This window comes from Kocuria gwangalliensis, from assembly GCF_039544365.1.
Classification (GTDB): Bacteria; Actinomycetota; Actinomycetes; order Actinomycetales; family Micrococcaceae; genus Kocuria; species Kocuria gwangalliensis.
In genome coordinates, this window is the sequence record NZ_BAABLN010000034.1 from 1 (window position 1) to 56,758 (window position 56,758).

The 56,758-nt window shown below is 66.6% G+C and carries 59 protein-coding genes and 1 pseudogene (1 of these 60 cut by a window edge); 17 read left to right on the forward strand and 43 right to left on the reverse strand.

The features are described 5' to 3' along the window. Positions 1-219: 219 nt before the first annotated feature. The 5 genes from ABEA06_RS11130 (at position 220) to ABEA06_RS11150 (ending at position 5,381) form a co-directional block, all read left to right on the forward strand. Complete coding sequence (locus ABEA06_RS11130; protein WP_345311531.1) at positions 220-1,455, forward strand: PucR family transcriptional regulator; 1,236 nt, start codon at positions 220-222, stop codon at positions 1,453-1,455. Between the two features lie 91 nt (positions 1,456-1,546). Continuing rightward, the gene (locus ABEA06_RS11135) at positions 1,547-2,458 is read left to right on the forward strand and encodes an ACP S-malonyltransferase (RefSeq protein WP_345311690.1); all 912 of its coding nucleotides are present in this window, start codon (positions 1,547-1,549) and stop codon (positions 2,456-2,458) included. Positions 2,459-2,520: 62 nt separating this feature from the next. Beyond that, positions 2,521-3,588, forward strand: a complete 1,068-nt coding sequence (locus ABEA06_RS11140; RefSeq protein WP_345311532.1) for a beta-ketoacyl-ACP synthase III — start codon at positions 2,521-2,523, stop codon at positions 3,586-3,588. Between the two features lie 152 nt (positions 3,589-3,740). Then, on the forward strand, positions 3,741-3,986 hold the full coding sequence (locus tag ABEA06_RS11145) for an acyl carrier protein (protein ID WP_016996935.1): 246 nt from the start codon (positions 3,741-3,743) through the stop codon (positions 3,984-3,986). A gap of 132 nt (positions 3,987-4,118) precedes the next feature. Continuing rightward, complete coding sequence (locus ABEA06_RS11150; protein ID WP_345311533.1) at positions 4,119-5,381, forward strand: beta-ketoacyl-[acyl-carrier-protein] synthase family protein; 1,263 nt, start codon at positions 4,119-4,121, stop codon at positions 5,379-5,381. A 73-nt stretch (positions 5,382-5,454) separates the two neighbouring features. On the opposite strand, the gene ABEA06_RS11155 is transcribed toward ABEA06_RS11150, so the two are convergent. From ABEA06_RS11155 to ftsY, 24 genes are all read right to left on the reverse strand, one after another. Further along, on the reverse strand, positions 5,455-5,958 hold the full coding sequence (locus tag ABEA06_RS11155; protein ID WP_345311534.1) for a DUF3145 domain-containing protein: 504 nt from the start codon (positions 5,956-5,958) through the stop codon (positions 5,455-5,457). Between the two features lie 211 nt (positions 5,959-6,169). Then, entirely contained in the window at positions 6,170-7,141 is a 972-nt protein-coding gene (locus ABEA06_RS11160) for a tyrosine recombinase XerC (protein WP_345311535.1), read from the reverse strand. Further along, the gene (dprA, locus tag ABEA06_RS11165) at positions 7,104-8,378 is read right to left on the reverse strand and encodes a DNA-processing protein DprA (protein ID WP_345311536.1); all 1,275 of its coding nucleotides are present in this window, start codon (positions 8,376-8,378) and stop codon (positions 7,104-7,106) included. Before dprA ends, ABEA06_RS11160 begins: the two co-directional genes overlap by 38 nt. Further along, the gene (locus tag ABEA06_RS11170) at positions 8,375-9,919 is read right to left on the reverse strand and encodes a YifB family Mg chelatase-like AAA ATPase (protein ID WP_345311537.1); all 1,545 of its coding nucleotides are present in this window, start codon (positions 9,917-9,919) and stop codon (positions 8,375-8,377) included. The genes dprA and ABEA06_RS11170 overlap by 4 nt, the downstream gene beginning before the upstream one ends. Positions 9,920-10,089: 170 nt before the next feature. Next, on the reverse strand, positions 10,090-10,872 hold the full coding sequence (locus ABEA06_RS11175; protein ID WP_345311538.1) for a hypothetical protein: 783 nt from the start codon (positions 10,870-10,872) through the stop codon (positions 10,090-10,092). A 315-nt stretch (positions 10,873-11,187) separates the two neighbouring features. Continuing rightward, complete coding sequence (locus tag ABEA06_RS11180) at positions 11,188-11,604, reverse strand: YraN family protein (protein ID WP_303381872.1); 417 nt, start codon at positions 11,602-11,604, stop codon at positions 11,188-11,190. A gap of 82 nt (positions 11,605-11,686) precedes the next feature. Next, positions 11,687-12,373, reverse strand: coding sequence for a ribonuclease HII (locus ABEA06_RS11185; RefSeq protein WP_345311539.1), 687 nt, complete (start codon positions 12,371-12,373; stop codon positions 11,687-11,689). A gap of 2 nt (positions 12,374-12,375) precedes the next feature. Further along, positions 12,376-13,170 (reverse strand): signal peptidase I, encoded by a 795-nt coding sequence (gene lepB / locus ABEA06_RS11190; protein WP_345311540.1) that lies wholly within the window; start codon positions 13,168-13,170, stop codon positions 12,376-12,378. Between the two features lie 48 nt (positions 13,171-13,218). Beyond that, positions 13,219-13,902, reverse strand: a complete 684-nt coding sequence (gene lepB, locus ABEA06_RS11195; protein ID WP_312395496.1) for a signal peptidase I — start codon at positions 13,900-13,902, stop codon at positions 13,219-13,221. Between the two features lie 11 nt (positions 13,903-13,913). Then, the gene (rplS, locus tag ABEA06_RS11200; RefSeq protein ID WP_016997861.1) at positions 13,914-14,276 is read right to left on the reverse strand and encodes a 50S ribosomal protein L19; all 363 of its coding nucleotides are present in this window, start codon (positions 14,274-14,276) and stop codon (positions 13,914-13,916) included. Between the two features lie 199 nt (positions 14,277-14,475). Then, positions 14,476-15,288 carry a tRNA (guanosine(37)-N1)-methyltransferase TrmD gene (gene trmD, locus ABEA06_RS11205; RefSeq protein WP_303381876.1) on the reverse strand — a complete coding sequence of 271 codons (813 nt, stop codon included), beginning with the start codon at positions 15,286-15,288 and terminating at the stop codon, positions 14,476-14,478. A gap of 5 nt (positions 15,289-15,293) precedes the next feature. Then, positions 15,294-15,845, reverse strand: coding sequence for a ribosome maturation factor RimM (gene rimM / locus ABEA06_RS11210; RefSeq protein WP_303381877.1), 552 nt, complete (start codon positions 15,843-15,845; stop codon positions 15,294-15,296). Positions 15,846-15,952: 107 nt separating this feature from the next. Further along, positions 15,953-16,198, reverse strand: coding sequence for an RNA-binding protein (locus ABEA06_RS11215; protein WP_303381892.1), 246 nt, complete (start codon positions 16,196-16,198; stop codon positions 15,953-15,955). 2 nt (positions 16,199-16,200) lie between these two features. Further along, complete coding sequence (gene rpsP / locus ABEA06_RS11220) at positions 16,201-16,665, reverse strand: 30S ribosomal protein S16 (RefSeq protein ID WP_303381878.1); 465 nt, start codon at positions 16,663-16,665, stop codon at positions 16,201-16,203. Positions 16,666-16,843: 178 nt separating this feature from the next. Then, complete coding sequence (locus ABEA06_RS11225; RefSeq protein ID WP_303381879.1) at positions 16,844-18,049, reverse strand: ABC transporter permease; 1,206 nt, start codon at positions 18,047-18,049, stop codon at positions 16,844-16,846. Beyond that, the gene (locus tag ABEA06_RS11230) at positions 18,046-18,990 is read right to left on the reverse strand and encodes an ABC transporter ATP-binding protein (protein WP_345311541.1); all 945 of its coding nucleotides are present in this window, start codon (positions 18,988-18,990) and stop codon (positions 18,046-18,048) included. Before ABEA06_RS11230 ends, ABEA06_RS11225 begins: the two co-directional genes overlap by 4 nt. Positions 18,991-19,198: 208 nt before the next feature. Continuing rightward, a complete protein-coding gene (locus ABEA06_RS11235; protein WP_345311542.1) occupies positions 19,199-19,915 on the reverse strand; it encodes a response regulator transcription factor in 717 nt (238 codons plus the stop codon). Next, on the reverse strand, positions 19,912-21,297 hold the full coding sequence (locus ABEA06_RS11240) for a sensor histidine kinase (protein ID WP_345311543.1): 1,386 nt from the start codon (positions 21,295-21,297) through the stop codon (positions 19,912-19,914). The genes ABEA06_RS11235 and ABEA06_RS11240 overlap by 4 nt, the downstream gene beginning before the upstream one ends. Further along, complete coding sequence (locus ABEA06_RS11245) at positions 21,297-22,178, reverse strand: hypothetical protein (RefSeq protein WP_345311544.1); 882 nt, start codon at positions 22,176-22,178, stop codon at positions 21,297-21,299. The genes ABEA06_RS11240 and ABEA06_RS11245 overlap by 1 nt, the downstream gene beginning before the upstream one ends. Continuing rightward, the gene (locus tag ABEA06_RS11250; protein WP_345311545.1) at positions 22,178-22,669 is read right to left on the reverse strand and encodes an NUDIX hydrolase; all 492 of its coding nucleotides are present in this window, start codon (positions 22,667-22,669) and stop codon (positions 22,178-22,180) included. Before ABEA06_RS11250 ends, ABEA06_RS11245 begins: the two co-directional genes overlap by 1 nt. Positions 22,670-22,676: 7 nt before the next feature. Then, a complete protein-coding gene (gene ffh / locus ABEA06_RS11255) occupies positions 22,677-24,251 on the reverse strand; it encodes a signal recognition particle protein (RefSeq protein WP_303381885.1) in 1,575 nt (524 codons plus the stop codon). Positions 24,252-24,407: 156 nt separating this feature from the next. Then, positions 24,408-24,746: a P-II family nitrogen regulator gene (locus ABEA06_RS11260; RefSeq protein ID WP_303381886.1), complete on the reverse strand. Its 339-nt coding sequence runs from the start codon at positions 24,744-24,746 to the stop codon at positions 24,408-24,410. Then, positions 24,743-26,059 carry an ammonium transporter gene (locus ABEA06_RS11265; RefSeq protein WP_345311546.1) on the reverse strand — a complete coding sequence of 439 codons (1,317 nt, stop codon included), beginning with the start codon at positions 26,057-26,059 and terminating at the stop codon, positions 24,743-24,745. The genes ABEA06_RS11260 and ABEA06_RS11265 overlap by 4 nt, the downstream gene beginning before the upstream one ends. Before the next feature lie 215 nt (positions 26,060-26,274). Beyond that, complete coding sequence (ftsY, locus tag ABEA06_RS11270; RefSeq protein WP_345311691.1) at positions 26,275-27,342, reverse strand: signal recognition particle-docking protein FtsY; 1,068 nt, start codon at positions 27,340-27,342, stop codon at positions 26,275-26,277. A gap of 85 nt (positions 27,343-27,427) precedes the next feature. Between ftsY and ABEA06_RS11275 the strand changes: the two genes are divergently transcribed. Further along, the gene (locus tag ABEA06_RS11275) at positions 27,428-28,729 is read left to right on the forward strand and encodes an MFS transporter (RefSeq protein WP_425559528.1); all 1,302 of its coding nucleotides are present in this window, start codon (positions 27,428-27,430) and stop codon (positions 28,727-28,729) included. A 6-nt stretch (positions 28,730-28,735) separates the two neighbouring features. On the opposite strand, the gene smc is transcribed toward ABEA06_RS11275, so the two are convergent. Then, positions 28,736-32,389 (reverse strand): chromosome segregation protein SMC, encoded by a 3,654-nt coding sequence (gene smc, locus ABEA06_RS11280; protein ID WP_345311547.1) that lies wholly within the window; start codon positions 32,387-32,389, stop codon positions 28,736-28,738. 279 nt (positions 32,390-32,668) lie between these two features. Here smc and ABEA06_RS11285 point away from each other — a divergent pair, with 279 nt between their 5' ends. The 3 genes from ABEA06_RS11285 to ABEA06_RS11295 all read left to right on the forward strand — a co-directional run bounded on the left by ABEA06_RS11285 (position 32,669) and on the right by ABEA06_RS11295 (position 37,802). Beyond that, positions 32,669-33,694 carry a 3-oxoacyl-ACP synthase III gene (locus ABEA06_RS11285; RefSeq protein WP_303381890.1) on the forward strand — a complete coding sequence of 342 codons (1,026 nt, stop codon included), beginning with the start codon at positions 32,669-32,671 and terminating at the stop codon, positions 33,692-33,694. Positions 33,695-33,768: 74 nt separating this feature from the next. Then, positions 33,769-36,462 (forward strand): alpha/beta fold hydrolase, encoded by a 2,694-nt coding sequence (locus ABEA06_RS11290; RefSeq protein WP_345311693.1) that lies wholly within the window; start codon positions 33,769-33,771, stop codon positions 36,460-36,462. Next, positions 36,459-37,802 carry an NAD-dependent epimerase/dehydratase family protein gene (locus ABEA06_RS11295; protein ID WP_345311548.1) on the forward strand — a complete coding sequence of 448 codons (1,344 nt, stop codon included), beginning with the start codon at positions 36,459-36,461 and terminating at the stop codon, positions 37,800-37,802. The genes ABEA06_RS11290 and ABEA06_RS11295 overlap by 4 nt, the downstream gene beginning before the upstream one ends. Positions 37,803-37,873: 71 nt before the next feature. Here ABEA06_RS11295 and ABEA06_RS11300 read toward each other — a convergent pair whose 3' ends face one another. The 4 genes from ABEA06_RS11300 to ABEA06_RS11315 form a co-directional block, all read right to left on the reverse strand. Next, positions 37,874-38,215, reverse strand: coding sequence for a hypothetical protein (locus tag ABEA06_RS11300; protein ID WP_345311549.1), 342 nt, complete (start codon positions 38,213-38,215; stop codon positions 37,874-37,876). A 126-nt stretch (positions 38,216-38,341) separates the two neighbouring features. Next, positions 38,342-38,782: a hypothetical protein gene (locus tag ABEA06_RS11305; protein ID WP_345311550.1), complete on the reverse strand. Its 441-nt coding sequence runs from the start codon at positions 38,780-38,782 to the stop codon at positions 38,342-38,344. Continuing rightward, on the reverse strand, positions 38,779-39,066 hold the full coding sequence (locus ABEA06_RS11310) for a helix-turn-helix domain-containing protein (RefSeq protein ID WP_345311551.1): 288 nt from the start codon (positions 39,064-39,066) through the stop codon (positions 38,779-38,781). Before ABEA06_RS11310 ends, ABEA06_RS11305 begins: the two co-directional genes overlap by 4 nt. Before the next feature lie 91 nt (positions 39,067-39,157). Further along, a complete protein-coding gene (locus ABEA06_RS11315; RefSeq protein ID WP_425559529.1) occupies positions 39,158-39,274 on the reverse strand; it encodes a zinc finger domain-containing protein in 117 nt (38 codons plus the stop codon). A gap of 206 nt (positions 39,275-39,480) precedes the next feature. On the opposite strand from ABEA06_RS11315, the pseudogene ABEA06_RS14590 reads away from it, so the two are divergent. Continuing rightward, a pseudogene (locus tag ABEA06_RS14590) lies at positions 39,481-39,783 on the forward strand (PaaI family thioesterase); the annotation flags it as partial. A 305-nt stretch (positions 39,784-40,088) separates the two neighbouring features. Here ABEA06_RS14590 and ABEA06_RS11320 read toward each other — a convergent pair. After that, positions 40,089-40,544 (reverse strand): GNAT family N-acetyltransferase, encoded by a 456-nt coding sequence (locus tag ABEA06_RS11320; protein ID WP_345311552.1) that lies wholly within the window; start codon positions 40,542-40,544, stop codon positions 40,089-40,091. A gap of 159 nt (positions 40,545-40,703) precedes the next feature. Between ABEA06_RS11320 and ABEA06_RS11325 the strand changes: the two genes are divergently transcribed. The 4 genes from ABEA06_RS11325 to ABEA06_RS11340 all read left to right on the forward strand — a co-directional run bounded on the left by ABEA06_RS11325 (position 40,704) and on the right by ABEA06_RS11340 (position 44,226). Beyond that, positions 40,704-40,967, forward strand: coding sequence for a hypothetical protein (locus ABEA06_RS11325; protein WP_345311553.1), 264 nt, complete (start codon positions 40,704-40,706; stop codon positions 40,965-40,967). Between the two features lie 36 nt (positions 40,968-41,003). Further along, positions 41,004-41,594, forward strand: coding sequence for a YdhK family protein (locus ABEA06_RS11330; protein ID WP_345311554.1), 591 nt, complete (start codon positions 41,004-41,006; stop codon positions 41,592-41,594). A 92-nt stretch (positions 41,595-41,686) separates the two neighbouring features. Beyond that, positions 41,687-43,855, forward strand: coding sequence for a heavy metal translocating P-type ATPase (locus ABEA06_RS11335; protein WP_425559530.1), 2,169 nt, complete (start codon positions 41,687-41,689; stop codon positions 43,853-43,855). 11 nt (positions 43,856-43,866) lie between these two features. Further along, positions 43,867-44,226, forward strand: coding sequence for a metal-sensitive transcriptional regulator (locus ABEA06_RS11340; protein WP_345311555.1), 360 nt, complete (start codon positions 43,867-43,869; stop codon positions 44,224-44,226). Between the two features lie 359 nt (positions 44,227-44,585). Here the strand turns inward: ABEA06_RS11340 and ABEA06_RS11345 are convergent, their stop codons facing one another. From ABEA06_RS11345 to ABEA06_RS11370, 6 genes are all read right to left on the reverse strand, one after another. Then, positions 44,586-44,804, reverse strand: a complete 219-nt coding sequence (locus ABEA06_RS11345; protein ID WP_345311556.1) for a hypothetical protein — start codon at positions 44,802-44,804, stop codon at positions 44,586-44,588. Positions 44,805-44,963: 159 nt separating this feature from the next. After that, positions 44,964-45,365: a Rid family hydrolase gene (locus ABEA06_RS11350; protein WP_345311557.1), complete on the reverse strand. Its 402-nt coding sequence runs from the start codon at positions 45,363-45,365 to the stop codon at positions 44,964-44,966. Positions 45,366-45,449: 84 nt separating this feature from the next. Then, the gene (locus ABEA06_RS11355) at positions 45,450-45,998 is read right to left on the reverse strand and encodes an arginase family protein (RefSeq protein ID WP_345311695.1); all 549 of its coding nucleotides are present in this window, start codon (positions 45,996-45,998) and stop codon (positions 45,450-45,452) included. Positions 45,999-46,129: 131 nt separating this feature from the next. Then, the gene (locus tag ABEA06_RS11360) at positions 46,130-47,176 is read right to left on the reverse strand and encodes an NAD(P)-dependent alcohol dehydrogenase (RefSeq protein WP_345311558.1); all 1,047 of its coding nucleotides are present in this window, start codon (positions 47,174-47,176) and stop codon (positions 46,130-46,132) included. Between the two features lie 74 nt (positions 47,177-47,250). After that, positions 47,251-47,835: an aldo/keto reductase gene (locus ABEA06_RS11365; protein ID WP_345311559.1), complete on the reverse strand. Its 585-nt coding sequence runs from the start codon at positions 47,833-47,835 to the stop codon at positions 47,251-47,253. Positions 47,836-47,901: 66 nt separating this feature from the next. Then, entirely contained in the window at positions 47,902-49,152 is a 1,251-nt protein-coding gene (locus tag ABEA06_RS11370) for an MFS transporter (RefSeq protein ID WP_345311560.1), read from the reverse strand. Positions 49,153-49,288: 136 nt separating this feature from the next. Here ABEA06_RS11370 and ABEA06_RS11375 point away from each other — a divergent pair, with 136 nt between their 5' ends. Then, entirely contained in the window at positions 49,289-50,215 is a 927-nt protein-coding gene (locus ABEA06_RS11375; RefSeq protein ID WP_345311561.1) for a helix-turn-helix transcriptional regulator, read from the forward strand. A gap of 177 nt (positions 50,216-50,392) precedes the next feature. Then, a complete protein-coding gene (locus ABEA06_RS11380; protein ID WP_345311562.1) occupies positions 50,393-50,800 on the forward strand; it encodes an Abi family protein in 408 nt (135 codons plus the stop codon). 345 nt (positions 50,801-51,145) lie between these two features. Here the strand turns inward: ABEA06_RS11380 and mutM are convergent, their stop codons facing one another. The 5 genes from mutM to coaD form a co-directional block, all read right to left on the reverse strand. Then, a complete protein-coding gene (mutM, locus tag ABEA06_RS11385; RefSeq protein ID WP_345311563.1) occupies positions 51,146-52,045 on the reverse strand; it encodes a bifunctional DNA-formamidopyrimidine glycosylase/DNA-(apurinic or apyrimidinic site) lyase in 900 nt (299 codons plus the stop codon). Positions 52,046-52,049: 4 nt separating this feature from the next. Next, positions 52,050-52,754 (reverse strand): ribonuclease III, encoded by a 705-nt coding sequence (gene rnc, locus ABEA06_RS11390; protein WP_303383677.1) that lies wholly within the window; start codon positions 52,752-52,754, stop codon positions 52,050-52,052. A 2-nt stretch (positions 52,755-52,756) separates the two neighbouring features. Then, positions 52,757-52,960: a 50S ribosomal protein L32 gene (gene rpmF, locus ABEA06_RS11395; RefSeq protein ID WP_031273047.1), complete on the reverse strand. Its 204-nt coding sequence runs from the start codon at positions 52,958-52,960 to the stop codon at positions 52,757-52,759. Positions 52,961-52,962: 2 nt separating this feature from the next. Next, positions 52,963-53,556, reverse strand: coding sequence for a YceD family protein (locus ABEA06_RS11400; protein WP_303383676.1), 594 nt, complete (start codon positions 53,554-53,556; stop codon positions 52,963-52,965). Positions 53,557-53,641: 85 nt separating this feature from the next. Beyond that, on the reverse strand, positions 53,642-54,124 hold the full coding sequence (gene coaD / locus ABEA06_RS11405; RefSeq protein WP_303383675.1) for a pantetheine-phosphate adenylyltransferase: 483 nt from the start codon (positions 54,122-54,124) through the stop codon (positions 53,642-53,644). Positions 54,125-54,167: 43 nt separating this feature from the next. Here coaD and ABEA06_RS11410 point away from each other — a divergent pair, with 43 nt between their 5' ends. Next, complete coding sequence (locus ABEA06_RS11410) at positions 54,168-55,412, forward strand: aminotransferase class I/II-fold pyridoxal phosphate-dependent enzyme (protein ID WP_345311564.1); 1,245 nt, start codon at positions 54,168-54,170, stop codon at positions 55,410-55,412. On the opposite strand, the gene rsmD is transcribed toward ABEA06_RS11410, so the two are convergent. Both rsmD and ABEA06_RS11420 read right to left on the reverse strand, forming a co-directional pair. After that, positions 55,409-55,972, reverse strand: coding sequence for a 16S rRNA (guanine(966)-N(2))-methyltransferase RsmD (rsmD, locus tag ABEA06_RS11415; RefSeq protein WP_345311565.1), 564 nt, complete (start codon positions 55,970-55,972; stop codon positions 55,409-55,411). The two genes, ABEA06_RS11410 and rsmD, sit on opposite strands and share 4 nt — an antisense overlap. Then, positions 55,969-56,758: the 3' end of an ATP-dependent DNA helicase RecG gene (locus ABEA06_RS11420; protein WP_345311566.1), read on the reverse strand. 1,478 nt of this gene lie beyond the right edge of the window; the window shows 790 of its 2,268 coding nt (coding positions 1,479-2,268); the start codon falls outside the window, past its right edge — the gene reads right to left on this strand; it ends in the stop codon at positions 55,969-55,971. The genes rsmD and ABEA06_RS11420 overlap by 4 nt, the downstream gene beginning before the upstream one ends.

A 56,758-nucleotide genomic window follows, 5' to 3' on the forward strand; every position in this document is an offset into this window, starting at 1 on the left:
GTGGACTGGTCCGCACCGGCGCAGGCGATCGACAAGTACGACCTGCTCGACCCGAACGCCGGGACCTCCGGCAACGCCGGCGGCGAGGCCTGATCGCTTTGACCGCCCGGTGAGGGTTACCGAGCCTCGGTTCCGGTGATCCTTGACGCACCGAATTGACGACGCCCGCTCAGTTTTGCTGAGCGGGCGTCGTCGTTTTCAATGCACTAACCTCGTTCCATGGCTTCCGATTCCAAGGGCACCGCTGCCGCAAAACAACGATCTTCGCGACGAGTGACCTGGTCCCTGCGCAACCGGCCGGCCGGAAGCCCGCATCCGCGGACCCTGGATAATCTCACGGCCAATCTGGGGCAGGTCTCCACCGTGGCCGTTCAGCGCCTGAGCACCACGCTGCCGTGGTTCTCCCAATTGCGGGCGGACGAACGCTCCGAGCTCGGGCTGCTGGCCCAGCGTGGTATCTCGTCCTTCGTGCGGTGGTACGAGGACCCCCAGGAACCGGTATGGGTCCTGACCGAGGTGTTCCGACAGGCACCCACCGAACTCACCCGTTCCATTTCCCTGCAGAACGCGCTGCAAGTCCTGCGCATCGTGGTGGACGTCGTGGAAGAAAAAGTTCCCGAGCTCGCGCAGCCCAGTGACGAGATCGCACTGCGCGAGGCCGTGCTGCGCTTCTCCCGCGAAGTGGCCTTTGCCGCCGCGGACGTCTACGCCAAGGCCGCCGAGAACCGTGGCTCGTGGGACGCCCGGTTGGAGTCACTCGTGGTGGACGGGGTCCTGCGCGGGGACCGCTCTGATTCCATCCGCTCCCGGGTGGCAGCGCTCGGTTGGACGGACCAGGGGCAGGTCACTGTAATGGTGGGCGCCACCCCGGCCACCACGGGGCCGGGCAGTGTGGACAAGATTCGGCGTTCCGCGACCCGTCATGCCGCCGAGTGCCTCGTCTCGCTTCAGACCGACCGTCTGGTGCTCGTACTGGGCGGTGTGGCGGACCCCCGCCGCGGGCTTCCCCAGCTCGCCTCCGTGTTCGGTGAAGGCCCCGTGGTCTTCGGTCCCGAGGTCGACACGGTCTTCGACGCCAAGTACTCCGCCGACCGCGCGTCTGCGGGGTTCCGAGCGACGTCGGCGTGGCCTCAGGCACCGAGGCCCGTTGACTCCGAGGACGTCTGGCCCGAACGTGCCATGTCCGGAGACCCCCTCGCGTTGCGGGCCATGGTGGACGCCGTGTGGGAACCGCTGTCCATGTCCTCGACCGGTCTGGTGGACACCCTGAGTACCTATTTCAGCGTGGGTAATTCTCTCGAGGCCACCTCTCGTGAACTGTTCGTGCATACCAACACCGTGCGCTACCGGCTGCGCAGGGTCTGTGACATCACCGGCTGGGACCCGTTGATTCCCAGGGAGGCCTTCGTGTTGCATTGCGCCATGGTCGCGGGCCGCCTGAACTCGCCCCACTAGCCGACGGTTTGTAGGAGTCACACAAAGGCGCCCACGCCACTTGGTGGCTCGGAACACCTCCTTTCGGCTCGCGATTTGGTGAAATGGGATGGTGATTGCCGTAGTTTGCCCGGGTCAGGGCTCCCAGAAACCAGGTTTCCTCCGCGAATGGCTGTCGGTGGACGGCGTGACAGAGCATGTGGCGCAGCTGTCCGACGCCGCCGGGTTGGACCTTGCCCATTACGGCACCGACGCCGATGAAGAAACCATCAAGGACACCGCCGTTGCACAGCCGCTGATCGTGGCCGCAGGATTGGTGGCCGGCCGGTTGCTCGCGGATGCGTGGAACGGCCGCGGCGACATCGTCTTCGCGGGCCACTCGGTCGGTGAGATCACCGCTGCGGCACTCTCGGGTGTCCTGAGCGAAGCGGACGCGATGCGATTTGTCCGAGTCCGCGCCACGGAAATGGCCCGGGCGGCAGCGGCCACACCCACGGGCATGGCCGCCGTTCTGGGCGGCAAGGCCGACGACGTCGCCGCAGCCATGGCTGCCGCGGGCACCTCCCCCGCCAATGCCAATGGTGGCGGTCAGGTGGTAGCCGCGGGCACCCTGGAGCAGTTGAAGGCCCTCCAGGAGAATCCCCCGGCCCGCGCCAAGGTGATTGCCCTCAAGGTGGCCGGCGCGTTCCACACCGAGCACATGGCACCGGCGCTGGAGCCGTTGCGCGCACTGGCTCCCGAGCTCTCCCCGCAGGATCCCGCTCATCAATTGCTCACCAATTTTGACGGCTCCCTGATCACCTCCGGTGCCGCCGTGGTGGACTCGCTCGTGGAGCAGGTCTGCCGCCCGGTGCGCTGGGATGCGTGCATGGACACCATGGCCGAGCTGGATGTGGAACAGCTCATTGAGCTCCCGCCGGCCGGGACCCTGGCGGGGTTGGCCAAGCGCGGCTTGAAGACCGCACGGGCAACCGCGGTGAACACGCCCGAAGATCTTGAAGCGGTCCGGAGTATTCTGAGCTGACAACGGTGCCTCGCTATTGCGCAGCACGCTTCGAATCGCACCATGTAAGGAGTCAGCCTCTCGTGGCGACCATTAAGCAGAACACCCCGAACGCTCATTCCAGGATCCTGGGTATGGGTGCTTATCGTCCGTCCGTGACGGTCACCAATGATGATGTGTGCCAGTGGATCGAATCCTCGGACGAGTGGATCGTCAAGCGCACCGGCATCAACACGCGTATGCGCGCCCCTCAGGAAGTGTCCGTGCTGGAGATGGCCGAGCACGCCGCGCGTGAAGCCTTGGCGAGCGCCGGGCTGACCGGTGAGCAGCTGAGCGCGATCATTGTCTCGACCGTGACGTTCCCGTACATGACGCCCTCTTTGGCGGCCGCGCTCGCGGATCGCATTGGTGCGACTCCGGCGCCCGCCTACGACGTTTCCGCAGCCTGCGCGGGCTACTGCTACGGCATTGCCCAGGCGGACGCGCTCGTGCGCTCCGGCGCGGCCACCAACGTGTTGGTGATCGGTGCCGAGAAGCTCTCGGACGTGATCGACAACGGTGAACGTTCCATTTCGTTCCTGCTGGGCGATGGTGCCGGCGCGGCGGTCATCGGCCCCTCGGACGAACCCGGCATCGGCCCCTCGATCTGGGGTTCGGACGGTTCCAAATGGGATGCCATTCGTATGACCCACCCGCTCACGGACATTCTCACCGTGGAACGGGGCGGTGAGCGCACCTTCTCCAAGGACCTCACGGACCCGGAGACGGGCGAGATGCGACCGGACGCCACCCTGTGGCCCACCCTGCGCCAGGACGGACAGACCGTGTTCCGTTGGGCGTCCTGGGAGGGTGCTCGCGTAGCCCAGGAGGCGCTCGACGCCGCCGGCCTGGCTCCCGAGGAGTTGGCCGCCTTCGTACCCCACCAGGCGAATATGCGCATCATCGACCAGATGGCCAAGGTGCTTGAGCTGCCCGAGTCCGTCATCATTGCCCGCGACATCGCGGACGCCGGTAACACCTCCGCCGCATCCATCCCGCTGGCCACGCACCGCCTGCTCGCCGAGCACCCGGAATTGTCCGGAAAGCCGTCACTGCAGATCGGTTTCGGCGCGGGTCTGGTCTACGGCGCGCAAGTGGTGGTGCTGCCCTGAACCCGCTTGTGAGGTGTCGTAGGGTTAGATCGCACACCTTATGTTCTTGGATCGTTCCGGACGTTTCGGTACGAACCACAACGACAGCTCACCAGAGCGTCGTCGTTCCATAGCAAGGTCGCGACACGCGGCCCCAGAGAAAGGAAGCCCCCATGGCGAGCAAAGACGAAATCCTGGCCGGCCTGGCAGAAATCGTGAACGAAGAGACCGGCCTGGAGACCGAAGCTGTCCAGCTCGACAAGTCCTTCACCGATGATCTCGACATCGACTCGATCTCCATGATGACCATTGTCGTCAACGCCGAAGAGAAGTTCGATGTGACCATCCCGGACGAAGAGGTCAAGAACCTCAAGACCGTCGAGGACGCCGTCAACTTCATCGACAACGCTCAGGCCTGAGCCACTGATGCAGCGCGGCGTGTCGGGTGGGCCCTACGAGGCTCACCCACACGCCGCACTTCATCTGCCGGTGACCTGGCTGCGGCCAGAGCCCGGAACCCATGCGATCCCGGACACGAGGAAGTGCAGATAATGTCCCGCAAAGTAGTTGTCACCGGCTTGGGAGCCATCACCCCCATCGGTGAAAACGTCCAGGAAACCTGGGCCAACGCTCTCAAGGGCGTCTCCGGTGTTCACGCCCTGGAAAATGACTGGGTCGAGCAATACGACCTCGCGGTGCGCATTGGCGCAACCGCCCCCATACCCTCGGAAGATGTGGTGTCCCGCGTTCAGGCCAAGCGCCTGGACCCCTCGGGGCGGTTCTCCGTGGCCGCCGCCCGTGAGGCCTGGACCGACGCCGGTTTCTCCGGGGACACCGCCGACACCAGCGACGAGCTGGACCCCACTCGCGTTGGCGTGGCCTTCGGCACCGGTATCGGTGGCGTGTGGACCCTCTTGGATGCGTGGGACACCATGCAGGCCAAGGGTGCCCGACGAGTGAAACCCATGACCGTACCCATGCTCATGCCCAACGGCAACGCATCGTCCGTGAGTATGGAATTCAAAGCACGTGCGTGCGCGATCACGCCGGTGTCCGCGTGCGCCTCCGGCACCGAGGCCTTCTACCAAGGCCTCAACCTGATTCGCGAGGGCAAGGCGGACGTGGTGATCGTGGGTGGCGCGGAAAGCGCCATCCACCCCGTGACCATTGCCGCCTTCAACTCGATGCAGGCACTGTCCCGCCGCAACGACGATCCCCAGGCTGCCTCCCGCCCCTTCGACATCGACCGTGACGGCTTTGTCATGGGCGAGGGTGCCGGCGCGTGCATCCTGGAGTCGGAGGAGCACGCCAAGGCTCGCGGCGCCAAGGTCTACGCCGAGCTCGCCGGTGCGGGCCTCAGCGCCGATGCGCACCACATCACTTCTCCCGCCACCGGTGACGAGGGTGGCCCCGCGCGGGCGCTCAAGGAATCAATGGCAACCGGTGGGTTCGAGCCCGGCGACATCAAGCACGTCAACGCCCACGCGACGTCGACCCCCGTGGGTGACATCCCGGAGGCAGGAGCCCTGCGTGCGGCCTTCGGCTCCGAGGTGGACAACATGGCCGTGTCGGCCACCAAGTCCATGACGGGTCACCTGCTGGGCGGTTCGGGTGCTGTGGAGGGTGTCCTCACCGTCCTGGCGCTCAAGCACCGTGTGGCGCCGTGCACCATCAACCTGGACAACCAGGACCCCAAGATCGACCTGGACGTGGTGACCACGGCCCGCGATTTGCCCTCGGGCGACATGGTGGCCATTTCCAACTCGTTCGGATTCGGTGGCCACAACTCCGTGGCGGCGTTCCGCTCGATCTAGGAACATCACCCACGAAGAGCCCCGGCTCACATCGCTGACGGATCGCGGTGTGAGCCGGGGCTCTTTGTCGGTCTCAGCTGACGCGGTGCAGCCAGCGCACCGGCGCACCGTCCGCCGCATGACGGAAGGGTTCCAGTTCCTCGTCCCAGCATTCGCCCAGGGCTACCGAGAGCTCCGTGAAAAGTAGTGTGGGGTCACCCGCGGCCGCCTCGTAGGCGTATCGAATGCGGTCCTCGCTCACCACTATGTTGCCAGCCACGTCCGTGGTGGCATGGAAGATCCCCAGATCGGGAGTGAAGGACCAGCGGGAGCCGTCGTTTCCGCGGCTGGGATTCTCGGTGACCTCGAAGCGGATCCGGCCGAGCGTGCGCAGGGCCGAGGCCAGCAACGCACCGGTTCCGGCCACCCCGGACCACTCGAGTTCGGTGCGCATCGCACCGGGTTCCGCGTTCTGGGGGGTCCACTCAAGATCCGTTCGCTGCCGCGAAACGGATTCCAGGGCCCACTGAATGTGCGGGCACAGTGCCTGTGGTGCGGAGTGCACGTAGAGCACTCCACGGGTGGTGGGTGAAGACATAGCCTGTTCCTCCGTCATATAGGTACGTCTTCCCCAACGCCCTGCACGGAGTGTTTCGGTTCACCACCACTGCCACATTCAATTATTTCACAACCACCGTGAGCGTTTCTCGCGGATTCGAGGCCGCTGGGTCTGCTCGCGTGACTGCTGGCACCCATTGTTCAGCAGGGACGTGGGCGGGTCAACCTAAAGCCGTTGCGTCGCCAACATGTCAGGCCCGCGGGTGGGCCTGGGCATAAGCATTCCTGAGCCGTTCCACGGACACGTGCGTGTAGATCTGCGTAGTGGCAACCGATGAGTGGCCCAGTAGTTGTTGGACACTGCGCAGGTCCGCTCCCCCGTCCAGAAGGTGGGTTGCCGCGCTGTGCCGCAGGCTGTGCGGCCCACTCGCCTGGGTGTCCGGCACCGTGCGGAGAGCGTCGGCGACCGCGCGTCGAGCCACGCGAGCATCGATTCTGCCCCCGCGCGCCCCCACGAAGACCGCCCCGCCGGATTTTTCCGTCGCCAATACGCCACGACGGCGCCGCCACAGCCCCAGTGCCTGGGCGGCCCGGTCCCCGAAGGGCACGCGGCGCTCTTTATTGCCCTTACCCGTCACCGTGAGGACTTGGACGGTGTGGTCGATGTCCGGCAGGTCCAGGTTGACCACTTCGCTGATCCGAGCCCCCGTGGCGTAGAGCAACTCGATGAGCGCCCAGTTCCTGGCCGCGAGCGCCGCCGTACGATCGTCCTCGGCCGGTTGTTGCGCCGCCGCCGCCAGACCGTCAAGCATGTCGGACAGCGCCGTGGAGCTGACCACATCCGGTAGGTAGCGGGCCTTCTTGGGTCCCTTCAGCGCGGCTGCAGGGTCGTGGTGGAGCCGGCCGTTGTCCACTGCCCACCGACAAAATGTGTGGACGGAGGCGATCCCCCGGGACACGGAACTGCGCGCCAGCCCTCGCTGATGCCGTTGCGCCAGCCAGCCCCGCAGCGATTCCCGGTCCAGGTCCGCGATTCCTCCGAGTCCCTGTTCTGTCATCCATTCGGACAGCTCCTCCAGATCACCCACGTACGACCGGACCGTGTGTTCACTCCGCGCCTTCTCGTGGCGCAGGTGCTGGGCAAACATCGCTATTTCTTGCGCCAGAGCGCTCGGGGGCTGCGCGTCATGGTCCGTGGGGTGAGCGGGGGTTTGCGGTGCCATGCGTCGAGCCTACTCGGCGCCAGCCCAGCAAGGAGTCGGTGGCCAAACCCAGCGACCGCAGTGCGGCCAGCCCGGACATGACCTCGGTGGGGGACAAGCCTGATACGCGGCACACATGGGAGGGCTCTGCATCCTGGCGCAGGGGCAGCGCGTCGTAGAGGCGCAGTAGGTGAGGTTCCAGGGAATCCTCCGGGCGGTGCGCGGACACGTCCTGTTGAGTGTGGGTACCCACGGCGGCGTCGTTACCGAGCGGGCCGAGCAGTTCCAGGACTTCCGCGCCATTGTTGACCAGTACCGCGTGGCCCTCCCGGATGAGCTTGTGGCAGCCGGCTGATCCACCCGTCAGAACATCACCGGGCACCGCTGCGACATCCCGGGACATTGATTCCGCGTGGTGGGCGGTGTTGAGGGAACCGGAACGCCATGCGGCCTCCGTGACCACGGTGGCCCGGGACAACGCCGCAATGAGCCGGTTCCGTTGCAGGAAACGGTACCGCGTGGGTGAGCAACCCAGCGGTACCTCGCTGAGCAACAGCCCGTGATCCTCGATCCTGCCCAACAGGTCCGCATTGGCGCTGGGGTAGAACCGGTCCACTCCGCATGCCAGCACCGCGGCCGTGGGCAGCTCAGACGTGCCAGCGGTCAGGGCGGCAGAGTGCGCGGCAGCATCGATCCCGTAGGCTCCGCCCGAGATCACGCACCATCCTTCTCCGCTGACCTGGTGGGTGATTTCCCGCGTCACCGCGGCCCCGTACGCGCTGGCGTTGCGTGATCCCACCACGGCCACGCTGCGGGCCAACGCGGCGAGCTTCCCGCGCTCCCCGCGTCCCCACAAAGCGATGGGCCGTGACACACCGAGGTCGGCAAGCTGTTCCGGCCAATCGGGGTCTTCCGGGATCACGACCCACGCGTTCAAAGACTCGCAGTTTCGAGCATCGATGTCCGGAGCCACCACGGGGAGCCTGCTGCGCCACGCGTCGAATCGGGTCCCGAGGTCAGCGGGTTTGCCGCGCAGACCCCATGTGGTCATTGCCTTGTGGAACTTCCGGAGCAGCCAGGGCGGTGGGGCCGAGTTCGCGGTGATGGTCTCCAGCAAACTGATCGGCCCCAGACAGTGCACCAGCGCCATGCCCGCGCGATCGGCGGGTTCGAAGACGCGCGCGAGCTGGACACGCGCCCGCCGCACTTCCTGCAAATACTCGGGATCCAAGGCGTGGCTATCGGTCATTTGATTCATGAGGTCACCGTGGTCTTGAAGAAGAGAGCGAGTTGGACGTGGTCGGAGGTGGGAGACCCGGCTCCGGCCAGGTCCGCCAGGGTCCAGGCGATGCGGAGCACCCTGATGTATCCACGGGCGGTCAGCGTGTGATTGTCCATGGCTTTTTTCAGCGAGTGCACCGCGGCCCGGTCCGGGGCCAAGGTTTTACGCAGAAGCGCTCCCGGGATGTCGCTGTTCAGTTGCACTCCGTAGCGAGCCAATCGATCATGTTGGGCATCCCTGGCCGCCCGCACCCGGGAGGCCACGGCTGCGCTGTCCTCGGGCGGAATTCCCAGTGCGGAGTTCAGCTCCTGATATGTCACCGCGGGGACCCGCAATTGCAGGTCCACCCGGTCCACGAGGGGGCCGGAGAGCTTGTTGAAGTACCGGTGCCGTTGTTGGGCAGTGCATGTACAGCGGTTCCCGGCACCGCCGGCCTGTCCGCACGGGCACGGGTTCGCGGCCAGCACCAGCTGGAATTTGGCCGGATAACGGGACACGTTCTGTGACCGCGCAATGGTTACTGTTCCGGATTCCAGGGGTTGACGGAGGGTGTCCAACACACGGCGTTCGAATTCCGGTGCCTCATCGAGGAAGAGGACTCCCCGATGGGCCAGCGAGATTGCCCCGGGCCGCGGAACACCACTGCCTCCACCGCACAGCGCCGGTGTGGTGATGCTGTGGTGCGGTGCCTGCAACGGTGGCCGGCGGATCAGTTCGGAACAGCGCGAGTCTCCTCGCAGGGAGTGAATGGAGGTGACTTCCAGGGACTGGTGGTCGTCGAGGTCGGGAAGGATCCCCGGCAGTCGTTCGGCCAGCATGGTCTTTCCCGCTCCCGGGGGCCCGATCATCATGAGGTGGTGGCCGCCGGCCGCCGCGATCTCCAGGGCCTGGCGGCCCTCGATCTGACCCACCACGTCGCGCAGGTCGGGGGTGTCTATCGGGTCGTAAGCATGTGCGCGAGCGTCAGTGGGTTTGTCGACCACGGGCACCCGCCGCAGGAGTTGCGGGTCGGCGCCGCTCATGACCAGCAACTCGGCCAAATGGGAGACCGCGGTGACCTCCGCCCCCGAGACCAGTTGGGCTTCCTCGTAGTTCTCCCGCGCGACCACCACGCGGGGGTGACCGTTGAGAACCGCCGCATGCACGGCGGGAAGCACGCCCCGCACGGGGCGCAGCGAGCCGTCCAGGCCCAGTTCGGCCAGGTACACGGTGTCCGCGCTGGCCCGAATGGCGCCGTGAGCGGTGAGCACGGCCATCACCACCGCGACGTCGAAGTGTGAGCCTCGTTTGGGGAGTGTGGCCGGCGAGAGGTTGACCGTGATTTTTCGGGCGGGTAGTTTCACACCCGCATTTCGTGCGGCGGCCCGGATCCGTTCCCGGGATTCGTTCACCGCTTGGTCCGGGAGCCCAATGATGCTGAACGCCGGAAGTGACTGCCCGATATCGGCTTCGACATCCACCACGTGACCGGCCAAACCGACCAGGGCCACAGACTTGGTCCGCGCAAAGCCGCTCACGGCCGGTCACCCCGGGCCGATGTCACCCGACGGGCTCGGCCCCTCGGGGTCGTGGATGGCGATCGCGAGTCTCTGTACATGAGATCACCATTGCCGAGCACACGTCCGCAGGCCAGGGACGATTGCCGACTGTGCAGTTGTAGAGAACGCTCCGCACGGCGCCGGCCCGGTTACGGCTGCATCGCGTGCTGCCCGCCGGCAGCCTGAGCCGGCACCGACGGTTGCACCGGAAGCCCAGGAACCACCGCCTCGGGAGGCGGCGTGGCTGGGTCCTCAGGACCCGGTGGTGCTGGGTCATCCGTCGGCGCAGGCGCACCGGTGGGTTCCGGCGGGTCCTCGGGTATCGGCTCGGTGGTGGGTTCCGCCCCACCGTCCCGGGGCGATTCCTCGCCACCGGGCCCGTCCGCAGGGGCACCCGGTGAGTCCGAGGGTTCCGGCACGTCGGGGTCCGTGGGAGAAGCCGGGCGCGGGGCCGCGGGGTCATTGTCGCTGTCGGGGCTGGGCCGGACGGCGCGTTCCTCGGAATCGCCGATGGCGGGGATGAGCTCCATGCTGGCGAACGTGGCCGGGATGCGACTCAGGTCACCCACCAGAATTTCCTCCCCCTGGCCTCCGGCGGGGACGTCTCCGGTGTACGTGTTCACCGTTTCCGCCACCCGGCGGTTGATGTCCCGTGCCTTGTCCCGGGGCACGCGCCCACCCCCTGCAATTGCCCATTCACCGGGTTCCACCTCACGTGCGGCCCAGTCGGGCACCACCTTGGGTAAGGCATCGAGGCGGTAAATGGCGCCGTCCTCGGCGGTCAGAACCAGTCGGCTCACCGAGACCGGTCGGTCCCCTTTACGGTTGTCAATGCTGATGTGCGCGTACAGGGCGCGGTCGATCCCCGCCTCCTGGCGAAGCGCGTCCACGTCCTGGTCGGGCGGGGGCGCTGCCGGCAACGTGATGCGCACGGACGCTCCGGACGGCAGTGTCGCATTGAACGTTCCGCCGTGCAGACCCTTGGAAGATTCCTCCGGTGAGGCCGATAGCGTCCGGTCAGGCTCGTGTTTCTCGTCTCCACCACAGCCGACCAGGGTCCCGGCGAAAAGACCCACGGCCACAAGGGCGCCCGCTGACCGCCCACGTGAGAGAGAGAATGTCACCAAGCGGCCCTCGCTGATGGTCGAGTGTTCCGGGGCCTTTCTCGGCCCCCGACCTACCGTGGCACGTTGATCGGGCAATGTCACTCAGCACGCGTGATGTCCACCAAATTGTGACCTTGGAGTTCAGTGCCAGCTCAACGAGCTCATGTGTTCCACGCGCGGGGCCCCGCCCGCCGGCCAGTGCACCGCCACCACGTCCACACTGGGGATCTCCGCCCGGCCGTGCTCCCAGGCCCACGCGCGCGACAGCACATGGAGTCGTTTGAGTTTTTCGGGTCCCACGGCCTCGGCCGGGTGGCCGAATCCGGTACCGGTGCGGGTCTTGATCTCGAAAATGCTCACCGCTCCCCCGCGTTCGGCCACGATGTCCAGTTCGCCGCGTCCCGCGCTGCGCTCGGCGGAGGGCCGCCAGTTCCGGTCCAGCACCTGCCAACCGGCGCGGGTGAGGAGGTCGGCGATCAGGTCTTCCCCGGATCGTCCCGTTCTGATGTGCGAAGCGGGAGGGTCGGGTGTCGGTGCGGAAACAGGGGTCGCAGTCATGGACCCATCGTGGCGTGTTGCGCTCGCGGGGGCCATGGCGCGGGCGCGCTTGTGGAGTGCGGGTGAGGTAAAGGTCGCGGGTTCAGATCCCCAGGTTCCAGCTCACCCGGTGCAGCGGGGTCACACCGTGCTTCTGGATCGCAGCCCGGTGGGCGGCGCTACCGTAGCCCTTGTTCGATGCCCACCCGTAGGCGGGGTACTGCCCTGCATAGCCGGTCATCAGTGCATCCCGTTCCACCTTGGCGGCAATCGAGGCGGCCGCCACGGAAACGCAGTGGGCGTCCGCCTTGACCTGGGTCCGCACCACGGGCGGGACCTCCCACGGGTCGAGATCCTGCCCCAATACGGGTTCCGAACGGAGCCAGTTGTAGGAACCGTCCAGGATCAATCCGTCCACGGAAATGCCCGACGACGCCGCTCGCGCGAGCGCCCTGAGCCCGGCCAGGCGCAGTGCGGCGCTGATCCCGAGCCGGTCGACCTCCTCGGGCTGGGCGTGGCCCACGGTACAGGCCGCAGCCCACGAGCCAATGGCCGGTGCCAGCGCCTCTCGTTTCTTGGCGGTGAGTGCCTTGGAGTCCCGGACACCGTGCCAAGCGGAGGAATCGGCACTGTCGAGGGCGGCGGCGTCGACAACCACGAGACCGACACTGGCGGGTCCCGCCAGGGCGCCGCGGCCCACTTCGTCCATGCCGCCCACGTATCGCAGGCCCTGGGAGGCGAGTTCGCGTTCCAGGTCGAGACCGGGGTCGGCGATCAATCGTGGCGCCACGGTCAGTTCTCCGCGGAGCCGGTGGCCGGCACGTCGGCAAAGACCTGGTCCGGGTGGTGCAAGATCTGGAAGCGGTCCAATGGCCACGCGATCACGAACGCGGTGCCAATGATGTCTTCCTTCTGGATGAACGCGTTGTCGTCGGCCAGGTGCACGCGCGAATCGGCGGAGGCGTTGCGGTGGTCGCCGAGTACGAAGTAATGATTGTCCGGCACGATCACGTCGAAAGGGATCTCGGACGGCACGGCGCCGGGGTACACGTAGGTCTCGTCCAGGGGCGTTCCGTTGACGGTGACGCGACCGTCCGCGTCGCAACAGACCACGTGGTCACCGCCCTGCCCGATCACGCGCTTCACCAGCGCCTGGTCACCCGTGTCAGGGAGGATCCCCACAAAAGACAGGGCGCTCCGGATGGCGCCGCCGAGCCCGTCGCTGCCCTGCGGCTGGGCCGGGAGCCAGTTCTTGGTGTCGTGGAAGACCACGATGTCTCCGCGGTCGATATTGCCCAAATTGGCGTTCATGACATTGACGAAGATCCGGTCGTTCAGTTCCAGGGTGTTCTCCATGGAACCGGAGGGAATGTAGAAGCCCCGGATGAACAGTGTTTTGACGATGAAGGCGATCAGGATGGCCAGCACCACCACGATCAGGATCTCCTTGACGGAACTCCAGGCGGAGTTGGATTTCTTGGCGCCGCGCGAGGCCGAAGAACGGGACGAGCGCGAGGACCGACGCGGCCGCAGCGGCTTCTGCTCCGGCTGCTCCCCCGCGGAATCTAATGGACGTTCTTCAGTCACTACGCCGTGTTCCTTCCTGACAAGGTGGGTGTCTCACCCATGGGCAGACTACAAGTCCCGGGCTCGGCCGAGGGGCCACAACACCCGTTCTGCCGTTCCGATGATGCGCTCCGTGCGGATCAGACCACCGCCGGGGGCCCCCAGAAGAGACCGTGAATCCACGGACTCGTTGCGATGATCGCCCATGAGCCACACTCGATCGGCGGGGACATCGACCGAGAACGGGATCTCCGACGGGTTGTCGCCGGGGTACAGATAGTCCTCGACGAGGGCCTGCCCGTTGACCGTGATCTTGCCCTGAGCGTCGCAGCATTCAATGGAATCCCCGGGCACGGCCATCACGCGTTTGACGTACGCGGTGGACGAGCCCGTGACTCCCAGCCAACGCCCCACGCTGTTGAGGGCCTGGGCGTACCAGGGGTCGGTGGAGTGCAGCGGGTCCAAGGATCCTCGACCGTCGAAGACCACGAGCTGGCCGCGGTGCAGTTCGTCCGTGTCGCTGAGTTTGTTGACGAGCACACGATCCCCGCCCTGCAGCGTGGGTTCCATGGAATTGGAACCCACCCAGTAGACGTCCACCACGAAGGCGCGCACCACGGCCGTGATGAGCAGCGCCGCCAGCACGGCAAGGGTGATGACTCGCAACCACCAGCGCCGCTGGGACAGTGGTCTGGGTACAGCGGAGGACCCGGTAGAAGCCGGGCCCTCCGTGCATTCCGAGTGCAGTTGCACGTGGAAGATGCTTACTTGCTCGACGCGCTCGAGTCCCGCTTCTCGCGGATACGAGCGGCCTTGCCGTGGCGATCGCGCATGTAGTAGAGCTTGGCGCGACGCACGTCACCGCGGCTCACGAGCTCGATCTTGTCGATGATCGGGGAGTGCACCGGGAAGGTACGCTCCACGCCCACACCGAAGCTGACCTTGCGAACGGTGAAGGTCTCGCGCACGCCGGAGCCCTGACGGCCCATGACGTAACCCTTGAAGACCTGGACACGGGAACGGTTACCTTCAATGATGTTCACGTGGACATTCAGGGTGTCGCCGGGGCGGAAGTCCGGAATGTCGTTACGCAGGGACTTGGCGTCAAGCTGATCGATAAGGTTCATGCTTTTTCTCCTCGCGACTGCCGCAGGCCGATCGCGTGTGGTCCGCGCGGCTCAGCCATGAAGGTGTGAACCGACGCGCAGAAGTGTGTCGAAATCGGGCCGGTGTGGTGATTTCGAATGCGTGGTTGTTGGTCGCTCTCCCCCCTGCGGCAGGGGCGTGCCCAACTCACGCACAGCGATCCATTATGCCACATGTCGGTTAGTGCGCCCCGCCATCCTCCGGTTCGGGTGCGCAGACCTGCAGCGAGCCATTGACCACCCGGAAACCATGCTCGCCCAGGATGCTCAGATCGGCCGTGTTCAGCTCCGCCGGGTTGAGCTGTTCGATCATGTCCGGTCTGCGCTGAGCGGTCCGGTGCAGTTGCTGATCACGCCGCCAGCGCGCAATGTTGCCGTGATGACCCGACAGCAACATCTCCGGGATCGCGCGCTCCCGCCACACCGCCGGCTTGGTGTACACGGGGTACTCGAGCAGGCCACCGGTGTGGGATTCCTCGGCGAGCGACTCGGGGTTGCCGATCACGCCGGGGATCAACCGGGTCACGGCCTCGACCATGGCGAGCACGGCGACTTCTCCCCCGTTGAGCACGTAGTCGCCCAGGCTCATGGGGCGCACCACCGCGTGGTCGGAGGCCCATTCGATGAAGCGCTCGTCGATGCCCTCGTAGCGCCCGCACGCGAACACCAGGTGCTCCTGGTCGGCCAGTTCGTAGGCAACCTCCTGGGAGAAGACCTCACCGGCCGGCGAGGGCACCACCAGCACGGGTTGGCTGGACGATGGCGAGACCGCAGTGACGGACTCGAGGGCCTGCGCCCACGGTTCGGGTTTCATGACCATACCGGCCCCGCCGCCGTACGGGGTGTCGTCCACCGTGCGGTGGCGGTCCGTGGCGTAGCTGCGGGGATCGGTCACGGACAGTTCCAGCACGCCGTCCGTCATGGCCTTGCCGATCAACGACAGTTCCAACGGGGCCAGGTATTCGGGGAAAATGCTCAGCACATCGATGCGCATGGTTCTTAGTCCTCCGCACCCAGGTCCAGCAGCCCGGCGGGCGGGGTCAGCAGCACGCGCCCGGTCTCCAGATCCACCTCCGGCACGATTTCCTCCACGAACGGGATGAGAATACGACGCCGCTCACCCCCGACCTCCAGTTCGAGCAGGTCCTGAGCAGCTCCCGGGATCAGCGCGGTCACCTTACCGACCTCGCGATCGCCCCTGGTGGTGTCCACGGCCATAAGGCCGAGCAGGTCGTCCTGGTGCCACTCGTCATCCTCGAGCTCGACCTCGTGGGCCTGTGCGTACAGTTGTGCGCCGCGCATTTCTTCGGCGCGGTTGCGATCGGTGATCTCCTCGAACCGGGCGATCAGCACCTTCTTGTTCCAGCGAAAACCGGCAGCCGTGAGGGCCTCGGGAAGTCCCGCGGCGGCGTCGGCCTGCTCCTGAGGCCATTGGACGTTCAGGCTCGATCCGGGCGCGAAACGCGACTCGGGATCGTCGGTGAACAGTTGCACCGTGACTTCCCCGCGGACGCCGTGTGGCTTACCGATGCGTGCAATACGAACGCTCATGAGATCTCCTTTGCCGGAACTGGCCCGGTGTGACGTTGCTACCAATGATGACGGCCCCCGTCTCCCGAGTGTGCGGGAAACAGGGGCCGTTCATGTACGCGCGGTCGTTAGCGACGACGACGGTCGGTATCGACCACGTCAACGCGCACATTTTCGCCGGGTGCCAGGGCCGTCACGACGGTGCGCAAAGCCTTGGCGGTGCGTCCGGAACGCCCGATCACGCGGCCGAGGTCCTCGGGGTGAACCCGAACCTCGAGGATCTGCCCGCGACGCCCTTCGCGTGAGCGAACGGTGATGTCCTCGGGGCTGTCCACAATGCCGCGAACCAGGTGCTCCAAAGCCTCGGCGAGCATGCTCACTCTGCCTTCTCGGCGTTGTCCTCCGTGGATTCCTCAGCCGCACCCTCGGTGGAAGCTTCCTCAGCGGGCGCTTCTGCCTGCTCGGAAGCCTCGGCCTTGTCAGCCTTGGGGGTGATGGCCTCGGGGATGATCACGGAACCGTTGTCCGGTGCCACGAACTGACCCTTGGTCTCGGGAGCCTTGTAGGTACCCTCGGCCCCGGGCTCACCCTTGAACTTCTGCCAGTCACCGGTGATCTTCAACAGTGCCGCCACGGCGTCAGAGGGCTGTGCGCCCACGCCGAGCCAGTACTGGATCCGGTCGGAAACCAGGTTGATGTAGGAGGGGTGCTCGGTCGGCTGGTAGACGCCGACCTCCTCGATGACACGACCATCGCGCTTCTTGCGGGAGTCGACGATGACGACGCGGTAACGGGGATCGCGCATTTTACCCATGCGCTTGAGACGAATCTTAACTGCCACTTGAGTGGTTACTCCTGTTTCGAATGTGGTCGGAAATGCACACACTGGCACCCGTGGGGCGGGCCTTGGTGGGATTTCCTGTGGACGCGAGACACGCACGGTGAGAGGGTCCGCACGGTTCGAGTACCCGTTCATTGTGCCACACGTGTCAAACCCCGGTGTGCACCCGGCGCGTGGGCTACCTCTCCAGTTTGAGTGCCTTGCGCCACGTGAGCGCCTGCCCGCCCTGGAACACGGCGCGCTGGTAAATGCGCTCACCCACCCGGAACATGATGAACCCGAAGATCGCGCACAAGCCCAGCGCGAGCCACGGCTCCCACCATTGAACGGTGTCGGTGAGCATGCGCACGGGCATCGCCACCGAGGAGACCAACGGGACGTAGGAGGCCACGCTCAGCCACGCCCCCTTGGCGAACAACCCCACCAGCAGTGCGGCGATCAGCACGGACATGATGGGCCCGGTGTTGGACTGCAAGTCCTCCGTGCGTGAGGCCAAGGAGCCCAGCACGGCCCAGATACTTGCCTGGGCCGCGAAGCCCACCACGAAGAACCCGATGAACCACCCCGAGGCTTCCAGGATCCACCCGATCGATTCCGCTCTGCCCAGCACGTTCACGCCCAGTAGTCCCACGGCCCCGTACAGAATGATCTGCGCATAGGCCAACAGGCAGTTACCCGCCACCTTTCCGTACAGGATGTGGCGGACGGGGATGGCCGTGGCCAAGATTTCCACCACCCGGTTCTGCTTCTCCTCGAGCACCGAATTGGCAATGGCCATGCCGAAAATGATGGCCGCCGTGTAGAACAACATGGCGAAGACGAAGCCCAACACGTTGGCCGCCACGCCGCGATCGGGTTCGTCCGACAGCGTGCGGGTCCGCACCTCCGAGCCCGCCGCCAGTTGCTCCGTGGTGGTTCCTGCCGCCGCGGCGTTCTGCTGGGCGGTGACATCCCCGGCGGCATCCGAGAGCAGCCCGCTGAGGGAACCGTCCATGCCATGACGGGCGGTGAGCACCCATTCACCGTCCCCGCGTGTCACGACGGCGTCAACCTCATCGTTGTTCAAGAGCTCACGGGCCTCGTCCGGACCGGCGGATTCCAGGTCGATCGTGGTCTGCTCCCCGGCCGAATCACGGGCCGTTTCCACGACCGTGACCGATTGCTCGTCCGTGGCGGCCACGGTGTAGCTGGTGGTGCGCTCGCCCATGAAGAACATGAACGCGGTGAAGCCGATGATGCCCAGCACCGTCAGCACGGTGGACAGCACAAAGGCCCTGTCGCCGAGTTTGACGCCGATTTCACGGTTCATCACCGTGAGCCACGGAGCGGCGACCGGAGTGCTCGGGCGCTCGTGCGCGGTTGCGGGGGTCAGGTCGTGACTCATGAAATGGCCTCCCGATAGAGATCCCCGAGCGAGGGGCGCAAACGGGCGAACTCGACCATGCCGCGCGCGGCCGCCTCTTGAGCCAGCCGTTGGCGCGCGTCCGGACCGGATGGTTGAACGATCGCCGTGTTGCCGTCGAGGTCCACGACGTGGACCCCACGCTGATCGCGCGTCCACCCCGCATCCCCGGTGCACACGAGCCGGTACTGTTCCGGTCGGCCACCGCGAAGTTCGCCCACGGGTCCGGCCAGGCGGAGCGTGCCGTCGGCCAGGACCACGAGGGCGTCGCACAGCCTGTCGATCAGGTCCAGTTGATGGGAGGAAAACAGTACCGGCACCCCGCGGGCCGTGTATTCGCGCAACAATCCCACCATGGCGTCCACGGCGGTGGGGTCCAGTCCGGAAAACGGTTCATCGAGCACGAGGGCGACCGGGTCGTGCAGCAGGGCCGCAGCCACCTGAACCCGCTGCTGGTTACCCAGGGACAGGGTTTCCAACCGGTCCTTGGCGCGCTCCCCCAAGCCGAAACGTTCCAGCAGCCGATGCGCCTCCGCCAGCGCTCGTGCGCGTTCCATCCCGTGGAGTTGGCCCAGGTACCCCAGCTGATCCGCGATCCGCTGCTTCGGGTACAGTCCGCGTTCCTCGGGCATGTATCCGAAACGCGAGCGCACGCCGGAGTCAATGGGTTGGCCGTTCCACAACACGGTGCCGCCGTGTTGGTCGAGTACGCCCATGATCATGCGCATGGTGGTGGTCTTACCCGCGCCATTCGCGCCCACGAAACCCGTCAGCTGCCCGGGCTCCACCCGGAAGGACACCCCGTCCACCACGGTGCGTTCACCAAAGCGTCGTGTCAGGTCCCGCACTTCCAACGCGTCCCCTGCCCGCGGCGGCGAGTAGCGGACGGAGGTGTACGCGGCCCCCGACTTTGTCATCCTCATGCTGCCTCCTCGGATTTGCGCCGTGCCCGCGGCCGTGGCGTGTGCGAGACACGGTGCGGCCGGCAGATTCCAGCGTAGGAGGACCGGCGATCCGGCGGATCAGCCCCGCGGCGGAACTTTCGTGCCGCCGTGCAGTGTAGCTGCCCCGGGTGGCGCCCGGGGCAGGGAGGGCCCGTGGGAGCGGTTGAGCCGCGGGACCGGCCACGGGTCAGGAGACCATGCCCGACCTGTAGGCGAACACGACCGCTTGCACACGGTCGCGCGCACCCACCTTAGACAGCACGTTGGAAATGTGCGTCTTGACCGTGGCCTGCCCGACCACCAGGGTTTCGCAGATCTCCCCGTTGGACAGCCCCTCAGCCGCCAGGGTGAGCACCTCGCGTTCGCGCGCCGTCAGTGAATCGATGATGCGTTGCTGCTCGCTTGTTCGCTCGGGAAGATCGGTCGACGACGCCGCCGCCCCACCGCGAGTCCCGACCGGCACCTTGCGAGGTGCGCGAGCGGCGTCGTGCCGGGCGAGTTGCTGGACCACGCGCAGGGTGGCCTCCGGGGCCAGCAGTGCGTGGCCGTCGACCACGGCGTGCACCGCGGCCACGAGATCCTCGGGTGAGGCGTTCTTGAGCAGGAACCCGCTCGCGCCGGCCCGCAACACGTCGAACAAGTAGTCGTCACGGTCGAACGTGGTCAAAATGATGACCTTGGTGTCCGTGGCTTCGGTGATGAGCCGGGTTGCTTCAATGCCGTCCATGATGGGCATCTGGACGTCCATGAGGACCACGTCCACGGGGCTGTCGAGCACGTGCGCCACGGCGTCCTTCCCGTGGGCGACCTGCCCCACCACTTCAACGTTTTCCGCCACGGTGAGCATGAGCGCGAAACCGGAGCGCACCAGTTCGTGATCGTCGGCCAAAAGTACGGTGATCACGGTTTGACCTCCTGGGTAGCGCTGCTGGTGGAACGGGGAATGCGCACGCGGACACGCCACCCGGGACCCGGTGTGCGCGGGCCGATCTCGGTGACTCCGTTGTAGAGCCGGGCACGCTCGGCAATGCCTTTGAGGCCGAATCCGGAACCTCCCGTGCCCGAAAGGGGTTGACCCCGGTCGGTGATTTCCAGTTCAACCCACGCATCGGGTGTTTGTTCCCCGGGCCCGGCCGCTGTGGATCCGGTGCGCACCACGGCGGTGGCCTCGCGGGCAGTGGAGTGGCGTGTCACGTTGGCCAGGGCCTCCTGGAGGCAACGGTAGACCGTCAGTTGGACGGAGCCGGGCAGCGTGGTGAGGTCCTCGGGGTGTTCCAGAGACGTATTCAAGGTCACGGTCAGGCCGTGTCGGGTGTGTGACGCCACCAGTTCGTCCAGCTCGCTCAGCCGGGGTTCGGGCGTGCGGGACGGGGAGGCCAGCACACTGCCGTCTTCCGCGCGCAGCACACCCAGCAGTTCCCGCATCTCGGTGACCGCCTGCCGGCTGGAGTCCTCCACCGTGCTCAGTGCCTCCGCCGCGGCCTGGGGATTTTTGGTCATCACGGTGCGTGCCGCTCCGGCCTGGATCCCGATAGCGGAGACATGGTGGGCCACCACATCGTGGAGTTCGCGCGCAATGCGCAGCCGTTCCTCGACGACCGCGCGGTTGGCCAGCTGCTCCGACTGTTGGGCGATCCGCCAGGCTTGCTCGCGGAGCCTGCGTCGGTCCAGGGCTCGACGCCACGAGGATCGCCCCATGACGAGCGCACCGCCGAAATACACGACGTTCATGATTGCTGAGTAGCCCATGATCCCCACCGTGGGAGAAAACGGTCCGGACGCGTCCTCGACGTCGTCGAGCAAGTCACTGTAGGAATTGGTGACCGTCCAGTCCACCATCAGCCACCCGACCGTGAACACGGCCAATCCCACCACCATCAAGGCCACGACCTGGCGGGACCGAGCCCAGGCCACCATGGAGTACAGGCTGGCGAAGTACGCGATCTGGAAGAACAACTGCACGCTGACGTGGGCAACCGTGTAATAGGTCCAGACGAACACGGCCGTGGCCGCGAACACGCCCGCGACCGGGAAGCGGCGTCGGACGGCCAACGGCACGGCGATCAGCACCGCCGCGAGATAACCCAGCCACCAGGGTTGGTCGGGCGACAGTGACACGTAGCTTGAGATCAACGCCAGCGACAGCGCGGACGCCGCCGCGACACCCACCGCAAGCCATACGTCCCGAGTGAGTTCGCGGGATGTGGGGCGGGGCCGTTGCCAGTCCGGCTCGTCCGGATCCGAAAGTGCCGCGACCCACCCCCGGGCCCCTCCGAACCGGGCCACTAGGACTTCTTACGCGCCCGTACCGCCGCCCACAGCGCGGTCTGCCCCGCGGCATCGGTCAGCAACACCGCCGACGCCGTTCCGAGCACGCGCGCACCACGGCCGCCGCGCCGGGCCAGGGCGGCCAGCGTGGAACCCGCAATGAGTTCGGCTCCGCCCATGGCCAGCAGGATCTCCGGGTGTCGGATGTAGGCGCGTTGGATCCGCGAAGCCACATCGTTACCGGAGGGTTCCGTGGTGACGGCGTCCACGAAGGACAGTCCCAGTGGTTTGGGTTGGTAATGGCGCGCATCCGGCATGTCGTCGAGGGAGCGCTCCGATTCCACCAGCTTGGCGGCCACCACGGGCACGCCCAGAAGTTGCAGGACCGATTCGAGCAGCAAACCGGAACTGGGCGTTGCGGCGTAGTTCTCGAGCCGGGCGGTGGCCGCGGGGTCCAGGGAGCAGATGGACGCAATGGCCTCCACGGCGATCCTGGTCTCACGGTCGGTATCGGTGGCCACCGGGTGCTGAGAGGCGGTGTCCGCTTCGCCACCGAGGATTTCCGCGATGTCACTGTGCTCGGCTTCCCACCGCAGCCTGGCCACGCGACCCACGTCCATTTGGTGGTCGAGTTCGGCCTGTTCGTCACGGGAGGGATCGGTGCGCGGGTACACGCTGAGACTGCGCTCGGCGCCGTCCGATGACACGGCAATGCACATGTCGCCGGGGTGAACGGCGGCAATGAACGCGGGATCGGTGTCCTCGTCGGGCAGGACCACGGCCCACCCGTTCCGAGTGACCGCGGAGAAACTCGCGTCTATCACGTTGGCCAGGAACGGTAGTTCGGGTGCGTCCACGTGGACCAGAACCGCCGTCCGGTTGAGCTGTTGGTCGGTCATCAACGCTTTCCTCCGTCTGCTACGTGTTCGACCACCGTGCCCTGTTCAAGAGCCTCCAGTGCCTCGCGGATCCGCTGTGACATCCCGGTCGAGAGCACGGTTTCCAGGTCCTGCGGGGCCACCCAACGGTAGGACAGGAGTTCCTCTTCCTGGACCACGATGTCGGAGTCCGAGGGGATCTGACCGCCGTCGTAAAGAAACGCGACCGAGTCCCCCCACATGCCCATGTTGAGCCCGTGCATGATGAGCAGCATGCGACCTTCGGGCAGGTGCAGACCCACCTCTTCGACCACTTCGCGGAAGCACGCGCTACGGGGATCCTCCCCAGCCTCCACGGTGCCTCCGGGGAGGGTCCATTCCGACTTGTAATTGGGTTCCACCGTCAGAACGCGCCCGTCCTCATCACGGATGACGGCAGATGCCGCCAGTCGCCGCGTGGGCAGGGTGCCGATGAACTCCTGAAGCTCCTGGTCTGACAGGTAAGAACCCACTACTGACTCACTTTCCGAGGAATTTCTCGAAGCCCTTGGGGAGGTTCAAGGACTCCAGATCCGGCTGTTGCGACTGCGCGCCGAAGGCACTGCCCGTGGCCGCGGGTTTCTGGCCGCTGGCGATCGCGGCGTTCTCCTGGGCGCGCTTGGCCGGGTTACCCGAACGCGAGCCCTTCTTCTTGGCCTTGCCCTTCTTACCGCCGCCGCCACCTGCGCCGCCGCCCATACCGGGGATACCACCGGGCATGCCGGGAACGCCCTTGCCCTGGGCCAGTCGTTTCATCATCTTCTGCGCCTGGGAGAAACGTTCCATGAGCTGGTTGACCTCGGAGACGGACACTCCGGAACCGCGGGCGATGCGGGCACGGCGCGAGCCGTTGATGATCTTGGGTGCCACACGCTCGTGCGGAGTCATGGACCGCACAATGGCTTCCACCCGGTCGATCTCGCGCTCGTCGAAGTTCTCCAGCTGCTCACGCATGCCCGCCGCTCCGGGCATCATGGACAGCATCTTCTTCATCGAACCCATCTTGCGCAGCTGCTGCATCTGCGCGAGGAAGTCCTCGAACGTGAAGTCCTCCTGATCGGTGAACTTCTTGGCCATGCGCTCGGCCTCGGTCTTGTCCCACTGCTTCTCGGCCTGCTCGATCAGCGTGAGCACATCCCCCATGTCCAGGATGCGCGAGGCCATCCGGTCCGGGTGGAACTGTTCGAAGTCGTTGACGCCCTCACCTGTGGAGGCGAACATGATGGGCTTGCCCGTGACCGAGCGCACGGACAGCGCGGCACCGCCGCGGGCATCGCCGTCGAGCTTGGACAGCACCACGCCGGTGAAGTCCACGCCGTCGTCGAAGGCCTTGGCGGTGTTGACCGCGTCCTGGCCGACCATGGCGTCGATGACGAAGAGCACCTCGTGCGGGTTCACGGCGTTGCGGATGTCGCGGGCCTGACGCATGAGGGCCTCGTCGATACCCAGGCGGCCGGCGGTGTCCACGATGACCACGTCGTAGAGCTTGGCGCGGGCGTGGGCCACACCGTCCCGGGCCACGGCCACGGGATCACCGGTGGGGTCGTCGAATTCTGAGGTGGCGCCGGGCTCGGGAGCGAACACGGGAACCCCGGCGCGTTGACCGACCACTTGGAGCTGGGTCACGGCGTTGGGGCGCTGGAGGTCGGAGGCGACCAGCACGGGCTTGTGCCCCTGGTCCGTGAGCCACTTACCGAGCTTGCCGGCCAGGGTGGTCTTACCGGCACCCTGCAGACCGGCCAGCATGATCACGGTGGGTCCGGACTTGGCCAGGTTGACGCGGCGGGTCTCACCGCCCAGAACATTTTGCAGTTCTTCATTGACGATCTTGACCACTTGTTGGCCGGGGTTCAGCGCCTCGGACACCTCGGAACCCAGAGCGCGTTCCTTGATGACGGCGGTGAATTCACGAACCACGGGCACGGCGACGTCGGCTTCGAGGAGCGCGCGCCGGATTTCCCGCACGGTGGCGTCCACATCCGCCTCGGACAACCTACCCTTGCCGCGCAGGTTCTTGAAGGTCGCTGTAAGCCGGTCGGACAGAGAGTTGAACACGGGGCAGTCGCTGCTTTCGTCGGTCAACGGATGGGGTCAGTGCCCCAGGTTATCAAGCCGAGCCGGGTCACCGGAACGACACGAACGCACCGCGGGGGCTTCTCGCCCGTCCCACGGTGCGTTCGGTGATCTTCGGTCGACGACGCCGCCGCGCGGCTACAGCGCGGACTCCCCACGTTCGCCGGTGCGCACGCGCACCATCTCGTCCACGGAGGTGACCCAGACTTTCCCGTCCCCGGCGGAACCGGAGTGGGCCGAGGAGACGATCACATTGACCACGTCCGCCGCGATGTCGTCCGCCACGAGCGTTTCGACACGTACTTTCTCCAACAGGTCCACGGTGTATTCGGCCCCGCGGTAGACCTCGTTGTGACCGCGTTGCCGGCCGTAACCGTGCACGGTTAGCACTGTCATTCCTTGGATTCCGAAGGCCTCCAGCGCGTCCTTGACGTCACTGAACTTGTCCGGCCGGACCACGGCGGTAATGAGTTTCACAGGGAAGATCCTTCCTTGGTGTGGACGGGAGCCTCAGCGGTCCCCGGGAGGGCTCGTGAGGGCGCGGTTCCAGCAAAGTAGCCGGTGGCCTCGTCCCTGAGCGAGTACGCGGATTCCGCGTGCTGGGTGACATCGATGCCGTCCACCTCGTCCTGGGCGGAGATGCGCAGGCCCAGGGTGACCTTGATGAGCAGGCCGATGATCAGGGTGAGAACTCCGGTGTAGAGCACGACGAACACGGTGGAGCCCACCTGGGCACCCATGAGTGCCCAACCGCCGCCGTAGAACAGGCCGGCCTGGCCCTCGGAGGAAATGGCCAGGAACCCCAGCGCCACGGTACCCACAATGCCCGAGACCAAGTGCACGCCCATCACGTCCAGCGAGTCATCCAGGCCGATCCTGTATTTCATGCCCACCGCGAGCGCGGACAGCACACCGGCCACGGCGGCCAGGGCAATGGCGCCCAGCGGTGACACGTTGGCGCACGCGGGGGTGATGGCCACCAGACCGGCCACCACTCCGGAGGCTGCGCCCAGGGAGGTCGCGTGGCCGTCGCGGATTTTTTCGGTGAGCAACCAGGTCAGCATGGCGGCCGCGGGGGCCACCAGGGTGTTCGTCCAGATCAGTGCGGCTTGCTCGGCGGTTGCCGCGGCACCGACGTTGAAGCCGAACCAGCCGAACCATAGGATCGCGGCACCCAGCATGACCAGGGGCAGGTTGTGGGGTCGCTGACCCGAGTCCTTGCCGAAGCCCTTACGGGCGCCGATCAATAAAATGAGTACGAGTGCCGCCACACCCGCGTTGATGTGCACCACCAGTCCGCCCGCGAAGTCAATGGGCTCGCCGACCATTTCGGCCAGGGCGCCGCCCTCGGACCACAGGCCACCACCCCACACCATGAAGGACAGCGGGAAGTACACCGCGGTGATCCACACCAGGGTGAACACCACCCAGCTGCCGAACTTGGTGCGATCGGCAACCGCGCCGGAAATCAGGGCCACGGTGATGATGGCAAAGGTAATGCCGAAGGCGCTGCCCAGCAGGTCCTCGGAACCGATCAGTCCGCCCAGGCCGAAACTGGCGGTGGGATCGGCCACCAGTCCGCCCAGGATCGCGTCACCGGAGGACATGGACGCTCCCCACAGCACCCACACCACCGCCACGATGGCAATGGAGATGAAGCTCATCATCATCATGTTCAGCACGCCCTTGGCCCGCGTCATGCCACCGTAGAAAAGCGCGAGCCCCGGCGTCATGAAGAACACCAACCCCGCCGCCACCAAAGTCCACACGTGTCCCGCCGTGAGTTCCACGCGAGCTCACCCCGTCTCCATCTCAAAGTTTCGTACAACGGTTATCCGTTGGTATCGAGTAAAGAACTCGTGTGTTTCGGTTGTGCTTCGGGGTTGGTTTCGGGGGTGTTTCTTTTACCCACCGCAGGTGACAACCGCGTTACGGGAGCACGTATGGAAAGGCGCCCGCCCCGTCAACGGGGCGGGCGCGGAGAACTCTCGCGGCGGCGTCGTCCTCAGTCGAGCAGCGCGTCCACGAACTGCTCGGCGTGGAAGGGGGCGAGGTCATCGGGGCCCTCGCCCAGGCCGATGAGCTTGACCGGAACGCCCAGGGCGCGCTGGATGGCTACCACGATGCCGCCCTTGGCGGTGCCGTCGAGCTTGGTCAACACGATGCCCGTGATGTTCACGGCCTCCGCGAAAACCTTGGCCTGGGTCATGCCGTTCTGACCGGTGGTCGCATCGATCACGAGCAGAACCTCGTCCACCTCGGCGGCCTTGGTGATCACGCGCTTGATCTTGCCCAGCTGGTCCATCAGCCCCGCCTTGTTCTGCAGGCGGCCGGCGGTGTCGATGAGCACCACGTCCGACTCCTGGTCGATGCCCGCCTGCACCGCGTCGAAGGCGACCGACGCCGGGTCCGCGCCTTCCTGCTCGGAACGGACCGTGGCAACTCCCACCCGGGCACCCCAGGTCTCGAGCTGGTCCGCGGCCGCGGCGCGGAACGTGTCCGCCGCGCCCAACAGCACGTCCTTGTCCTCGGCCACGAGCACGCGGGCCAGTTTACCCACCGTGGTCGTCTTGCCCACGCCGTTGACGCCCACCACCAGCACCACCGCGGGTTTGCCGGGAGCGCCCACGGAATTGATCGTGCGATCCATTGCGGGGTCCACGAGGTTGAGCAGCTCTTCGCGCAGCATGGTTTTGACGTGCGCGGGATCCTGGGTGCCCTCCACGCGCACCCGCTTCTGCAGGTTCTCCACCAGTTCCAGGGACGCATCCGTACCGAGGTCCGCCATCAGCAGCGTGTCCTCGATCTCGTCCCACACGTCCTGGTCGATGCGTTCGCGGGACAGCAGGGCCAGTAGCCCCTTGCCCAACACGTTGTTCGACCTGGACAGGCGACCGCGCAGTCGGGCCATGCGGCTCAGCGCCGATTCGGGCCGCTCCACGGTGGTGGTCGGGCGCCCCTCCACGAGGACGTCGCCCTCGGCCGGCGGGGCGTCGTCGATGTCCCGGGTGTGTTGGTATCCGCCCTTGGGGGCCTTGGGCTTGCGCAGCAGCATGGTGCCGAAAACCACCATGAGCGCCACCGCCAGGACGGCTATAACGAGTATCCAAATCCATTGAGTCGTGGTCACGTTTCTAATCTCCCATAAACTGCTCGACGTGTCCCGCCCAAACGAAGATCCCTCACCCACCGATCCGAGCTCCGCACCCGTCACGGGGCCTCAGCCCACGGTCTCCGGCGGCAAGGAGAAAGTGCCCTCGCAGATCAAGGTGCTCATTGCGGCGGCCTTCGTGATCGCCATTGGCTACGGCATCGTGGCCCCGGTGCTGCCCCAGTTCGCCTCGAGCTTCGGAGTGGGTGTGGCCGCGGCCTCCGCCGTGGTGAGCGCGTTCGCTCTGTGCCGGTTGCTGTTCGCTCCGGCCAGCGGCGCGGTGGTGAACAAGTTGGGTGAACGTCCCACTTATTTGATCGGTCTGTTGGTCGTGGCGGTGTCCTCGGCGGCCACGGCATTCGCCGAGACGTATTGGCAGTTGCTGCTGTTCCGCGGCCTGGGCGGTATCGGTTCCACCATGTTCACGGTCTCGGCCATGGGCTTGATCGTGCGCCTGGCGCCACCTCGGATGCGCGGGCGGATCTCCGGGTTCTACGCCACCGCGTTCCTGTTGGGCGGCATCCTGGGCCCGGTCGTGGGTGGGTTGCTCGCCGGCTTCGGGATGCAGGCCCCGTTCATCATTTACGCGGTGGCGCTGCTGATCGCCTCCGCCGTGGTGTATTTCCGGCTCAAGAACGAAACTCTCGCGACCCGCAAGGCCACGAACCCGCAGCCACCCATGACCTTCCGTGAGGCCTTCGAGGTGGGCGCCTACCGTTCCGCCCTGGTCTCCAGCTTTGCCACGGGATGGACCGCCTACGGGGTGCGCGTGGCCCTCATTCCCCTGCTCGCCGTGCAGCTGGTCGGTGAAGGTCCGCAGGTTGCCGGTCTGGCCCTCGCGGTGTTCGCGGCCGGTAATGCCCTGGCCCTCACATTCACCGGGCGCCTGACCGACAAGCTGGGCCGTAAACCGCTCATCCTCACCGGATTGATCGTGTGCGCCCTGGCGACCATTGGCGTGGGACTGGTCTCATCCGTTCCGATGTTCGTGATCCTGTCCCTGATCTCGGGCATGGGCTCCGGCACCCTCAATCCCGGTCAGCAGGCGGCGGTGGCAGACGTCATTGGTCCCGAGCGCGCCGGCGGCAGGGTGCTGTCGCGCTATCAAATGAGCGCTGACGCGGGTCAGATTCTCGGTCCGATCCTGGCGGGAGCACTCGCGGACGCCGCCGGATTCGGTTGGGCGTTCGGCGTCTCCGGCGGCCTCATGCTCCTGGCCGCGCTCGCGTGGCTGCCGGCCAAGGAGACCATGCCTCCGGAGGGCGATCCCCAGACCGAGACCCCGGACGAAGGGGACCGGCGGGCCTGATTCCGCTCAGCGCAACTCCGTGAGCTTCTGCCCCACCACCAGGCTCACCCCGTCACCGCGCATGGACACGCCGTAGAGGGCGTCCGCGATCTCCATGGTGCGCTTCTGGTGCGTCACGATGATCAGCTGCGAACTCTCCTGCAGCTGCTGGAAAATGCTCAGCAGGCGGCCCAGGTTGCGGTCGTCCAGGGCGGCCTCGACCTCGTCCATCACGTAGAACGGTGAGGGCCGGGCCTTGAAGATGGCCACGAGCAACGCCAGCGCGGTCAGCGAGCGCTCGCCACCGGACAGCAGCGACAGTCGCTTGATCTTCTTGCCCGCCGGGCGCGCCTCCACATCCACACCGGTGGTGAGCATGTCGTCCGGGTCGGTCAGGCGCAGCTGCCCCTCACCCCCGGGGAACAGGGTCGCGAAGACCCGCACGAATTGCTCGGCGGTGTCCCGGAAGGCCTCGGTGAACACGCGTTCCACGTGCTCGTCCACCTGCCGGATGATGGTGCGCAGATCCGCGCGGGAGTTCTTGACGTCCTCCAGCTGCTCCACCAGGAAACTGTGGCGTTCCTCCAGCGCCGCGAATTCCTCGAGCGCCAGGGGATTCACCTTGCCCAGCGCCTTGAGCTGTTTTTCCGCCCGGCGCAACCGGGTCTCCTGCTCGGCACGCCGGAACGGCGTACCGGGATCCGTCATGGCCGGCATGCGCGCGAGGTCCTGGGTTTCCTCGCGCTCCTCCGCGTCCTGGGCGGCTTCCAGCACGGCATCGGCGTCGGGTACGGGCAGGTGCGGTCCGTAGTGCTCCACCAGGTAGTCCGGCGTCATCCCCAGTTCTTCGAGCGAGGACTTCTCGAGCGCCTCGAGTCTCGCCCGACGCTGCGCCAGGTCCAGTTCTTCACGGTGTAATTGTTCGGTCACGGCGTTGAGTTGTTTCCCCAGATCGTCGCGTTCGGCGCGCAGCCGCCCGGCCGCCTCGTCCAGTCCTGCGCGTTCCACGTCCGCTGCATCTCGGACCCGGGCCGCCTCGGTCACGGATTCCTCGGCGCGCAGCCGCAGGTGGTCGGCGGCGTGGGACACGGCCTGCGCAATGGTGGCCTGCACGCGGCGTCGTTCGGCGCGCCGGGCGGCCTCGGCCTGCGCCACGCGCTCGGCCTGGGCCGCACGGGCCAGCGACGTGGCCCGCGAATCCGCCGATCGATACTGCTCCTCCAACCCCCGCAGGGCCAGTCGCGCCTGGGTTTCGGTTTCGCGCGCTTCCCGTGCCGCGCGTTCGGCCCGGTCCTTGGCCGACGCCGCTTCCAACTGATGCCGCTCGAGGGTTTCCTCGTCGCCGCTGTCCACGGCCTCGGCACGGACTACCGCGTCCTGTAAGTGCACCTCACGCTCCCTGAGCCGTTGCTCCGCGGTGGCGAGGGCCTCACGACGGCGCTGCAGTTCCGCATCCGCCGAGGCCAGCACCGCTTCGGCCCGGCCCAGGGCATTTGCGGCCTCGGAGGCGGCCCTCTGCTGGTCCCGTGCGAGCCCGCCGGCTTCGCGGGCCTTGGCGCTCGCCTCGATCCGCCGGGTTTCGGCGTCCTGGGCCGCCGCGGACGCCGCTTCCACTTCGCGCGACCATCGCGCGGCTTCCGAACGGGCCGTGTCGATCTGCGCGTGGATTTCGAGGCTGCCGGCGGCTTCTGCCGCGCCGCCCTGCGCTCGGTGGGTGCCGAAGACATCGCCGTTCGCGGTCACGGCACGGATCCCCGTGGCTTTGGATGCTGCGGCGGCATCCAACACGGCCACCGCGGTGTGGGCATCGGGAACCAGGACCGTGGCGGCGAGCAGGCCGCGCACCGCGGTGAGGATGGCCTGTGCCGCCGAATCCTGGGAGGCTTGCGCAGCACCGGACAGCACCGAGACCGCCCGAACCGCTCCCTCGGGGAGTTTCAGCTCGGGCGGCTCGCCCGCGGCGTCGTGCCCGGAAGCCACCAGGACGTTGACGCGCCCCGAGTCCTCGGTACGAAGCGAAGCAAAGATGTCGGCCGCTCGGGTGTGGGAGGCAACCGCGAGCGCCTCGGACCACGGCCCCAGTGCGGCGCCCACGGCGCGTTCCCAGCCGTCGGTCACGCGGATCGCGTCCGATACCGCGCCCAGCACGGACTCGCCATGGCTCGCGGAGACCGCCCGTGACCCATCGGGTTGCGGCATCGATTGCTGAAGGGTGTCCAGGCGAACGGTCACGGAGTGCTGTTCGCGCAGCACCCGCTGGCGTTCGGCCTCTGCTCGGCGGGCGGCGGTTTCGATCTGGTCGGTGGTCTCACGGGCGTGGTCCGCGAGCTCGGCGCTGCGCACGGCTGCCGTGCGCAGGCTTTCGGCGCGTTCGCTCAGCTGAGCGTGGTCCCCTCGAGCGCTCTCGGAACGGGCCAGCACGTCGTTGATTTCCACGCGCAGCCGTTCGATGTCGGCTTCCGCGGAGGTCAGGTCGGATCGGGCGGAGGACACGGCGGCCGCCAATTTCGCCTGACCCGCTCGACGGTCAGCGGCCTCGCGCACCAGGTGAGCGGTGCGCTGTTCGGCCGCCCGCGCCGTTTCCTCGGCTTCGTGGCGGGCTGCCTCGACGGAGGCCAGGCGCTCCCGGGACTCGGCAACCCGCTCGTGGAGTCCGGCAGCTTCCGCGCGGCTGCGTTCGGCTTGCTCCTCGAGCCTGTTGGCGTCCTTGCCCGTGTCCTGTTCCGGTTCGGTGGACCCCAGGAGCCTGCGCCGCTCCCCCGCGAGTGAGGACAGCGCACGGAACTGATCACGCACGGTACTGAGTTCGTACCAGCTGGAGCGAGCAGCATTGAGCACGGGTGCCGTGCGCGCCGCGTGCGCCTCGGTCTCCCGCAGGCGCGCGGCAATCTGCTCCATGAGCTGTTCGAGGCGTTGTTTCTCCGCCCGAGTTGTGGCGCTGGCGGCGCTGTCGGTCTGTAACGCGGCACGTGCCTGCTCGAGGTCGTCCGCGAGCAACCGGGATTTGGCATCACGCACGTCGTACTGGATACGTTGTGCCTTCCGAGCCGTGCGCGCCTGGCGGCCGAGCGGGGTCAACTGCCGTTGGATCTCCCCCACCAGATCCTCCAGGCGGTCCAGATTGGCCTGCAGGGAATCGAGCTTCCGAAGGGTCTTCTCCTTGCGGCGGCGGTGCTTGAGAATTCCGGAGGCCTCCTCGATGAAGCCTCGCCGGTCCTCGGGAGTGGCCTGCAGGATGCGGTCCAGCTGGCCCTGTCCCACGATCACGTGCATTTCGCGGCCCAGACCCGAGTCGGACAGCAGTTCCTGGATGTCCAGCAGGCGGCACGAGCGACCATTGATCGCGTATTCGGAACCGCCCGTCCTGAACAGCGTGCGGGAAATGGTGACTTCGCTGTATTCAATGGGCAGGGCGCCGTCGGCATTGTCAATGCTCAGCGACACGTGAGCGCGTCCGAGCGCGGAACGGCCGGAGGTACCGGCGAAAATCACGTCTTCCATCTTGCCGCCGCGCAGGGACTTGGCCCCCTGCTCGCCCATCACCCAGGACAGGGCATCCACCACGTTGGACTTCCCGGAACCATTGGGGCCCACCACTGCGGTGACACCGGGTTCGAAATGGAAGGTGGTGGCCGAAGCGAAGGACTTGAAACCGCGCAGGGTGAGGGTCTTCAAGTGCACGTATGGGGCTCCTAGCGTGAGATGTTCACCACCGCGCGGCGCCCGTCCGGGGGTTGGCGGGCCCGCGCAACCACACCACTGTACCCGCGCGGGCCCGGGGATCCGGGGCCCGGTAATAGTCAGCCTGCAGAGAAACGGCTGAACGCCACTGGCTGCAAGGTTCGACCTGGTCGATAGACTGAGCCGGTCCAGTCCGCCTGCTCGCTCGAGCGCCCACGGTGTTGAATCACTTCCAGATTCAGCACGGCGCGGAGAGAGCCCTGTCTCGAAAGCGCCACGTTGATCGGAAACTCAACCATTAAAAACCGCAATGCAGCCGTGCTGTCCATTACCAAGGTGGAAGCAGACGAGGTGGTCCCCTCAACGCGGTTCGATGACGAGCTCGCCGACACCTTCAAGCGCGTGCGCTTACCCCGCGGTCTCCTCGAACGACTGGCCGGGATCGAGGAACGCCGCATGTGGGCCCCGGGGCGCCACTTCTCGGACGGCGCCACCGAAGCGGGGCAGGCCGCGCTGGACCAGGCAGGCATCAAGCCCGAGCAGATCGGGTTGTTCATCAACTCCTCGGTCACCCGCGACGACTACGAACCAGCGGTGGCCGTGGGCATCCATCACCGGCTGGGCATGCCCAGCTCGGCATTGAACTTCGACATCACCAATGCGTGCCTGGGTTTTCTCAACGCCTTGACCGTGGCGTCCTCCATGATCGACTCGGGTGCCGTCGAGTACGCCCTCATCGTCAACGGCGAGGACCCACTGCGGTGGCACCGCGCGGCCGTGGAGCGGCTGAAAAAGCCCGGCGTCACCCGGGATCAGGTCGTCCAGGAGTTCGCCACCCTCACCCTGGGTTCCGGTGCGGCCGCCGCCGTGGTGGGCCCGGCGGACCGGCACCCGGACGGGCACCGCATCGTTGGTTCCGTCACCCGGGCGGGCACGCAGTACCACGAGCTGTGTGTGGGGGGCGAGGAAGGCATGATCACCAACGCCACCGGACTGCTCAATCACGGGGTGGGCCTCGTGGTCGACGCTATGCGAGAGGCCGAGAGCGAAGGGTGGGACTGGCTTCACATGGACAGCTACGTGACCCACCAGGTCTCCAACTCGCACACCAACAAGCTCATTGCGGACATGGGACTGGACCCCGACCGCGTGCCGCTGACCTTTCCCTTCTGGGGCAATGTGGCCGCGGCCGCCCTGCCCATGACCCTCGCGCTGCAAGCCGAGACGTTGACGCCCGGTGACCGGGTGCTGTGTCTGGGTGTCGGGTCCGGCCTGAACACGACCCTGATGGAACTGGCCTGGTAACGCCTGAGAGAAACTGGAGTTCAACCGTGAGCAAGAAGACCTCTCGATCGCCCCAGACCGGTCCTCGACTGCCGATGACCGAAGTTGCCCTTCCGGGTGTCGATCCGGCGTGGTCCACCACCGTCACGGTGGCTTCCACGGCAGCCGTGGAACCCGTGCCCGGGCGCAAGCGCCGCTGGCACCTGCTGGACAACGGCCCCGCCTTGGAGAAGGCGGGCGTGGCTGACCGCGGCATCATCCTGGCGGTGCACGGCAACCCCACGTGGTCCTACCTGTGGCGCAGCGTGCTCAAGGCCGCCACGGAAGCCGAACAGCCCTGGCGCGTGGTCGCCGTGGACCAGCTGGACATGGGTTTCTCCGAGCGCACGGGACTGTTCCGCCGCTTGCAGGACCGGGTCCAGGACCTGAGCGACCTCACCGCCGAACTCGGCATCGACACCGCGGACGTCCCCGTGGTCACACTGGCTCACGACTGGGGTGGTCTGATCTCCCAGGGCTGGGCCCAGGAACATCCTGGCATTCATGCGGCCACCATCCTGACCAACACCGCGGTGCACCACGACAATGCGGAGTCGATCCCCACCGCGTTGCAGGTGGCCCTGAACTCCGCATTGCACGAACCACTCACCAAGCACACCACCGCGTTTCTGGACACCACGCTCGCCCTGGCCGATCCCGCGCCGAGCAGTGAAGTGAAGAAGGCGTTCAAGGCCCCGTACCGCACGCGTGAGCGCCGCCAGGCCATTGCCAATTTCGTGGCCGACATTCCCGCACCCGAGGATCATCCCTCGCACGCCGACTACGAGCGCATTGCCGGTCGCATGAGCGCACGTGAGGTCCCCACCCTCCTGTTGTGGGGCACCAACGACCCGGTGTTCCAGCAGCGCTACCTGGACGACCTCTTGCGCCGGGCGCCGCACGCGGATGTGCACCGTTTCGAAGGCGCCAAGCACCTGGTCGGTGAATCCCGCGACATCGCAGCACCCATCCTCACGTGGCTCGACGAGCACTTCGGCGATGGCCTCCCCGTCACCCAGCAGCACCGGGAGAAGCGCGCCAACGCCTCGGACGACTTCTCACCGTTTTTTGCCGAACTCGAGGCACGGCGCACCGATGACTCCCCCGCCGTGGTCGACATGGGCCCCGTGGCCCAGACCGTGGACGGCACCGCACCGGCCTTGAACGTGGAACGCACCGTGTCCTGGGCGCAGCTCAGTTCCCAGGTCGACCGTTTGGGTGCCGCTCTGCTGCGCACCGGTGTGCGCCCCGGCGATCGCGTGAACCTCATGGTTCCCCCCGGGTCGCTGCTGACCACGCTGATCTACTCGTGCCTGCGCATCGGCGCCGTCATTGTGGTCGCTGATCAGGGCCTGGGTCGCAAGGGTTTGACCCGCGCGCTCAAAGGTTCCTCCCCCGACTGGTTCATCGGGATTCGCAAGGCCCTGGTGGGCGCCAAGGCCCTCGGCTGGCCGGGGCGTAAGATCTCCGCGGTGAGCCTGGATCCCGTGACCAAGAGGGCCCTGGGTGTCGAGCACACGGTTCCGGAGCTCCTGGATTCGGTGACCACCGTGAACCCCGGCGAACTGCCGCTCGTGGATCCCGACGCCGAGGCCGCCGTGTTGTTCACCTCCGGTTCCACCGGCCCCGCCAAGGGCGTGGTGTACACACACCGTCAAATGGCGAGCATGCGCGATGCCATTCGCGTGACCTACGGTCTGCGCGCCGGAACCGGTCTGGTGGCCGGCTTCGCACCGTTCGCATTGTTGGGCCCGGCACTGGGCGCGGCCTCCGTCACCCCGGACATGGACGTGACCCAACCCAAGACATTGACCGCACGGGCGCTGGCGGAGGCCGTCATGGCCATTGACGCCACCGCGATTTTCGCCTCACCGGCGGCCATCGACAATGTGCTGGCGACCGCGGATGAGCTCGCCCCGGCGCAGCGCGATGCGCTCGCCCGGGTCGACCTGATGCTCTCGGCTGGCGCCCCGATTCCGGAAGCGCTGTTGGAGCGCCTCCAGACGTTGCTCCCGGCCGCGGAGTTGCACACGCCGTACGGTATGACCGAAGCCCTGCCGCTCACGGATGTCAGCCTGGACGTCATTCGAGCCGCGCGGGAGGATGCCCAGCGCGGCATGGTCGGTGCGGGCAATGGGGTGTGCGTGGGCACTCCCGTCCACGGCGCCCAGCTGGGTGTCCTACCGCTCGACAGCTCCGGCAACGTCACCGATGAGATCACCACCGAACCGGGTGTCACCGGCGAGATCGTGGCCCGGGCACCGCACGCCAAGGACCACTACGACCGGTTGTGGATCACCGAACGCATTTCCGATCAGACCCCGGGCTGGCACCGAACCGGCGACGTCGGCCATTTCGACGCGAACGAACGGCTGTGGGTCGAAGGCCGGTTGGCGCACGTGATCAAGACGTCCGGCGGGCCCGTCACCCCGGTCGCTGCCGAGCACGCGGCCGAAACGGTGCCCGGTGTGGGTCGCACGGCACTGGTCGGGATTGGCCCGCAGGGTTCGCAGACCACGGTGGCGGTGATCGAAACGGACCCGGCGCCCCAGAAACCGGGACTGGCCCCCGGTGACCTCGCCGAACGGGTGCGGTCCACGGTGGAATTCGCCACCGGAATCCGCCCGAGCGCGGTTATGGTAATTCCGGAACACCCCACCGATATCCGACACAATTCCAAGATTGATCGGGCCGCGTTGAGCCAATGGGCTGAGCGCGTACTTTCCGGCGGAAAGATGAGCGCACCGTGAGCAATTCACCAGAAATCACCCCCGACCCCCTCTCCCGCGCCGGCCGCCACCGTGCGGGCGCCCCCGGAGACGGTGCCGACGGCCGCGAGAGCAAGGCGCCGACGGCGACGTCGTCGGCCCCCGACGCGACGAACGCCACGCAACGCGCCGAGGTCGGCTCCACCGCGACCGAAGGCGAGCTGACCGGCAAGGGCCGCACCGTCCTGGTGACCGGCGCGTCCGGCATGCTGGGCGGCGAGGTCGCGCGCACCCTGCTCGAGAAGGGCTGGCGCGTGCGCGTGTTCCAGCGCGGACACGCCACCGTGGCCAACCGCGAGGGCGTGGATGAGGTGCTCGGATCGGTGACCGACCCGGACGCCGTGGCCAAGGCGCTGGAGGGTGTGGACGACGTCGTGCACCTGGCCGCCAAGGTCTCGTTCGCCGGTGACTGGGGAGACTTCGTGCACGTGAACATCACGGGCACCCGCGTGCTGCTGTGCTCCGCGCAGGAGGCCGGTGTGCAGAACGTCGTGTTCGTCTCCTCCCCGTCCGTGGCGCATGCCGGGACCTCGATCGAGGGTGTGGGCGCCGAACCCGCCAACCCTCGCACCGCACGCGGACACTACGCGCGTTCCAAGGCCGCCGCCGAACTGCTGGCCCTGGAAACCGATGGCCGCGGCCTGCAAGTCGCCGCCATTCGCCCGCACATCGTGTGGGGCCCGGGCGACACCCAGCTCGTGGAGCGGATCGTGGACCGCGCAGCAGCTGGCCGCCTCCCCAACCTCGACCACGGCGCGGCCATGATCGACACCACGTACATCGATAACGCCTCCGAGGCCATTGCCCGGTGCCTCGAACGCATTGACGTCACCCACGGCAAGGCCCTTGTGGTGACCAACGGCGAGCCCCGTCCCGTGGGAGAGTTGGTCGCCCGCATGTGCGCCGCCGCCGGAGTTGATGCCCCCACCCGCTCCGTCCCGGGCAAGGCCGCCCGTATTGCGGGCAAGGTCATCGAAAAGGTTTGGCCGTACATTCCCGCCAAGCTGCGCGGGCATGATTCCGAACCGCCCATGACCGAGTTCCTGGCGGAGCAGATGTCCACCGCGCACTGGTTCGATCAAAAGGAAACGCGCGAGCTGTTGGACTGGACGCCGTCCGTGACGATCGATCAGGGCATGGAGCGCCTGGCCCAGCATTACAAGGACAACCCGCGACCCGAGCGCAACACCGGATCGGTGGCGGCCGAACGGGTCATGGAGGTCGCCGACGATCAGCGTGTCAGGGCCGAGAGCGCCGCGGACGCCGCTGGCAGCGGTCGCAGCGATTCGATGAACGATGTGCAAAGCGTGCGTTCGGAATAGATGGGGGCAGGTTGAGCGGCTTCGGGGCGGGCAGCACGCAGGATCCCCTGGCCATAACGCTGTGGTCCGGCTCAGCTCACCACGGCAGTCACGGCCGCCAAGCGCGCGTCGATCGACTCCGCCATCATCCCGATCTCCTGCTCGCGAATGCTACGACTGGGTGCGGCGTCGCGCCAGCCCGCCATCGTTGCCAATATGTAGCTAACCCGCTCTAGGGTCTGTTGAGCGCCCATGCCGCATTCTTCGGCCAGCGGCAGCAATGCTTCGGCTTCATCGGTCAGCGCATCGGCCCCCATGATTGACGTTGCGCGTGGCCGCGACGGGTCTGGGTTGGGGTTCACATCGAAGGCGGGGCTGAGCCTCCAGGAGCCGTGTTCGGCAAGGAAGCCGTGGTTGCGAAGGGTGGTCGCCATCGCTCGCTCCCAGTGCTGTCATCGAGGCGCACGGATGCCTTGGGCCGCGCACCGCCCAGGCCGATCGCGCCAGTGTCCAGTAATTGCTTCACCGCCGCGCTGGGATCGTCCTCCGTGGAGAGTTGGTCAGAGGCGTGCAGTAGCTCCGGGAATGAAATTAGTTGGGGGAACGTGCGACGGCTCGCCGACGAACGACCGGTCGCCGGCAATCCGATACCGCAGGGCCCCCTGTCGCGTGTCGTCGCTGACGCCCAGGAGAAAGTCGAGATCGTCCGGCCTGCGCGGCGCTCGGTGTTCCTTGCGGGCACGAGCGCGCTCCGCCTTCTCGATGAGATTCCTGCCCCAGCGATCGGGTGCGCTATCGGCAGAGGCCCGCACGAGACCGACCTGGTGTTGCGCCCCAGAAACGAGGCGTAGGGCGGGGTCGATACTCGTCCCGCCGTCGATCAGGTAGGTCGGGTCGTAGAGGAAGGTAGTGGAAATTTGACTGCGGTGCCTGGTGAAGTGCGCCTGCCCCGCCAGGATCGGATGTCCGGCCCGGTCCACATAAACTTCGACGGTGGTCACCGTGCACGCTTTTTCGTCAGGTTGCCGGCGCGCAGACGACCGATGTCACTGCCGAGCGGGTCGACGGCCTCGACGACCTGATCGAGGACACCGAGGGTGCGCAGCACCTGTGCAACGTTGCCGAATCCCACCCCCGAGTCCCCGGCCTCGATCTTGCGCAGGGTGTCCCGTGTAATTCCGGCGCGCTCGGCGACCCGCTGCGCGGTGAGCCCTAGTACCATGCGCCAGCCACGCACATGTTTTCCGAACTCGGTCAGCTCACGGTTGATTCGATATCCGCTCATCACACATGCCCTTTCTCTGTGGCGAGGATAGCATGCATATTTAATCGTAGTGACGAACACCTTCGTCATAAATATCGACTACCGTGTTTAACTAGCGCTTCCGCTGACAGACCGGGCAGAAATAACTCGATCTGCTCATGAACTTCACCCGCTCAATGGGCGCACCGCACCGGTCACACGGCTCCCCCGCCCGCCCGTAGGCGTTCAATGAGCGGGCGAAGTACCCGGACTCGACTCGTTTGTGACCGATCCTTCACCGAATGCCCGGATCGCCGACGACCCCGCCGTCGGCCCCGGACTTGCGTCTGTTGACCTGTCGGTCCTCGAGTACCTCGGGCGGATGGTGACCATCCACACCGATGCACGCCATGACCGCTTCGCGAATGAGCAGGGGACGATCCAGGCGGATTCCCCACCGAGCTCGCCGACGCCACGATCGGCACGGCCTGCTCCACCCTTGTCAACCCTGGAGAGTCCTTCACCAGCATCAACCTGTCCGCGACATTCATCCGCCCCTTCTGGGAAGGGGCGCTCATCGCGGAGGCCTATCCCACGCAGATCGGCAGCACCATTTCGCACTGGTACTGCGAGATTCTCTGCGCCGAGGCGCCAGAAGACCATCATGACGGCCACGAGCACGATCATGGCCCTTCGCGGCGATCGAGCCATCGGCCGTTGACCCATCACCGCAAGCACAATGGCCATCCCCGTGTCTGACGAGCTCAACGTTCGGATGGCTCGGCTGCAGGCGGTTCCCGGCGGCTACGGCTGCGCGCAACTCGTCTGTACAGCCGTCGTCCCCGCGCGACGTCCAGCGGGAAGACCAGCGTGGATGTAGCGGAGTCCCCGGAACTCAAGGGGGACGAGAAATCGCGGACCGCTTGATGCGCACGCGCCGTGCCCGCTTTCCGCTCACGGCGGCTCTGGAACGTCGGCCCCAGCGTCTACCCGGCGGTCTATGACCTGTGCAGCGGAGCCGTCACGCTGCTGGAATGAACTGATCAAGACGCGGTCACTTACCGCTATTGGCTGAGTTCCAGATGGAGGGTCGGATAAGGTCGCCCATCCCCGTCGAGCACGTCGCGTCCCACCTGTGCGAATCCTCGACTGCGGTAGAAACCGCAGGCTCCAGAATTCTGTTCATTCACGTCGACCTTCGTCACCCCGAAATTGGCGATAGCCTCATTAAGCAGGTCTGTACCGATGCCCTCCCCTCGTGCCTCGTCGGTCACGAAAAGCATTTCAAGATTTCCCTCAGCGATTCCGGCGAAGCCGACCGGTTCTCCGGCTCGTTCGGCGACGATCAGGCTCACGGCAGGAAAATAGGCCGATGCAAGATTGCCCTCGATCCGATCGAAGTCAGACTCCTCGAGAAAGTCGTGCGTCGCGCGCACGGCGCTGCGCCAAATCTCAACGAGGGCTGGGGACTCGGCCGGACCATATGATGCGCGAATTTTGACGACCTGTTCACCTTGCATCTAACCATCCTGGCAGGCTCGCGGTTAGTCATCAAAGTAGTCGTCGGCGAAGTGAGTTGCTGCACCTTCCTCCGTTCGCCATCGAGCGGGTCACGTCCTGGCCAGACACATTGGTCGGACCAGACGCATCTTCGGCGTCTCGCACCATTCGCCGCCGGCATGGTCGGCAACCCGGTTAGCAAGAAGGCGGCCGGTGCGCTGGGCCTCTTCTGCGACTACGACGGCGGGCCCTACTGGTTCTGCTGCGCCGGCTACGGTCCGACCTTCGACTCCGATCCGGCCAAGTACGCCGCCAACATGGCCTGCTCCTTCGACGCGCCGGACCGCGGCATCACGGCTGCGGTCCCCGCCGACTCGATCTGCGCTTACTCACCTCACGAACGCGATGACCGGCCATTTGATCTATACCCCACTGGGGTATAGGGTTGATCAGGTCAGACTAAGCGAATAGGAGACCATATGCGCAAGCACCTCACGACAGCCATCGCCGCAGGAGTGCTCGGCGGAGCACTCGTGCTGACCGGGTGTAGCACCGGCGGGGACCAGGACCAGGCGACGCCCTCGTCGACCAGTCAGCATCAGGGCCACGGAAGCGGCAGCTCGACCGGCAGCGACGGCGGCGGGATGGACCACCCGATGGACGGCGGCCCCGCACCCGCGGGCATCGAGAAGGCCGCGTCGCCGAAGTACCCGGTCGGCACCAAGGTGACGCTGACCGCCGACCATATGGAGGGCATGGACGGCGCGAAGGCCACGATCGTCGGCGCATTCGACACCTACACCTACGCGGTGAACTTCACCCCGACGACCGGTGGCGACCCGGTCAAGGACCACAAGTGGGTCGTGCAGGAGGAGATCAAGGACGCCGGTGACCAGCGCCTGGCCGACGGCACCGAGGTCACCCACGAGGCCGAGCACATGAAGGGCGCGAAGGCCACCATCGCCTCCTCCACCGACGAGACCGTCTACATGGTCGACTACGAGGCCGACGGCATGACGATGACCAACCACAAGTGGGTCGTCGAGAGCGAGATCCAGCCGGCCTCCTGACCGGCCGCCGCGGGCCCTGCAAGGCCCGCGGCGAGACACACACGACCCGATCGAAGGGAAGACCGGGGAAGAACGAGGAGAAGCGAAGAGCAATGACGGACCCAACCGCGCACCATAATCTCCACGGCGAGGTCGCCGACGAGATCGCGCACAGCGACCACGACGCTGTCGCGTCGACCGCGCCGGGCCACGGGGACGTCCCGCACGCCGGCCACCAGGGCAACGGCATGCAGCACGGCGACCACGCGGAGCACGGCGGGCATGGTGGCCACGGCGGTCATGGGGACCACGTGGGCCAGTTCCGCCGGCTGTTCTGGATCAACCTGGTCATCGCGGTCCCGGTGGTCGCGCTCTCGCCGATGTTCGCCATGCTGCTGGGCTATTCGGTGCCGGGCTGGGCGGGCTGGGTCGCCGCTGTGCTCGGCACCGTCATGTACGCCTGGGGCGGCACACCGTTCCTCACCGGTGCCGTTAGCGAGCTGAAGAGCCGCCAGCCGGGAATGATGCTGCTGATCGCGCTCGGCATCACCGTCGCGTTCCTCGCCTCCTGGACCGCTACCCTCGGGCTCGTGCACCACGAGCTCGAGTTCTGGTGGGAGCTGGCGCTGCTGATCGTGATCATGCTGCTCGGCCACTGGATCGAGATGCGCTCCCTGGCCCAGACCACCTCCGCGCTGGACTCCCTGGCCGCGCTGCTGCCCGACGAGGCCGAACGCGTCGAGGGCGACGACGTCGTGAAGGTCGGCCCCGCCGAACTGCGCGTGGGCGACGTCGTCATCGTCCGCCCCGGTGGCAGCGTCCCCGCCGACGGCACCGTCGTCGACGGCCAGGCGGACATCGACGAGTCGATGATCACCGGCGAGTCGCGCCCGGTCGCCCGAGGCGAGGGCGACCCGGTCACCGCCGGCACCGTGGCCACCGACTCCGGCCTGCGGGTCAAGATCACCGCCACCGGCGACGACACGGCCCTGGCCGGCATCAACCGACTCGTCGCCGAGGCGCGGGGCTCCTCCTCCCGCGCCCAGCGCATCGCCGACCGCGCGGCCGCCTGGCTGTTCTGGTTCGCCCTCGGCGCAGCGCTGATCACCGCGGTCGTCTGGACGCTGACCGGCAGCCCCGACGACGCCGTCATTCGCACCATCACCGTGCTCGTCATCGCCTGCCCCCACGCCCTGGGCCTGGCGATCCCGCTGGTCGTCTCCATCGCCACCGAGCGCGCCGCCCGCGGCGGCGTCCTGGTCAAGGACCGCCTCGCGCTGGAGTCCATGCGTCAGGTCGACGCGGTGCTTTTCGACAAGACCGGCACGCTGACCCGGGGCGAGCCCACCGTCACCGGCGTCGAGCCGACGGGCGACCTGGACGCCGACCAGGTCCTCGCCCTGGCCGCCTCGGCCGAGGCCGACAGCGAGCACCCGCTCGCCCGGGCCATCGTCGCCGCCGCGAAGGATCGCAGCCTCGCCTTCGAGCCCGGCAGCGGCTTCACCTCCTCACCCGCCGTCGGCGTCACCGCGACCGTTGCCGGCCACGAGATCCGCGTCGGCGGGCCCCGGCTGCTCGAAGAGACCGAACAGTCCGAGGTCGACGCGGCCGAGGAGTGGCGCTCTGAGGGCGCGATCATCCTCCACGTCCTGCGCGACGGGCAGGTAGTCGGCGGCCTCAAGCTCGCCGACGAGGTCCGGCCGGAGTCCCGCGACGCCGTCGACGCGCTCCACGAGCTGGGCGTCGAGGTCGTCATGATCACCGGCGACGCCGAGGCCGTGGCGAACGAGGTCGGCCAGGAGCTCGGCATCGACCGCGTCTTCGCCGGCGTCCGTCCCGAGGACAAGTCCGCGAAGGTCGCCCAGCTGCAGCACGAGGGCAAGAAGGTTGCCATGGTCGGCGACGGTGTCAACGACGCCCCCGCCCTCGCGCAGGCCGACGTCGGCATCGCCATCGGAGCGGGCACCGACGTCGCCATCGCGTCGGCCGGGGTCATCCTCGCCAGTTCCGACCCGCGCTCGGTGCTCTCGGTCATCCAGCTCTCAAGGGCCGCGTACCGGAAGATGAAGCAGAACCTGTGGTGGGCCGCCGGATACAACCTGCTCTCCGTCCCGCTCGCAGCCGGCGTCCTCGCGCCCGTCGGGTTCGTCCTGCCGATGTCGGTCGGCGCGATCCTGATGTCGATCTCCACCGTCGTCGTCGCGCTCAACGCCCAGCTGCTGCGGCGCATCGACCTCACACCCGAAGCCAGCACCCGCTCCGTCCTGGAGCGCCAGAAGTGAAGGACACGCTCATGACCACCGACGCCGCCGCCGACGCTTCCACCGACAGCACGGTTACCGAGACCGGCACCCACGCCGAGGCCCACCAGCACGGCTACATCAGCGACAAGGACCGCTACCTGGCGCGCATGAGGCGCATCGGGGGCCAGGCCCGCGGCATCGCCAAGATGATCGACGACGAGAAGTACTGCATCGACATCCTCACCCAGGTCTCCGCGCTTACCCGGGCTCTGCAGGGCGTCGCCACCGGACTGCTCGACGGCCACCTCAAGCACTGCGTCCTCGACGCCGCCAAGCAGGGCGACGACGACGCCGCCATCGCCAAGATCCAGGAAGCCAGCGACGCCATCACCCGGCTCATCAAATCCTGATCTGCCCGACGAGCAGCGCACACGAACGCACGAAGGAGGATTCACCCATGCCCCCGATTGGACCGCCTAAGCCGGTGGGACCGCCGTCGGCGCGTCGCGCGAGTTGCTCGGTGACCTCGTCGAGAGCCACGGCACCGTGGGCGACATGGTCTCCACCATGGCCCACTCTCCAGCTGTCCTCGGCCGCTACCTGCAACTGAGCAGGGCCATGCGCTGCGCACCGGCCCGGTTCTCGTCGGCACGTCTACCTCAGCGAGTGTGGCACTCGACGGGGAGATCAGGCGTCGTAGGTGACCACATCGCGCGAACGCTTGAAGACATGGACCCGATGGAGCCCGGACCCGTCAGGTGGGATCCCGTTAGTTCGGAGACATTCTTGGCGCGTCGTCGGTCGCGATGCGACGCAGGCGCACGGCGACCGCGATGGTCACGCCAGCGATGACTGTCGCCACCGTGTGGGGGATGACCAGGGCGGTGTCATCGGAAGCGATTCCGTAGCCGACCCACAGGCAGAACCCCGGTAGAAGGAGCGCCAGGTAGCCGATGGAGACGTCCACTGAGGAGCGCCGAAGCAGCATCCTGCGCAGACCGGATCGGCCGTGTTTTGCTCAGTCCGTGAGCTGCCGGCTTATGGTTCATCGCTTCGTCGGCAGTGGTGGAGCGGATCGCGATCGATGAGGGCCGGAGGCCACCTGCATCACGCCGTTCCCGCGATGCCCACGCGGGAAGATCGCGATTTAGTCGGGCAGGACAGCGGTGACTTCGATCTCGACGCGCATGTTCTCGTCTCCCAGTGCCGCGACGCCGATGTTGGTCCACACCGGCGGCTGGTCGGGCAGGTAGCGACGAAGCCGGTCGGCCATGGTCTCCACGGTCGCGGAGTCGGTGTCGACGTGGTAGGAGCGGACGATGACGACGTGGTCCCAGGAGGCCCCCGCGGTCGCCAGTGTTCGGTTGATGTTGAGAAAGGCCTGGTCGATTTCGTCACTGAGCTTCTCGGGGAACTGCCAGTCGTCGTTCCAGCCGCCTTGTCCGGCGATTTCGATCCGGTCACCGATCTTGACCGCCTGCGAGTAGTGGAACAACTCGCGATTGCGGTCCCCGTTTCCGGGAGTGACGAAGAATTCGGGTGCAGTCATTGTGATCTCTCCTTCTGGGCATGTTCCGCGAGAGCAGTCTGGTGCTCGATGTCATGTTTGTCGGCGCTGGAGCTCGAGCAGGGGTCAGTGCAGACCGTCCTCGTCGATGAGCGGCAGGCCGTCGAGCATCTCCTGGAGCTGGAGCAAGTTGCGGGTCACGTACTCCGCAACGGTGAGCCCGACGACGTCGGCCTGCGCGGAGAGGTCGACGATCATGCGGCGGACCTGTGCGCGGCTCAGTCCCCCGGGCACCGTGCCCAGACCGAGGACCGCCTCGTCGCTGTCGACGACGTCCACGTCCAGGTGGATGGCGACCTTGCCCGCCCCCGTCTCGGCAAGCCAGTCCAGCAGCGGCCCGGTGATCTCGCGCAGATCATCAGGGCCGAAGACCGGGATGTCCCACTGCCGGACGTTGTCCAGCGCATCCTCCTCCCCCGCGTGGAGGCCGGCGTAGGCGAACCGCTGCGCATCCACGGTCGCAGGGAGCAGATCGAGAATCTCCGGGTCGCCGTACCCGAGCAGCACGGAAGCGGCCATGGCGTGGAAGCCGTCGTAGCCGGTCTCCGGGGTGTCCGAGTCGGGATGGGCATCGATCCAGACCACAGCGAGATCGTTGCCGTACCGACGCGCCAGCGTGCGTAGGCGACCCGGTCACCGGGCTCGACTTCGGTCACGTCGGGGCCGCCGGTGCGGTCGACGACGATCCCTCGGACTGTGGTGCTCATGGCTCCTCCGGATCTGCTGAGGGGACGGACGACGAAGGGTCAGCCGAACGTCATGGCATCGATGACGAAGCGGTAGCGGACGTCGGAGTCGACGACGCGCTTGTACGCCGCGTTGATGTCGTCCGCCGCGATCAGCTCGGTCTCGGGCAGCACGTCGTGCTGGGCGCAGAAGTCGAGCATCTCCTGGGTGTCGACGATGCCGCCGTTGGCCGATCCGGCGATAGACCGCCTGTGGGAGATGAGCTTCATCGGCGTGACGCTCAGCGCGTCGGTCGGTGCTCCGAGGAGGACGAGTGTGCCGTCGACGGCGAGCAGGTCGACGTAGGCGTCGTAGTCGATGCCCGCGGAGACCGTCGAGAGGATGAGGTCGTACTCGGCCTGGTGGTCGGCGAAGGTGGCCGGGTCCTCGGTGGCGAAGTAGTGATCAGCGCCGAAGGCGAGACCGTCGTCCTTCTTCGCCAGCGTGCGGGAGAGGACGGTGACCTCTGCGCCGAGGGCGTGGGCGAGCTTGACGCCGACGTGGCCGAGGCCGCCCATGCCGATGATCGCGACCTTCGTGCCCGGTCCGGCATTCCAGTGCTTCAGCGGGGCGTAGAGGGTGACGCCCGCGCACAGCAATGGGGCGACCTTCTCCAGCGGCAGCGCCTCGGGCACGCTCAGTACGAAGCGCTCGTCGATGACGGTGGCCTGCGAGTAGCCGCCCTGGGTGATGGTGCCGTCGACGTCCACGCCGGCGTAGGTCTGGATGTTGCCCTTCAAGCAGTAGACCTCCTCGCCCTTGGCGCACTGCTCGCACTGGCCGCAGGAGCCGGACTCGCAACCGACGCCGACCCGGTCGCCGACCTTGTGCTTCGTGACCTCGGAGCCGACGGCGGCGACGTGACCGACGATCTCGTGGCCGACAACCTGCGGGTACGCGATCTCGCCCCACTCTCCGCGGAGGGTGTGGATGTCGGAGTGGCAGATGCCGGCGTAGTCGATGTCGATGAGCACGTCGTGGGGACGCAGGTCGCGGCGCTCGATGGTCATCGGCTCCAGCGGGTCGGTAGCCGAGATTGCTCCGTAGGCGTTGACGGTGGTGGTCATGGTCGTTTCTCCTTCTTGTGTGGTCTGGGCGTGTAGTGGTCGCGCCAGGAGTGGCGTCGAACCACAAGTCTGGTTCAGGCGTCGCGGATGTTCTGCCCGTGGATCTCGAGGATCATGTCCTCCTGCTCGGGGCCACCGCGGACGCCCGCGTCGAGAGCATTGATCCGGGCGAGCTCCTCACCGGTGAGCTCGATGTCGAAGACGTCGAGGTTCTGCGCCATACGGGCCGGGTTGGTCGATTTCGGGATCACGCGGCGACCCTCCTGCAGATGCCAGGCCAGGATGACCTGCGCGGGAGTCTTCCCGTGCGCCTCGGCGATGGAGACGATGGCCGGGTCCTCCAACGGCGTGGAGAACGCGGTGTCCTCGTAGGACACGACTCCGCCAATGGGCGACCACGCCTGCGAGAGAATGCCCAGGGCCTCGCCCTTGGCCCGCAGCTTGGCCTGGTGGAAGTAGGGATGGATCTCCAGCTGGTTGACCGCCGGCACCACGTCGGTGGCGTCGAGGAGCCGGTCGAGGTGCTCGGCCATGAAGTTGCTGACCCCGATAGCGCGGACCTTGCCGTCGGCAAGCAGCTGCTCCAGGGCGCGGTAGGCGTCAATGGTGAGGTCGAAGCGGCTGGGCAGGGCCTGGTGCAGGACGACGCCGTTGTTCAACGTGACGGTGGGAATGCTCGTGGAACCTCCAGGTGGGATAGAAGCGAATAATCGTTGTGGGGCGGTTCAGGCGGCGACCGGCGCGGGCTCGGCCGCGGGCCGACTGCTGCGGCCGAGAATACCGAGCGCGATGGTCGGGATCAGTGTGAGAGCGACGATGACGGTGCCGACGGTCGCCGGTCCAGCGAGGCCCAGGGGTGAGGCGAGAGTGGCTCCGGCGATCGTGGTGCCGATGGCGGTGCCAGCGTTGAACGCTGCGACGGCCAGTCCTGATCCGAGGGTTGCCGCCCGGCCTGCGTAGTCGACGGCGAGGTGGATGAGCACGCTGTTGGCGCTGAGTCCGAACGCTCCCAGCAGCACGACGAGGACGACGGTGGTCCAGGTCGATCCCGTCAGCAGGGCCATCGCGAGCAGCACGAGCGTGGTCAGCGCGGGGGTCGCGATCGTCACGGCGTGGGCGTGTTTGTCGCCCAGTCGTCCGCCGAGGAGGGTGCCGAGGAAGGAGCAGATGCCGAATCCGGCGAGCACCAGTGGAACGAGGCCGGCGGAAACGCCTGCGTGGTCGGTGAGGATCGGCGCGATGAACGAGTACGCAGCGAGCACGCCGCCCGTGGTGGTCAGGCACGCGGCCAGGATGAGCCAGAGCCGCGATGAACGCAGATCCGCGAGCCCGGACAGCGCTAACCCCTGCGAGTGCGCCTCGTCTGCGGGGACCAGCCGCACGATGAACACCACAGCGATGGCCGCGGCGATTCCGAGAGCCCAGAAGGTGCCCCGCCAGCCCACGTGCTGGGCGAGGAACGCGCCGATCGGTACGCCGAGCACCGTGGCCAGCGAGCCGCCTGCGGCCACCACCCCCACGGCGGAGGACTTCAAGGAGGAGCCGACCATGTTCGAGGCGACGACCGCAGAGACCGCCCAGAACGCGCCCGTGGCCAGGGCGGTGACGAAGCGCGCGACCGTGAGGATCGTGAGGTCCGAGCTGAGGGCAACGACCACGTGCCCGGCGATGAAGACGACCAAGGCGATGAGGAGGGTGAGCTTCTTCGACAGCCGCATCGTCAGCAGTGCCAGCAGGGGCGCGCCGATGACCATGCCGACTGCGAAGACGATGATCAGGGAACCCGCCTGGGCCAGCGAGATGCGCAGATCGCTGGCGATGTCAGGCAGGATCCCGGCGATCACGAACTCGGTGGTGAGCATGAGGAACGTGCCCAGCGCCAGGACGTAGACGACGAGTGGGAGTCGGGCTTTCGGGGAAGTGCCGCGGGTCGCGGACTGCGTCTGGACGGAAGCCGTGGGCGCTTCGTTGTGCATGGATACCTCGTAGGCGAATGGACGATGATCGGTCGTTATCCATTTGATCGCTGATCGCGTAGGCGGAGAAGTTCGAGCTCATAGGGGGCAGAGGATCAACCCCCTTCGCGGAAGGCATCGCTTCTATGCTTGAACCATGGATAATCGCGACGACATCAAGGGCTTTCTCTCCAGTCGGCGTGCGAAGTTGACTCCCGACGTGGTCGGCCTACCCACCAGCGCGCGCCGACGCGTGCCCGGCCTGCGTCGCGAAGAGGTCGCCGTCCTCGCCGGGGTTAGCACCGAGTGGTACACCCGCTTGGAGAAGGGCCATGTCGGCGAAGTCTCAGCCGACGTCCTCGACGCCGTCGTCGAGGCGCTGCGCCTCGACGACGACGAACGCACCTACCTCCACGATCTGGCCCGGGCCGCGAAGCCGGCCCGTCGCAAGGCCGTTCGCCGTCGGGACGTCCCGATCACGCCGCAGGTGCAGTGGATGCTCGACTCCATCACCATGTCAGGAGCATTCGTCCGCAACGGCCGCCTCGACGTCATCGGGTCCAACGCTCTCGGTCGCGCCCTGCACGCCCCGATGTTCGACAGCCCCACCACAGTGGACGGGACTGCGAACTTCGCCCGCTACCACTTCCTCGACGAGTCTTCCAAGGACTTCTTCGTCGACTGGGAATCAGGAGCTGCCGCGACCGTCGCGCTGCTGCGCGCCGAGGCCGGCCGCGAGCCCTACGACAAGACGCTGCGCGAGCTCATCGGTGAACTGTCCACAGCTAGCGAGGATTTTGCCGCGTACTGGGCCTCCCACGACATCCGCATCCGCCACGAGGGCACCAAGCGCCTGCAGCACCCCGAGATCGGTGAAATTGAACTGACTTACCAGTCCGTCGACCTCCCCACCGGCAAACGCGCTTGGCACGACCTGTCCATCTACACCGCCGAGCCCGGATCGTCTCACGAGGAAAACCTGAAGCTACTGGCGAGCTGGGCCGCGCCGTGCGCGAAGACCGAGGAGGCATCCGCGGACGAGTCGACGACTCCGACGCCACGGGCCGACGAGCAAAGGCCCTGAGCAGAGTTGTGATGAGCGAGGCTCCATGGAAGCCCGGTCGTGCTCATGCGCCGCGTCCGTCTACACCATTGGAAGGCTCGGACCAGCCGTGCTGGCCTGACACCACTACATCCCCCACGCCTCTCCACGATGCGCACTTGGGGGATTTTTCTCTGCCTCGAGCCCGGAGGAACACTGATGCCTCGACCACTGCGGCCGCGCGGCTCGCTTCTCTTCGACAAGCCACCTCTGAGTTTCGATGATCTGCTGGGCCGCCTCGTCGACCGCGGGCTCCATGTTCCCGATCGGGGTAGAACCCGACGGTACCTGCGGCACCTCGGCTACTACCGGCTATCCCCGTACACGATTCCGTTCCAGCAGGGCGGGTCCGATTACCTGCTTCACAATGGGACGTCATTCAATGACGTCCTGGACCTCTACGTCTTCGATCGTGCGCTGCGGCTCCTGGTCATGGACGCTCTCGAGCGGGTCGAGGTCGCCGTGCGCGCGGCCCTGACTGACCGCATGGCGACGACCTCCGACGATCCTCATCGGTACATGAACGCCTCGCACTTCCAGCATCGAGGCAGCACGTCGGTCTCATGAAGACCGTCAGGGACACCTGCGAGGAGCGCCTCCGCGGAACGCCGGACGCCGGTGAGGACTCGCTGGTTCACCGCTCGGCGCTCGCATTACCTCACGACCTACTCCTCTCCCGAGCTGCCACCCTCCTGACTCATGGTGGAGATGCTGACCATCGGACAGCTGACGAGCGCCTACCGCAATCTGCGGCGGCGCACTTGAACTCTAGCGCGAGCTAGCAAGGTGGCCCGCTCTCGAGCTTCCACGGCGATGCTGCTCGCTATACCTTGATGTACTGCACATCGAGGTAACGCCACCACGACCGGGATCCGCCTGCCACTCGTCGTCGCGACGGACACGACCGCTCAGCTAACGTTTTCGCTGGCAGACCGGGCAGAAATAACTCGATCTGTTCATGAACTTCACCCGCTCAATGGGCGCACCGCACCGGTCACACGGCTTCCCCGCCCGCCCGTAGGCGTTCAGGGAGCGGGCGAAGTACCCGGACTCACCGTTCACATTGACATACAGCGAATCGAAGCTCGTGCCGCCGGCGTCCAACGCCCGGCGCATCACGGCCTGGCACGCTTCGATCAGTCGCTGGGTCTTGGCCGCGGTCATCGTTTCGGTGGGCGCCGCCCAGTGCAATTGAGCGGCCCACAGCGCTTCATCCGCGTAGATATTGCCGATCCCGGAGATCAGCCCCTGGTCCAGGAGTGCGCGTTTAATGCCGGTCTTCTTGCGCCGCAGGGCAGCGTGGAAAACCGCCGTGTCGAACATAGGGTCTAAGGGATCCAGGGCGATGTGAGCGGCGTGCTCCGGCACCGATCCCCCGCCCTGCGGGCTGGGCACCAGCGGGTCCAGCAGCATTCCGCCGAAGATCCGCTGGTCCACAAAGCGCAGCTGTTCCGGCAACTGCTCGCCGGTGTCCGACGGCGCCGGGGACAGATCGAAGCGCAGCCGTTCGTGGCGTGGCGCAGGTTGGCCGTCGGAGGCCACGAGAAGCTGCCCGCTCATCCCCAGGTGGACCAGCAGGGCTCGGTTCGCATCGGTCTCGTGAGACTCCGTGACGGGCAACCACAGGAATTTTCCGCGACGCTGCGCGTCCGTGACGGTCAGCCCGGTCACCCGATTGATGAAATCTTGGGGGCCGGCCACATGGCGGCGCAGGGAGCGTTCGTCGTTGACGGTGACGTGCTCAATGGTGCGACCGACCACCCAGTTGGCCACACCGCGTCGTACTACTTCGACTTCGGGAAGTTCGGGCACGGGCTCAGGCCTTGGGACCGTGGCGGTCGTAGACGGCTTGGCAGGCCGCCGCGGCGGCGGAGCGTTCTGAGGCCTTCTTGGAGGTGCCCTCGCCGTGACCCAATACCGTGCCGTTCAAGGACACGGACGCCGCGAAGTGGCGGGCGTGGTCGGGGCCGGTGCCCGCGACGTCGTACCGGACGGGCCCCAGCCCGTGGTGGGCGGCGAGCTCGCTGATCTCGGTCTTCCAGTCACGACCTTCATGAAGCACGTGGGAGTCTTCGAGCAGCGGAATGATCAGCCGCAGCACCAGGTCGCGGGCGGGCGCATCCCCGGCGGATTCGTAGGTCGCGCCGATCAAGGCTTCCATGGTGTCCGCGAGAATCGAGGGCTTTTCGCTACCTTTGGTGCGGATCTCGCCCTTACCCAGGCGGATGTGCGGACCGAGCTCCAGCGATCGTGCGATGTCCGCGAGAGTGCGTGAGGACACCACGGAGGCGCGGAGCTTGGCCAATTGGCTCTCGCTCCAGTCGGTGTAACGGTGGAAGATCTCATCCGTCACGGCCAACTGGAGGACCGCATCCCCCAGGAACTCGAGGCGCTCGTTGTGTTTTTCGCCCTCGTGTTCGTACGCGTAGGAGCGATGTGTCAGCGCAATGCGAAGCGTCTCGGTGTCGATATCGACACCGAGACGCTCAAGCAATGCACCGGGATCCGGCATGGTAGTCACGCTTATGCGTCAGCTACCTTGCGTCCCTTGTACTCATAGAACAAGGGGGTACCGGCGGAATCGGAAACGACCTTGGCCTGGTGCGGCAGGCTGTAGCTCACCTTGCCGTTTTCCACGGTCTTCACCAGTTTGGGGGCGTTAGCCTTCCACTGGGAGCGGCGCATCCGGGTATTCGCACGGGAAAGTTTCCGCTTGGGAACAGCCACGGTTATCTCTCTTCTCTCGTCTCGGTTGTCTGATCCGAAGTGTCAGAACCCTGGTCGGCGCTGTTCAGCAGCCCTTCCAGAGCGGACCAACGGGGGTCCAGCACTTCGTGGTGGTGATCCGGGTCATCCTCGAGCCGTGCACCGCATTGGGCGCACAAGCCCGGGCAATCAGCCCGGCACACCGGTTGGAACGGCAGTTGAGTGAGCACTGCGTCCCGAAGCATCGGTTCGAGGTCGATCTCCTCGTCCCGGACTTCATACACTTGCTCATCTTCGATGTCCTCGTCACCAACGGGGGAGGCATCGAACATGAAAAGTTCTTGTACGTCGACCGGTAAATCATAGTCAATCGGGTCGAGACATCTGCTGCACTCACCGTGAATACTGACGATGACGGTTCCGGATACCAGAATACCGTCGTGCACGGATTCGAGTCGAAGCTGCAGATCCATGGGCGCGCCTTCTGGCGAACCTATGAGTGCCGTACCGAAATCTTTCGGTGCGGGCACCTCGACCTCCAGGTTTCGCATGGTCCCCGGACGATGTTCGAGATCCCGAACGCTGTGCGTGAGGGCTGAACTATTGCGGTTATTCACGAAACTCCTGGCTGACGACATGGGCCGACAGATCATGGTAGCACGCACGCAAGGTGACGAGCCACGCGGTGGGGGCAGAACGCGACTAAGCAGCGCGGTCGCGTCCCTTGATGGCCTCCAGGACCTGGGGCGGGACAAAGTTGCTGACGTCCCCGTCCAGACCGTGGACTTCCATGACGAGCGTAGAGGATAAATGCAGCAGCGACGGCTCCCCCGGGACGAACACCGTCTCGACCCCGGTCAGGGTGCGGTTCATGGTGGCCATGGGTAGCTCGTAGTCATAATCGGCGCCGTTGCGCAGGCCCTTGACCAGCGCCACGGCGTCACGATCGGCCGCGTAATCGGCAATCAAGCCGGCCTTGAGCGGCTCCACGACCACCGCGGGTTGATCCGCAAACACCTCGCGCACGAGCCGCAGCCGCGTCTGCTCGTCGAAGCGGTGCTTCTTATTGGGGTTCGTGGACACCGCCACGATCACCTCCTCGAAGAGCCGACACGCGCGGCGGATCACGGCCACGTGGCCCAGGTGGATCGGGTCGAAGGAGCCGGGGCAGATTGCGCGTCGCATGCCTCCACCCTAACGGCCGGGTGCAGTTCCCTAGACTGATTCCATGACAGCGCACACCTCCGGTTCCCCGTCCCGCACGACCGGCTCGGCCGAGACCCCCTGGCAGCGAATGGCCGCCGGCGGCGGACTCCTGGACGCGTCCGGCCGACTGCTCTCCACGGTTTTCGAGGAAATGACGGCGCTGGCCCAGCGCACCGGTGCCGTGAATCTGGGTCAGGGCTTCCCAGATTTCCCCGCGCCCGAGCGCATGGTCAACGCCGCGTCCGAGGCGCTGGCCGCCGGCCACAACCAGTACGCGCCCATCAAGGGCATCCCCTCCCTGCGCACCGCGATCGCCGAGCACCAGCGACAGTTCTACGGGCTCGATCTGGACGCCGAATCCCAGATCATTGTCAGTGCCGGGGCCACCGAGGGACTCGCGGCCAGCCTGTTGTCCGTCCTGGAACCCGGCGACGAGGTGGTCGTTTTCGAACCGCACTACGACCTCTACGGTGCGGTGATTCGCTTTGCCGGAGCCACTGCGGTGCCGGTCCCTCTGCTGCCGCCCAGGTTCACGCCCGATCCCGACGACGTGCGGGCCGCCTTCTCACCCCGCACCCGCGCCGTGATCCTCAATGATCCGCACAACCCCACGGGCACCGTGGCATCGCCAGAGTTCCTCACGCAGCTGGTGGAACTGGCCACCGAGTTCGAAGCCGTGATCGTCACCGACGAGGTCTACGAGCACTTGCGCTTCACCGGTGAGCACACGCCGATCGCCACCCTGCCCGGTGCGTTCGACCGCACCCTGACCGTGTCGTCGGCGGGTAAGACCTTTTCCGCCACGGGCTGGCGCGTGGGCTGGGTCAGCGGCCCGGAGCACTTGATCCGCGGCGTCACCGCGGTGAAGTCCTATTTGTCCCACAGCGCCGCCGCCCCGCTGCAGCACGCCGTTGCGGAGGCCGTGGGATTCCCTCCCGAGTTCTACGAGCACCTGCTGGATGACTACCGTGACCGGCGTGACATCCTGGTCAACGGATTGCGCGAGGCCGGGCTGAACCCGCCGGAACCCCAGGGTACGTTCTTCGCGGTCGCGGACGTCAGCGATCACTATGCGCTGGCCGGGGTCAGCACCGCCAAGGATTTGGGCGAGCACTGGGCCGAGAACGCCGGCGTGGTCGGGATTCCGGTGTCCGCGTTCGTGGGTGAGGCCAACCGCGACCTCTACTCGGACTGGCTCCGCTTGGCGTTCTGCAAGCGTGCGGATGTGCTGCGCAAGGCCATGGCCGATCTCGCGCTGTCCCTCTAAGACTCCTCGACGTACCAGAGCACCGTTTCACCGTGGGTGCTCTGCTCGAATCGCTGCAACCCTGCCGGCCACTCGGGTTCCTCGGTGCGGCCGGACCGTTCCACCACGATGACCGCCCCCGGACCGAGGTGGCCCGCCAGGCGCGCCAGCAGCGCGGTCAGGTCCTCGTTGGGCAACGGGTACGGTGGATCCACCAGCACCAGGTCCCAGCGGTGACTTCCCTGCCGCGCAAGAAAGGTTGCCGCGGGAGACTGCACCGTGGTGATGACGGCGTCCGGTCGGGCGCTGGCGAGCACGTGGGCATTGGCCCGGCACACCGACGCCGCCCCGGCGGCCTTTTCGACCAGGGTCACCTCACGTGCTCCTCGGCTCGCCGCCTCGAGTCCGAGGGCTCCCGAACCGGCGAACAGGTCCAGCACCCGGGCGTCCTGGCACATGCCCCATGCGTCCAGGCGCGCGAACAGGGATTCTTTGACGCGGTCGGTCGTGGGTCGGGTGGCCGAACCGGGCACCGACTTGATGCGCAGCCCACCCGCGGTTCCGGAAATGATGCGTGTCATCCGCGCTCCAAAAATGCTTGGCTGTTCTCATCCACCACGCGGCCGATGGCTGCGAGCAGTTCGGTGTGCCGGGCCAGGTGCGGGTCCTCGGCAATGACCGCTTCGGCATCCTCCCGGGCCCGGGCCACCAAGGCCTCGTCCCGCAGGGCACTGATCCAGCGCAACCCGGACTTTCGACCGGACTGGGACGCGCCCAGAATGTTACCTTCGCGGCGCAGCCGGAGGTCCACTTCCGCGAGTTCGAAACCGTCCGTGGTGGCGGCCACCGCGGCGAGCCGCTCGCGGCCGGGATGCTCGGGGTCGCTGCGGGTCACCAACAAGCACGTGCTCTCGTGCTCGCCACGGCCGATGCGCCCGCGCAACTGATGCAGCTGGGAGATCCCGAAGCGCTCCGGGTCCACCATGATCATCAGCGAGGCGTTGGCCACGTCCACTCCCACCTCGATCACCGTGGTGGAGATGAGCACGTCGATCTCACCGGCCGCGAACCGGTTCATGGTCTCGGACTTCACGAGCGGATCCTGGCGGCCGTGCAGCACGGCAATGCGGGCGTCCCGCAGCTCCGGTTGGGCGCTGATCAGCCGTTCGAGCCACTGGACGGTGGCCGGTTCCGGGCCGTCCCCATCATCACCCGCCTCCTGGGCGGCGAGCAATGAGCCGCGCAGCGAATCGAAGGGCGGGAGGGCGGCGTCGTCGCCGATCTTGGGTGCCACCACGTACACCTGGCGGCCGCGCGAAATGTGCTCGCCCGCGAGCGCCCACACGCGGCGTTCCCACGCGGGGCCG

What these genes read in the sequence shown, in the direction of transcription:
- ABEA06_RS11300 (WP_345311549.1), bottom strand. Translation starts at nt 38,215, where the DNA reads ATGGCGACCACCCTTCGCAACCACGGCTTCCTTGCCGAACACGGCTCC.
- coaD (WP_303383675.1), bottom strand. Translation starts at nt 54,124, where the DNA reads ATGCGACGCGCAATCTGCCCCGGCTCCTTCGACCCGATCCACCTGGGC.
- ABEA06_RS11160 (WP_345311535.1), bottom strand. Translation starts at nt 7,141, where the DNA reads ATGGCACCGCAAACCCCCGCTCACCCCACGGACCATGACGCGCAGCCC.
- rimM (WP_303381877.1), bottom strand. Translation starts at nt 15,845, where the DNA reads ATGAGCGTTCGTATTGCACGCATCGGTAAGCCACACGGCGTCCGCGGG.
- ABEA06_RS11225 (WP_303381879.1), bottom strand. Translation starts at nt 18,049, where the DNA reads ATGAGTCACGACCTGACCCCCGCAACCGCGCACGAGCGCCCGAGCACT.
- ABEA06_RS11230 (WP_345311541.1), bottom strand. Translation starts at nt 18,990, where the DNA reads ATGAGGATGACAAAGTCGGGGGCCGCGTACACCTCCGTCCGCTACTCG.
- ABEA06_RS11335 (WP_425559530.1), top strand. Translation starts at nt 41,687, where the DNA reads ATGACGGACCCAACCGCGCACCATAATCTCCACGGCGAGGTCGCCGAC.
- ABEA06_RS11340 (WP_345311555.1), top strand. Translation starts at nt 43,867, where the DNA reads ATGACCACCGACGCCGCCGCCGACGCTTCCACCGACAGCACGGTTACC.
- trmD (WP_303381876.1), bottom strand. Translation starts at nt 15,288, where the DNA reads ATGCGCATCGATGTGCTGAGCATTTTCCCCGAATACCTGGCCCCGTTG.
- ABEA06_RS11310 (WP_345311551.1), bottom strand. Translation starts at nt 39,066, where the DNA reads ATGAGCGGATATCGAATCAACCGTGAGCTGACCGAGTTCGGAAAACAT.
- ABEA06_RS11180 (WP_303381872.1), bottom strand. Translation starts at nt 11,604, where the DNA reads ATGACTGCGACCCCTGTTTCCGCACCGACACCCGACCCTCCCGCTTCG.
- ABEA06_RS11370 (WP_345311560.1), bottom strand. Translation starts at nt 49,152, where the DNA reads ATGCACAACGAAGCGCCCACGGCTTCCGTCCAGACGCAGTCCGCGACC.
- ABEA06_RS11320 (WP_345311552.1), bottom strand. Translation starts at nt 40,544, where the DNA reads ATGCAAGGTGAACAGGTCGTCAAAATTCGCGCATCATATGGTCCGGCC.
- ABEA06_RS11245 (WP_345311544.1), bottom strand. Translation starts at nt 22,178, where the DNA reads ATGACCGACCAACAGCTCAACCGGACGGCGGTTCTGGTCCACGTGGAC.
- ABEA06_RS11325 (WP_345311553.1), top strand. Translation starts at nt 40,704, where the DNA reads ATGGTCGGCAACCCGGTTAGCAAGAAGGCGGCCGGTGCGCTGGGCCTC.
- ABEA06_RS11375 (WP_345311561.1), top strand. Translation starts at nt 49,289, where the DNA reads ATGGATAATCGCGACGACATCAAGGGCTTTCTCTCCAGTCGGCGTGCG.
- ABEA06_RS11155 (WP_345311534.1), bottom strand. Translation starts at nt 5,958, where the DNA reads ATGTCTTCACCCACCACCCGTGGAGTGCTCTACGTGCACTCCGCACCA.
- ABEA06_RS11350 (WP_345311557.1), bottom strand. Translation starts at nt 45,365, where the DNA reads ATGACTGCACCCGAATTCTTCGTCACTCCCGGAAACGGGGACCGCAAT.
- ABEA06_RS11330 (WP_345311554.1), top strand. Translation starts at nt 41,004, where the DNA reads ATGCGCAAGCACCTCACGACAGCCATCGCCGCAGGAGTGCTCGGCGGA.
- ABEA06_RS11380 (WP_345311562.1), top strand. Translation starts at nt 50,393, where the DNA reads ATGCCTCGACCACTGCGGCCGCGCGGCTCGCTTCTCTTCGACAAGCCA.
- rplS (WP_016997861.1), bottom strand. Translation starts at nt 14,276, where the DNA reads ATGAACCTTATCGATCAGCTTGACGCCAAGTCCCTGCGTAACGACATT.
- ABEA06_RS11360 (WP_345311558.1), bottom strand. Translation starts at nt 47,176, where the DNA reads ATGACCACCACCGTCAACGCCTACGGAGCAATCTCGGCTACCGACCCG.
- ABEA06_RS11145 (WP_016996935.1), top strand. Translation starts at nt 3,741, where the DNA reads ATGGCGAGCAAAGACGAAATCCTGGCCGGCCTGGCAGAAATCGTGAAC.
- ftsY (WP_345311691.1), bottom strand. Translation starts at nt 27,342, where the DNA reads ATGGTGGTTTTCGGCACCATGCTGCTGCGCAAGCCCAAGGCCCCCAAG.
- ABEA06_RS11345 (WP_345311556.1), bottom strand. Translation starts at nt 44,804, where the DNA reads ATGCTGCTTCGGCGCTCCTCAGTGGACGTCTCCATCGGCTACCTGGCG.
- ABEA06_RS11290 (WP_345311693.1), top strand. Translation starts at nt 33,769, where the DNA reads ATGACCGAAGTTGCCCTTCCGGGTGTCGATCCGGCGTGGTCCACCACC.
- ABEA06_RS11150 (WP_345311533.1), top strand. Translation starts at nt 4,119, where the DNA reads ATGTCCCGCAAAGTAGTTGTCACCGGCTTGGGAGCCATCACCCCCATC.
- ABEA06_RS11215 (WP_303381892.1), bottom strand. Translation starts at nt 16,198, where the DNA reads ATGCTCGCCGAGGCTTTGGAGCACCTGGTTCGCGGCATTGTGGACAGC.
- ABEA06_RS11130 (WP_345311531.1), top strand. Translation starts at nt 220, where the DNA reads ATGGCTTCCGATTCCAAGGGCACCGCTGCCGCAAAACAACGATCTTCG.
- rsmD (WP_345311565.1), bottom strand. Translation starts at nt 55,972, where the DNA reads ATGACACGCATCATTTCCGGAACCGCGGGTGGGCTGCGCATCAAGTCG.
- dprA (WP_345311536.1), bottom strand. Translation starts at nt 8,378, where the DNA reads ATGAATCAAATGACCGATAGCCACGCCTTGGATCCCGAGTATTTGCAG.
- ABEA06_RS11410 (WP_345311564.1), top strand. Translation starts at nt 54,168, where the DNA reads ATGACAGCGCACACCTCCGGTTCCCCGTCCCGCACGACCGGCTCGGCC.